52 protein-coding genes (1 of these 52 only partly in view) are annotated in these 56,418 nt (G+C 69.7%); 28 read left to right on the forward strand and 24 right to left on the reverse strand.

Translation table 11 applies throughout. From position 1 onward, the window contains the following. Nucleotides 1–134: 134 nt before the first annotated feature. Nucleotides 135–2,363, reverse strand: coding sequence for a xanthine dehydrogenase family protein molybdopterin-binding subunit (locus tag WS91_RS10960; RefSeq protein WP_059670271.1), 2,229 nt, complete (start codon nt 2,361–2,363; stop codon nt 135–137). Nucleotides 2,364–2,366: 3 nt separating this feature from the next. Then, nucleotides 2,367–2,828 (reverse strand): (2Fe-2S)-binding protein, encoded by a 462-nt coding sequence (locus WS91_RS10965; protein ID WP_038752415.1) that lies wholly within the window; start codon nt 2,826–2,828, stop codon nt 2,367–2,369. Between the two features lie 195 nt (nt 2,829–3,023). Here WS91_RS10965 and WS91_RS10970 point away from each other — a divergent pair, with 195 nt between their 5' ends. The 3 genes from WS91_RS10970 to WS91_RS10980 all read left to right on the forward strand — a co-directional run bounded on the left by WS91_RS10970 (nt 3,024) and on the right by WS91_RS10980 (nt 4,861). Then, nucleotides 3,024–4,022 (forward strand): AraC family transcriptional regulator, encoded by a 999-nt coding sequence (locus tag WS91_RS10970; RefSeq protein WP_059670272.1) that lies wholly within the window; start codon nt 3,024–3,026, stop codon nt 4,020–4,022. A gap of 157 nt (nt 4,023–4,179) precedes the next feature. Beyond that, nucleotides 4,180–4,578, forward strand: coding sequence for a nuclear transport factor 2 family protein (locus tag WS91_RS10975; protein ID WP_059642022.1), 399 nt, complete (start codon nt 4,180–4,182; stop codon nt 4,576–4,578). 91 nt (nt 4,579–4,669) lie between these two features. Continuing rightward, nucleotides 4,670–4,861, forward strand: coding sequence for a hypothetical protein (locus WS91_RS10980; RefSeq protein WP_156432355.1), 192 nt, complete (start codon nt 4,670–4,672; stop codon nt 4,859–4,861). A 135-nt stretch (nt 4,862–4,996) separates the two neighbouring features. On the opposite strand, the gene WS91_RS10985 is transcribed toward WS91_RS10980, so the two are convergent. Then, nucleotides 4,997–5,353, reverse strand: coding sequence for a DUF3564 domain-containing protein (locus WS91_RS10985; protein WP_038752406.1), 357 nt, complete (start codon nt 5,351–5,353; stop codon nt 4,997–4,999). Between the two features lie 443 nt (nt 5,354–5,796). Between WS91_RS10985 and WS91_RS10990 the strand changes: the two genes are divergently transcribed. The 3 genes from WS91_RS10990 to WS91_RS11000 all read left to right on the forward strand — a co-directional run bounded on the left by WS91_RS10990 (nt 5,797) and on the right by WS91_RS11000 (nt 9,726). Beyond that, complete coding sequence (locus WS91_RS10990; RefSeq protein ID WP_059670274.1) at nt 5,797–7,035, forward strand: SfnB family sulfur acquisition oxidoreductase; 1,239 nt, start codon at nt 5,797–5,799, stop codon at nt 7,033–7,035. Between the two features lie 4 nt (nt 7,036–7,039). Then, complete coding sequence (locus WS91_RS10995; RefSeq protein ID WP_059670275.1) at nt 7,040–8,254, forward strand: SfnB family sulfur acquisition oxidoreductase; 1,215 nt, start codon at nt 7,040–7,042, stop codon at nt 8,252–8,254. A gap of 68 nt (nt 8,255–8,322) precedes the next feature. Further along, nucleotides 8,323–9,726 carry an LLM class flavin-dependent oxidoreductase gene (locus WS91_RS11000; protein WP_038752398.1) on the forward strand — a complete coding sequence of 468 codons (1,404 nt, stop codon included), beginning with the start codon at nt 8,323–8,325 and terminating at the stop codon, nt 9,724–9,726. 563 nt (nt 9,727–10,289) lie between these two features. Here WS91_RS11000 and WS91_RS11005 read toward each other — a convergent pair. Then, nucleotides 10,290–11,618, reverse strand: a complete 1,329-nt coding sequence (locus WS91_RS11005) for an ATP-binding protein (RefSeq protein WP_059670276.1) — start codon at nt 11,616–11,618, stop codon at nt 10,290–10,292. Further along, on the reverse strand, nt 11,619–12,344 hold the full coding sequence (gene bprR / locus WS91_RS11010) for a two-component system response regulator BprR (protein ID WP_038752686.1): 726 nt from the start codon (nt 12,342–12,344) through the stop codon (nt 11,619–11,621). A gap of 230 nt (nt 12,345–12,574) precedes the next feature. On the opposite strand from bprR, the gene WS91_RS11015 reads away from it, so the two are divergent. Beyond that, entirely contained in the window at nt 12,575–13,321 is a 747-nt protein-coding gene (locus WS91_RS11015; RefSeq protein ID WP_059578669.1) for a MipA/OmpV family protein, read from the forward strand. Between the two features lie 23 nt (nt 13,322–13,344). Further along, the gene (locus tag WS91_RS11020; protein ID WP_038752684.1) at nt 13,345–14,532 is read left to right on the forward strand and encodes an SDR family oxidoreductase; all 1,188 of its coding nucleotides are present in this window, start codon (nt 13,345–13,347) and stop codon (nt 14,530–14,532) included. Between the two features lie 22 nt (nt 14,533–14,554). On the opposite strand, the gene hpaR is transcribed toward WS91_RS11020, so the two are convergent. Further along, complete coding sequence (hpaR, locus tag WS91_RS11025; protein ID WP_038752389.1) at nt 14,555–14,992, reverse strand: homoprotocatechuate degradation operon regulator HpaR; 438 nt, start codon at nt 14,990–14,992, stop codon at nt 14,555–14,557. A gap of 165 nt (nt 14,993–15,157) precedes the next feature. Between hpaR and WS91_RS11030 the strand changes: the two genes are divergently transcribed. The 7 genes from WS91_RS11030 to hpaI all read left to right on the forward strand — a co-directional run bounded on the left by WS91_RS11030 (nt 15,158) and on the right by hpaI (nt 21,107). Then, nucleotides 15,158–15,847, forward strand: a complete 690-nt coding sequence (locus tag WS91_RS11030; RefSeq protein WP_059670277.1) for a fumarylacetoacetate hydrolase family protein — start codon at nt 15,158–15,160, stop codon at nt 15,845–15,847. Then, a complete protein-coding gene (locus WS91_RS11035) occupies nt 15,844–16,608 on the forward strand; it encodes a fumarylacetoacetate hydrolase family protein (protein ID WP_059578658.1) in 765 nt (254 codons plus the stop codon). Before WS91_RS11030 ends, WS91_RS11035 begins: the two co-directional genes overlap by 4 nt. A 23-nt stretch (nt 16,609–16,631) precedes the next feature. Continuing rightward, nucleotides 16,632–18,095, forward strand: coding sequence for a 5-carboxymethyl-2-hydroxymuconate semialdehyde dehydrogenase (gene hpaE / locus WS91_RS11040; RefSeq protein WP_059670278.1), 1,464 nt, complete (start codon nt 16,632–16,634; stop codon nt 18,093–18,095). A 69-nt stretch (nt 18,096–18,164) separates the two neighbouring features. After that, on the forward strand, nt 18,165–19,013 hold the full coding sequence (hpaD, locus tag WS91_RS11045) for a 3,4-dihydroxyphenylacetate 2,3-dioxygenase (protein WP_038752379.1): 849 nt from the start codon (nt 18,165–18,167) through the stop codon (nt 19,011–19,013). 58 nt (nt 19,014–19,071) lie between these two features. After that, nucleotides 19,072–19,464: a 5-carboxymethyl-2-hydroxymuconate Delta-isomerase gene (locus WS91_RS11050; protein WP_059578650.1), complete on the forward strand. Its 393-nt coding sequence runs from the start codon at nt 19,072–19,074 to the stop codon at nt 19,462–19,464. Nucleotides 19,465–19,487: 23 nt separating this feature from the next. Beyond that, the gene (gene hpaH / locus WS91_RS11055) at nt 19,488–20,291 is read left to right on the forward strand and encodes a 2-oxo-hept-4-ene-1,7-dioate hydratase (protein ID WP_059670279.1); all 804 of its coding nucleotides are present in this window, start codon (nt 19,488–19,490) and stop codon (nt 20,289–20,291) included. Nucleotides 20,292–20,300: 9 nt separating this feature from the next. Further along, the gene (gene hpaI, locus WS91_RS11060) at nt 20,301–21,107 is read left to right on the forward strand and encodes a 4-hydroxy-2-oxoheptanedioate aldolase (RefSeq protein WP_038752371.1); all 807 of its coding nucleotides are present in this window, start codon (nt 20,301–20,303) and stop codon (nt 21,105–21,107) included. On the opposite strand, the gene WS91_RS11065 is transcribed toward hpaI, so the two are convergent. Further along, on the reverse strand, nt 21,101–21,934 hold the full coding sequence (locus WS91_RS11065) for an AraC family transcriptional regulator (RefSeq protein ID WP_038752368.1): 834 nt from the start codon (nt 21,932–21,934) through the stop codon (nt 21,101–21,103). The two genes, hpaI and WS91_RS11065, sit on opposite strands and share 7 nt — an antisense overlap. Between WS91_RS11065 and WS91_RS11070 the strand changes: the two genes are divergently transcribed. Together WS91_RS11070 and WS91_RS11075 are read left to right on the forward strand one after the other, a co-directional pair. Beyond that, nucleotides 21,854–22,387, forward strand: coding sequence for a hypothetical protein (locus WS91_RS11070; RefSeq protein WP_197422235.1), 534 nt, complete (start codon nt 21,854–21,856; stop codon nt 22,385–22,387). The two genes, WS91_RS11065 and WS91_RS11070, sit on opposite strands and share 81 nt — an antisense overlap. 13 nt (nt 22,388–22,400) lie before the next feature. Then, a complete protein-coding gene (locus tag WS91_RS11075) occupies nt 22,401–23,366 on the forward strand; it encodes a quinone oxidoreductase family protein (RefSeq protein WP_059578640.1) in 966 nt (321 codons plus the stop codon). A gap of 168 nt (nt 23,367–23,534) precedes the next feature. Here the strand turns inward: WS91_RS11075 and WS91_RS11080 are convergent, their stop codons facing one another. The 5 genes from WS91_RS11080 to WS91_RS11100 all read right to left on the reverse strand — a co-directional run bounded on the left by WS91_RS11080 (nt 23,535) and on the right by WS91_RS11100 (nt 29,140). Continuing rightward, entirely contained in the window at nt 23,535–24,626 is a 1,092-nt protein-coding gene (locus tag WS91_RS11080) for a porin (RefSeq protein WP_038752360.1), read from the reverse strand. A 56-nt stretch (nt 24,627–24,682) separates the two neighbouring features. Beyond that, entirely contained in the window at nt 24,683–25,018 is a 336-nt protein-coding gene (locus WS91_RS35775; RefSeq protein WP_156432356.1) for a hypothetical protein, read from the reverse strand. A gap of 109 nt (nt 25,019–25,127) precedes the next feature. Next, a complete protein-coding gene (locus WS91_RS11090; protein WP_038752357.1) occupies nt 25,128–26,195 on the reverse strand; it encodes an ABC transporter ATP-binding protein in 1,068 nt (355 codons plus the stop codon). Beyond that, nucleotides 26,188–27,957: an ABC transporter permease gene (locus WS91_RS11095; RefSeq protein ID WP_059578631.1), complete on the reverse strand. Its 1,770-nt coding sequence runs from the start codon at nt 27,955–27,957 to the stop codon at nt 26,188–26,190. Before WS91_RS11095 ends, WS91_RS11090 begins: the two co-directional genes overlap by 8 nt. 94 nt (nt 27,958–28,051) lie before the next feature. Beyond that, nucleotides 28,052–29,140, reverse strand: coding sequence for an ABC transporter substrate-binding protein (locus tag WS91_RS11100; protein WP_038752352.1), 1,089 nt, complete (start codon nt 29,138–29,140; stop codon nt 28,052–28,054). Between the two features lie 128 nt (nt 29,141–29,268). Between WS91_RS11100 and WS91_RS11105 the strand changes: the two genes are divergently transcribed. Beyond that, entirely contained in the window at nt 29,269–29,940 is a 672-nt protein-coding gene (locus WS91_RS11105) for a response regulator (protein ID WP_038752349.1), read from the forward strand. Then, on the forward strand, nt 29,937–31,499 hold the full coding sequence (locus tag WS91_RS11110) for a sensor histidine kinase (RefSeq protein WP_059670282.1): 1,563 nt from the start codon (nt 29,937–29,939) through the stop codon (nt 31,497–31,499). The genes WS91_RS11105 and WS91_RS11110 overlap by 4 nt, the downstream gene beginning before the upstream one ends. Before the next feature lie 616 nt (nt 31,500–32,115). On the opposite strand, the gene WS91_RS11115 is transcribed toward WS91_RS11110, so the two are convergent. The 9 genes from WS91_RS11115 to WS91_RS11155 all read right to left on the reverse strand — a co-directional run bounded on the left by WS91_RS11115 (nt 32,116) and on the right by WS91_RS11155 (nt 41,497). After that, complete coding sequence (locus WS91_RS11115) at nt 32,116–32,985, reverse strand: MOSC domain-containing protein (protein WP_038752344.1); 870 nt, start codon at nt 32,983–32,985, stop codon at nt 32,116–32,118. Nucleotides 32,986–33,310: 325 nt separating this feature from the next. After that, nucleotides 33,311–34,276 carry an ABC transporter substrate-binding protein gene (locus tag WS91_RS11120; RefSeq protein WP_038752341.1) on the reverse strand — a complete coding sequence of 322 codons (966 nt, stop codon included), beginning with the start codon at nt 34,274–34,276 and terminating at the stop codon, nt 33,311–33,313. Nucleotides 34,277–34,516: 240 nt separating this feature from the next. Next, complete coding sequence (locus WS91_RS11125) at nt 34,517–34,738, reverse strand: hypothetical protein (protein ID WP_059670283.1); 222 nt, start codon at nt 34,736–34,738, stop codon at nt 34,517–34,519. Between the two features lie 31 nt (nt 34,739–34,769). Beyond that, a complete protein-coding gene (locus WS91_RS11130; RefSeq protein ID WP_059670284.1) occupies nt 34,770–35,972 on the reverse strand; it encodes a c-type cytochrome in 1,203 nt (400 codons plus the stop codon). Nucleotides 35,973–36,160: 188 nt separating this feature from the next. Beyond that, entirely contained in the window at nt 36,161–37,021 is an 861-nt protein-coding gene (locus WS91_RS11135) for an ABC transporter ATP-binding protein (protein WP_059670285.1), read from the reverse strand. Further along, on the reverse strand, nt 37,015–38,250 hold the full coding sequence (locus WS91_RS11140; protein WP_082758158.1) for an ABC transporter permease: 1,236 nt from the start codon (nt 38,248–38,250) through the stop codon (nt 37,015–37,017). The genes WS91_RS11135 and WS91_RS11140 overlap by 7 nt, the downstream gene beginning before the upstream one ends. A gap of 4 nt (nt 38,251–38,254) precedes the next feature. Further along, nucleotides 38,255–39,328, reverse strand: coding sequence for an ABC transporter substrate-binding protein (locus WS91_RS11145; protein ID WP_038744296.1), 1,074 nt, complete (start codon nt 39,326–39,328; stop codon nt 38,255–38,257). Between the two features lie 58 nt (nt 39,329–39,386). Then, nucleotides 39,387–40,229 (reverse strand): class II aldolase/adducin family protein, encoded by an 843-nt coding sequence (locus tag WS91_RS11150; protein WP_059578615.1) that lies wholly within the window; start codon nt 40,227–40,229, stop codon nt 39,387–39,389. A gap of 182 nt (nt 40,230–40,411) precedes the next feature. Continuing rightward, the gene (locus WS91_RS11155) at nt 40,412–41,497 is read right to left on the reverse strand and encodes an LLM class flavin-dependent oxidoreductase (protein WP_038744301.1); all 1,086 of its coding nucleotides are present in this window, start codon (nt 41,495–41,497) and stop codon (nt 40,412–40,414) included. 603 nt (nt 41,498–42,100) lie between these two features. Between WS91_RS11155 and WS91_RS11160 the strand changes: the two genes are divergently transcribed. Then, entirely contained in the window at nt 42,101–43,333 is a 1,233-nt protein-coding gene (locus WS91_RS11160) for an acyl-CoA dehydrogenase family protein (RefSeq protein WP_059641909.1), read from the forward strand. Between the two features lie 141 nt (nt 43,334–43,474). Here WS91_RS11160 and WS91_RS11165 read toward each other — a convergent pair whose 3' ends face one another. Next, complete coding sequence (locus WS91_RS11165) at nt 43,475–44,458, reverse strand: LysR family transcriptional regulator (protein ID WP_038747606.1); 984 nt, start codon at nt 44,456–44,458, stop codon at nt 43,475–43,477. 62 nt (nt 44,459–44,520) lie between these two features. On the opposite strand from WS91_RS11165, the gene WS91_RS11170 reads away from it, so the two are divergent. The 4 genes from WS91_RS11170 to WS91_RS11190 all read left to right on the forward strand — a co-directional run bounded on the left by WS91_RS11170 (nt 44,521) and on the right by WS91_RS11190 (nt 50,255). Continuing rightward, nucleotides 44,521–45,120, forward strand: a complete 600-nt coding sequence (locus WS91_RS11170) for a cysteine dioxygenase (protein WP_059578979.1) — start codon at nt 44,521–44,523, stop codon at nt 45,118–45,120. Between the two features lie 689 nt (nt 45,121–45,809). Continuing rightward, nucleotides 45,810–47,795 carry a rhodanese-related sulfurtransferase gene (locus tag WS91_RS11180; protein ID WP_082758160.1) on the forward strand — a complete coding sequence of 662 codons (1,986 nt, stop codon included), beginning with the start codon at nt 45,810–45,812 and terminating at the stop codon, nt 47,793–47,795. A 900-nt stretch (nt 47,796–48,695) separates the two neighbouring features. After that, complete coding sequence (locus WS91_RS11185) at nt 48,696–49,898, forward strand: porin (RefSeq protein WP_038747611.1); 1,203 nt, start codon at nt 48,696–48,698, stop codon at nt 49,896–49,898. 93 nt (nt 49,899–49,991) lie between these two features. After that, nucleotides 49,992–50,255 (forward strand): hypothetical protein, encoded by a 264-nt coding sequence (locus WS91_RS11190; protein ID WP_038747613.1) that lies wholly within the window; start codon nt 49,992–49,994, stop codon nt 50,253–50,255. Between the two features lie 622 nt (nt 50,256–50,877). Here WS91_RS11190 and WS91_RS11195 read toward each other — a convergent pair. After that, nucleotides 50,878–51,231 carry a hypothetical protein gene (locus WS91_RS11195; protein ID WP_038747752.1) on the reverse strand — a complete coding sequence of 118 codons (354 nt, stop codon included), beginning with the start codon at nt 51,229–51,231 and terminating at the stop codon, nt 50,878–50,880. A gap of 369 nt (nt 51,232–51,600) precedes the next feature. Between WS91_RS11195 and WS91_RS11200 the strand changes: the two genes are divergently transcribed. Then, nucleotides 51,601–52,395: an enoyl-CoA hydratase gene (locus WS91_RS11200; RefSeq protein WP_038747616.1), complete on the forward strand. Its 795-nt coding sequence runs from the start codon at nt 51,601–51,603 to the stop codon at nt 52,393–52,395. Nucleotides 52,396–52,669: 274 nt separating this feature from the next. Here WS91_RS11200 and alr read toward each other — a convergent pair whose 3' ends face one another. Then, nucleotides 52,670–53,794, reverse strand: coding sequence for an alanine racemase (gene alr / locus WS91_RS11210; protein WP_038747621.1), 1,125 nt, complete (start codon nt 53,792–53,794; stop codon nt 52,670–52,672). Nucleotides 53,795–54,332: 538 nt separating this feature from the next. Between alr and WS91_RS11215 the strand changes: the two genes are divergently transcribed. From WS91_RS11215 to egtD, 3 genes are all read left to right on the forward strand, one after another. Continuing rightward, on the forward strand, nt 54,333–54,713 hold the full coding sequence (locus WS91_RS11215) for a DUF427 domain-containing protein (protein ID WP_038747624.1): 381 nt from the start codon (nt 54,333–54,335) through the stop codon (nt 54,711–54,713). 173 nt (nt 54,714–54,886) lie between these two features. Beyond that, nucleotides 54,887–56,122, forward strand: coding sequence for an ergothioneine biosynthesis protein EgtB (egtB, locus tag WS91_RS11220; protein ID WP_038747755.1), 1,236 nt, complete (start codon nt 54,887–54,889; stop codon nt 56,120–56,122). A 4-nt stretch (nt 56,123–56,126) separates the two neighbouring features. Then, nucleotides 56,127–56,418 carry the beginning of an L-histidine N(alpha)-methyltransferase gene (egtD, locus tag WS91_RS11225; protein ID WP_038747627.1) on the forward strand. The gene runs 683 nt beyond the window's last position, so 292 of the gene's 975 nt are visible here — the first part of the coding sequence; it begins with the start codon at nt 56,127–56,129; its stop codon lies beyond the right edge, outside the window.

Consider the following 56,418-nt stretch of genomic DNA (forward strand, 5'->3'; position numbering starts at 1 on the left):
CACGCCCGTCACGCCCGTCACGCCCGTCACGCCCGTCACGCCCGTCACGCCCGTCACGCCCGTCACGCCCGTCACGCCCGTCACGCCCGTCACGCCCGTCACGCCCGTCACGCCCGTCACGCCCGTCACGCCCGTCACGCGCTCGCGTCGCCGTCGGCGGCCGGAAACGGCAGCGTGTAGTGCCGCTTGCCCGTCGCGGCGAAGATCGCGTTCGCGACGGCCGGGCCGATCGGCGCGACGCCCGGCTCGCCGACGCCCGTCGGCGCCTCGCCCGACGGCACGATGTGCACCTCGACCTTCGGCATCTCCGAGATCCGCAGCACGCGGTAGCCGTCGAAGTTGTTCTGCTCGACCTTGCCGTCCTTCAGCGTGATCGCGCTGTGCAGCACCGCGCCGAGCCCGAAGCCGATGCCGCCTTCCATCTGCGCGGCGACGATGTCCGGATTGATCGCGGTTCCGCAGTCGACCGCGCAGACAACGCGCTCGACCTTCACGCCGCCGTGCTCGTCGACCGACACCTCCGCAACCTGCGCGACATAGCTCTTGAACGCCTCGGCGACCGCGATGCCGCGCCCGCGGCCTTTCGGCAGCGACTTCGCCGGGTCCCAGCCGGCCTTCTCGGCGGCGAGCTCGAGCACGGCCTTCAGGCGCGGCTCGTGCGCGAGCAGGTCGCGGCGGAACAGGTACGGGTCCTTGCCCGCCGCGTGCGCGGCCTCGTCGATGAACGCCTCCACCGCGTACGCGGTGTGCGAGCTGCCGACGACGCGCCACCACAGCACCGGCACGGCGGACTTCGTCGTCGTCAGCTCGACCGACACGTTCGGCACCGCGTACGGCAGGTTCGCCGCGCCCTCGACCGACGTCTGGTCGATCCCGTTCTTCACCATCACCGGCTCGAACGGCGTGCCGGCGAGGATCGACTGGCCGACGATCCGGTGCCGCCACGCGACGAGCTTGCCGTCCTTCGTGAGCCCCGCGTCGAGCTTGTGGAAGTACATCGGCCGGTAGAGGCCGCCGTGGATGTCGTCCTCGCGCGTCCATTGCAGCTTGACGGGGGTGCCGTTCGCGCCGAGCGCCTTCGCGATCGACACGGCCTCGACGACGTAGTCCGACCACGCGTTCGCGCGCCGGCCGAAGCTGCCGCCCGCGTACAGCGTGTGGATCTGCACCTTCGACGGATCGAGGCCGGCGGCGCGCGCGGCGTTGCCCTGGTCGATGGTCTGGAACTGGTCGCCCGCCCAGATCTCGCAACTGTCGGCCGTCAGCTTGACGACCGCGTCGAGCGGCTCCATCGGCGCGTGCGCGAGGTACGGGAATTCGTACGACGCGGACAGCCGCTTCGCCGCGCCGGCGAGCGCGTGCTCGGCGTCGCCGTCGCGGCGCGCGGGCGCGCCCGCGCGTTCGGCGAGCCGGCGGTACTCGCGCATCATCGCATCGGAGCTGCGCTTTTCCGCATTCGAATCGTCCCATTCGATCTTCAGCGCGTCGCGGCCCTGCTTCGCGGCCCAGAAGCCCTTCGCGACGACCGCGACGCCGCGCTCCACCTGAACGACCGACACGACGCCCGGCACCGCCTTCGCGGCCGTCGCGTCGAACGACTTCGCCTTCGCGCCGAACAGGGGCGGGCGCTGCAACAGCGCGACGAGCATGCCGGGCATCGCCACGTCGATCGTGAACTGCGCGGTGCCGTCGGATTTCGCAAGCGCGTCGACGCGCGGCACCGGTCGGCCGATCAGGCGGAACTCGCGCGGCGATTTCAGCGCGGCCTTCTCGGGCACGGGCAGCGCGGCCGCGGCCGTCGCGAGCGAGCCGTAGGTGGCCTCGCGGCCGCTGCCCGCGTGGCGCACGTAGCCGTCGCGGGTCGTCAGCTCGGCGGCGGGCACGTTCCATTGCGCGGCGGCCGCCGACACGAGCATCGCGCGCGCCTTCGCGCCCGCTTCGCGCAGCTGCATCCACGAATTCGCCATCGCCGAGCTGCCGCCCGTGCCCTGCAGCTTGCCGAACTGCAGGTTCGCGTAGCGCGTCGCGTCGGCGGGCGCGCTTTCGACGCGCACGTCGCGCCAGTTCGCGTCGAGCTCTTCGGCGACGATCGTCGCGATGCCGGTGTATGCGCCCTGGCCCATCTCGACGTGCTTCGCGATCACGGTCACGCTGTTGTCGGGCGCGACGCGCAGGAACGCGTTCGGCGCGAACGCGCCCGCGGCGGCTGCGCCCGAGGCAGGCGCGGCGGCGAGCGCCGGGCGGCTCGCGTCGAGCCATTCGAAGCCGATCGTGAGGCCGACGGCCGCGGCGGCGCCCGCGGCCTTCAGGAACGTGCGGCGGGACGCGCGGGCCGCGTCCGGGAGATCGAGGTCGGTGGTCATCGCTCAGGCCTTCAGGGTGGCGGCCGCTTCGTGGATCGCGGCGCGGATGCGGGTGTAGGTCGCGCAACGGCAGATGTTGCCGTTCATCGCGGCGTCGATGTCGGCGTCGGTGGGCGCCGCGTTCTGTTCGAGGAGCGCCGTCGCCGACATGATCTGGCCGGACTGGCAGTAGCCGCATTGCGGCACCTGCAGCTTGACCCACGCGGCCTGGACGGCCTTCGCGGGCTTGCTCGCGAGCCCCTCGATCGTCGTCACGCGCTTGCCGGCGACGGCCGCGAGCGGCAGCACGCACGAGCGCACCGCCTGGCCTTCGAGATGCACGGTGCACGCGCCGCATTGCGCGGCGCCGCAGCCGAACTTCGTGCCGTGCAGGCCCGCGTTCTCGCGGATCGCCCAGAGGAGCGGCATCGCGGGATCGGCGTCCAGCGTCAGATTCTTGCCGTTCAGCACAAACGAGGTAGACATGGACAATCTCCGTGGGGAAAACCCCGGACTTGGCGCCGGGTGATAGCGGGCAGTGTGAGGGACGGACCGCCGCTGCGTTCACACAATCCTGCAAAAATATTGAACAATCCTGCAAATCCCCTGGCGGGCGCGCGGCGGTGGCGTCGGCCGCACGCGCCTGCTACGATCACGACGACCGACGCTCGTTCATTGACGATGGAACAGCGCTACACCCCATTCGAACCCGCCGCGCACGCGGCGCCCCCCCGATCCGATGCGCGGCCGCCGCCGCTCGCGCCGCTCGCGCCGCGCGAGGCCGCGCGCCGCGAGCTCGCCGCGCTGATCGACCGCTTCGCGCCCGCCGACGGCGCGTATCCGAGCGCGATTCCCGCGCTGTCGTTCTTCCGCTGCTCGTCGCCCGTCGATCTCGGCTGCAGCGTCACGCGCGCCGCGTTCGTGTTCGCCGCGCAGGGCGCGAAGCGGGTGACGGTCGCGGATCAGGCGTACGAATACGATCATCAGCACTGCCTCGTCACGTCGGTCGATTTGCCGATGCTCTCGCAGGTCACGCGCGCGTCGGCCGACGCGCCGTATCTGTGCGTGAAGATCGCGCTCGATTTGCAGCGGATCGCCGAGCTCGCGGCCGAGATGCGCACGCCGCCGCCGGACGCGGTGCCGACGGGCGAGGGGATCGTCGTCGGCGAGCTGTCCGAGCCGCTCTTCGACGCCGCGCTGCGGCTCGTGCGATTGCTCGATACTCCAGACGACATTCCGATTCTCGCGCCGCTGATCGAAAAGGAACTGCTGTACCGGCTGCTGACGAGCGGGCAGGGCGCGCGGCTGCGGCACATCGCGGTCGCGGGCAGCCAGACATACCGGATCGCGCGCGCGATCGAATGGATTCGGCACCACTACGCGGAGCCGCTCAGCATCGATGCGCTCGCGCAGCAGGTGAACATGAGCGTGTCGTCGCTGCATCATCACTTCAAGTACGTGACGACGCTGAGCCCGCTTCAGTATCAGAAGCAACTTCGGCTGCACGAGGCGCGCCGCTTGTTGATCGGCCAGCACGGTGACGTCGGCTCGATCGCGCTCAGGGTCGGGTACGACAGCCCGTCGCAATTCAGCCGCGAATACAGCCGCCTGTTCGGCGCGCCGCCGTTGCGCGACGTCGTGCAGTTGAGACGCCGCAACGGGATCGGCGTGCAGGAATGAACGGCGCGCGGCGAGCCGCGCATCCGTTGCAAAGCGAGACGCCGGTCTCGATTCGCAGGGTTCGGCGCGCGGCGAGGGATGCGCGTCTCATGCGCTTGGCGGTGCCGTTCGCGCGCGCGAGCGCGAACGATACGGCAATGCGAACATGAATATGAAAATGAAAACGAATCCGGACACCGAAACGGCCGTCGACGTCGTGCACGCGTTCTGGCGCTTGATGGGCACGAACGACTTTCATGCGGTCGCGGCCGTGCTCGCCGACGACTTCGTGCTCGAATGGCCGCAATCGAACGAGCGCATACGCGGCGCCCGAAACTTCGCGCTGCTGAACAGCGAGTATCCGGCGCATGGCCGGTGGACGTTTACGATCGGTCGCGTGATAGGCGGCGCGCACGAGGCCGCGTCGGACGTATCGGTCACCGACGGCGTTCAGCGCGCGCGGGCGATTTCGTTCTTCACGGTGGTGCATCGAAAGATCGCGCGCATCGTCGAGTTCTGGCCCGAGCCGTACGACGCGCCATACGACCGCTCGCATCTGGTCGAGCGGATCGAGTAAGCGCGGCGGTATGAAGGCGGCGCTCGACGCGGCGGATTGCATTCGCCGCGCCGTGGCCGTGCGTTCGCGCGTTGCGTGCGCGAACATCATCATGCGCGACGCGCACGCAAGCTCGAGCATCGCGCATCGTCGAAAATCAATCGGGCGCTTTGCGGCGACCAGTTCGACGCGCGCGTCGCGCGGCGACATGCCGCACTCGCACGGCGCGCGCGAACGGCGGTCACGCGAACCGTCGAATCGCGAACCGTCGAACCGTCAGCACAAAGCGGCGTTCGCCCGTTGAGCGAACGCCGCTGTCGATGCAATGCGTGGTGGTGGTGTGGAAGGTCTGCTGCCGACCGACGTATCCGATCCGAAAATCGATTGCATCGGCCTATCATGTGCGCGGCGCCCGGTGCAGGGCCGGACGCGCGCGCGCTCAGCGCACGATCGTGAATCCCTGATGCTCGGGTTGGATCGATGCCGAGTCGACCGCTTGCAGGCGCCACGCGCCTTGCGGATTCTTGCCGCCGAGGACCGCGTCGCCGTGCTCTTCGTCTTCGGACGAAGGCTGTACGTTCGAGAACGACAGCCCTTGCAGCCGGCACAGCGCTTCGCCGCTGTCGGCCGAGCACAGCGCAACCGCGCCTTCGACGTCCTTCACCTTGCCCCACGCCGGCAGATCGATGCCTTGATGCGCTTCACGCGACCACAGTTGCTCGTCGGTGTCGAGCCACAGGACCGCGAATTGCTGCGCAGAGGAATCGCTGCCATTGATTCGAATGGTGAGGCGCATGCTTCGTCTCCTTTCGAAGGTTAGCCGGTGAGCTTTCTCAGTCTAGGTGGATTGACGCGGAACGCAAGCGGCGTTGCGAAAAGATTGATGCGGGTCGCATCGCCCGGCACTGGGCAACGCGCGCGAATCATCAATGCATAGCGTGCCGTGTGCGGACTCTTCTGCGCAATCGGGTGTTTTCATGAGCGATGCTTGCATACGCGCGTCACATTGATCCGATTGCTACGCGCTGTTGCGTCGCGCAAGCGCTTCGCGCGGATGTGTCGCGCAGGTGTGTCGCGAAGGTGTGTCGATTTGCCGCCCGCATTCGATTGCACGCACCGCCAATGCAGCGCGCGCGATGCACATTTTCCGGCGCGCGGAATAACGATTCCCGAATCGATCGGTTGGTCGCGACAGGCCCCATTGATAGATTGGTCCCTTGTTCTTCAACGGAGACAAGCATGTCCGCGATCTATGAGACGGCCGTCCAACCCGCGCGCGGCGAGCCCGCGCGAGACGCGCATCTAATCGCGAGCGACGCCGAGGCGATCGACGTCGCGCGCACGCTCGCCGAGCGGCTCGCGCAAGGCGCCGCCGAGCGCGATCGCGAGCGCCGGCTGCCCTATGAAGAAATCGACTGGTTCTCGCAATCGGGCCTGTGGGCGATCACGGTGCCGAAGGCGCACGGCGGCGCGGGCGTGTCGCACGTGACGTTGACCGAGGCCGTGAAGATCGTCGCGGCCGCGGACCCGTCGCTCGGCCAATTGCCGCAGAATCACTTCGGCCTCGTCGACGTGATCGCGCTCACGGGCACCGACGAGCAGAAGCGCTTTTTCTTCGGCGAGATCCTGAAGGGCAAGCGATTCGGCAACGGCTTCTCGGAGAAGGGCACGAAGAACGTGCTCGATCTGAAGACGAGAGTGATTCGCGACGGCGACGGCTATCGCGTCGACGGCACGAAGTTCTATTCGACGGGCGCGCTGTTCGCGCATTACGTGCCGGTGCTCGGGATCGACGAAGAGCGCAAGGGCTGGCTCGCGTACATTCCGAAGGGCACGCCGGGGCTCTCGGTGGTCGACGACTGGTCGGGCTTCGGCCAGCGCACGACCGCGAGCGGCACGGTGCGGCTCGAGAACGTGCGCGTCGCCGCATCGCACGTGTTCCCCGCGCATCGCGTGTCGGATGCGCCGACGCTGAACGGCCCGCTGTCGCAGATCATCCAGGCGGCGATCGATGCGGGCATCGCGCACGCGGCGCTCGACGATACGCTGCGCTTCGTGCGCGAACGCTCGCGCCCGTGGATCGACAGCGGCGTCGAGCGCGCGGCCGACGATCCGTTGACGATTCGCGAGACGGGGCGCCTCGTGATCCAGTTGCACGCAGCCGATGCGCTGCTCGAACGCGCGGCGCGCACGCTCGACGAGATCGCCGCGCAGCGCGACATTTCGGAGGACGACGTGGCGCGCGCATCGGTCGCGGTCGGCGAGGCGAAGGTGCTGACGACCGAGATCGCGTTGCTCGCGAGCGAGAAGCTGTTCGAGCTCGCCGGCACGCAGGCGACGCTCGCCGAGCACGGCCTCGATCGCCACTGGCGCAACGCGCGCACGCACACGCTGCACGATCCGGTGCGCTGGAAGTATCACCTCGTCGGCAATTACTATCTGAACGGCGTCGCGCCCGCGCGCCACGCGTGGAATTGAGCCGATGAACGCGTTCACGCAGCCGGCCGCCGCGCGCGCGGCGCGGCGGATTTCGAACGACGCCGAGGCGCTCGAAGTGGCCCGCGCGTTCGCGGCGACGATCGCGCCGGACGCCGCCGCGCGCGATCGCGAGCGCCGCCTGCCGTACGCGGAGCTCGACGCGTATTCGGCGACGGGCCTCTGGGGCATCGCGGTGCCGCGCGAATTCGGCGGCGCGGCGGTATCGGCCGCGACGCTCGCGGAAGTGACCGCGATCGTGTCGGAGGGCGACCCCGCGATCGGCCAGATTCCGCAGAATCATTTCTTCATGCTCGAAGTCTTGCGCGTGAACGGCACGCGCGATCAGCAGCGCTTCTACTTCGATCGCGCGCTCGCGGGCGAGCGCTTCGGCAACGCGCTGTCCGAGCGCGGCACGAAGCACGTGCGCGATTACCGGACGACGATCACGCCCGACGGCGCGGGCTTCCGGCTCAACGGCCGCAAGTTCTATTCGACGGGCGCGCTGTTCGCGCACTGGGTCCCGGTCGTCGCGAAGGACGCGAACGAGCGGCTGCACGTCGCGTTCACGCCGGCGCACGCGCCGGGCCTCGCCGTCGAAGACGACTGGAACGGCTTCGGCCAGCGCACGACGGGCAGCGGCACGACGCGGCTCGACAACGTGTATGTCGACGCATCGGCCGTCGTGCCGTACAGCGACGCGTTCGACGCGAAGCCGACGCCCGTCGGCCCGCTCGGCCAGTTGCTGCACGCGGCCGTCGATCTCGGCATCGCGCGCGCCGCGTTCGCCGACGCGCGCCGCTTCGTGCGCGAGCGCGCGCGGCCGTGGATCGACAGCGGCGTCGCGCGCGCGAGCGACGATCCGCTCACGCTCGAGATCTTCGGCAAGCTCGCGCTCGATCTCGACGCGGCGGGCGCGCTGACCGAGCGCGCGGGCTTGCGCGTCGACGCGGCGATCGACGACGCGAACGAGCGCACGGTTGCGTCCGCATCGATCGCGGTCGCGAAGGCGCGCGCGGCGACGACCGAGATCGCGCTCGCCGCATCGTCGCGCCTGCTCGAACTCGCGGGCACGCAAGGCGCGCTCGCCGAGCACGCGCTCGATCGTCACTGGCGCAACGCGCGCACGCACACGCTGCACGATCCGGTGCGCTGGAAATACATCGCGATCGCCGACTACTACCTGAACGACACGCTGCCGCCGCGCCACGGCGCACTGTGACGCGCGCCGCGCATCGCGCGCAACGCAGGCGGCAACACGCATCGACTGAATCGAGAGACCGCTTCACCATGACCCGACAGATCCGCTTCAACGCCTTCGACATGAACTGCGTCGGCCATCAGTCGCCCGGGCTCTGGGCGCATCCGCGCGACGAGTCGTGGCGCTATCGCGAGCTGAGCTACTGGACCGAGCTTGCGCAACTGCTCGAACGCGGCAAGTTCGACGGCCTCTTCATTGCCGACGTGCTCGGCATCTACGACGTCTATCGGAGCAGCGGCGAAGCGGCGATCCGGCAAGGCGCGCAGGTGCCCGTCAACGATCCGATCCTGCTCGTGTCCGCGATGGCGGCCGCGACGCGGCATCTCGGCTTCGGCGTCACGTGCTCGCTGTCGTACGAGCATCCGTATCCGTTCGCGCGACGCATGTCGACGCTCGATCATCTGACGGGCGGGCGCGTCGGCTGGAACGTCGTCACGTCGTATCTCGACAGCGCCGCGCGCAACCTCGGGCTGCCGCAGCAGACGAACCACGACGAGCGCTACGCGATCGCCGACGAGTATCTCGAGGTCTGCTACAAGCTGTGGGAAGGCTCGTGGGAGGACGACGCCGTCGTGCGCGACGCCGCGCGCCACGTGTTCGCCGAGCCGTCGAAGGTGCATCCGATCGGCCATCACGGCCGTTACTACGACGTGCCCGGCATCCATCTGTGCGAGCCGTCGCCGCAGCGCACGCCGGTGCTCTATCAAGCGGGCGCGTCGAAGCGCGGCAAGGACTTCGCCGCGCAGCACGCGGAATGCATCTTCGTCGCCGCGCCGTCGCGCACGATCCTGAAGGCGTTCGTCGCGGACATCCGCGAGCGCGTGAAAAAGTTCGGCCGCGATCCGCACGACGTGCTGATCTTCAACCTGCATACGGTGATCACGGGCCGCACGTCGGCCGACGCGCACGCGAAGCACGCCGACTATCGCCGCTACGCGAGCGACGAAGGCGCGCTCGCGCTGATGTCCGGCTGGACCGGAATCGATCTGTCGAACTACGGGCTCGACGAGCCGCTCGAGCACGTCGAGAGCAACGCGATTCAGTCGGCCGTCGAGGCGCTGTCGAGCGCCGATCCGACGCGCAAGTGGACCGTGCGCGAGATCGCCCGCTGGGGCGGCATCGGCGGGCTCGGGCCGGTGTCGGTCGGCGACGCGCGCGAGATCGCCGACGATCTGCAATCGTGGGTCGACGAGACCGACGTAGACGGCTTCAACCTCGCGTACGCGGTAACGCCGGAGACGTTCGTCGATGTCGTCGAGCTTGTGGTGCCGGAGCTGCAGCGGCGCGGCGTCTATCAGACCGACTACGCGCCGGGCACGCTGCGCGAGAAGCTGCATCGCGCGGGGCCGAGGCTGGCCGCGCCGCATCCGGCCGCGCGATATCGCGTTGGCCACGAGCATGCGGCGGCGGAGCGCATCGCGGCGGAAGAGTGAAGGAGGGCGGCGTGTCGGCGCGACTCGGCGGCGAACGCGGGCCTCGGCCACGACGCTGGCGATGGATGATTCGACGGGCTGCCGCAACGGCGCGAATCGCACTGCGCGATCGCGGCATCGCGTGATGCGGTGCGCGACGATTCGGACGATGACGCGAGCGGGAATGCGCGCGGCCGGATCGCCGCGGCGAATCAAATGCGTGACGAATCGCCGATGAATCGCCGATCGGATTGCTGACCACGTTGCCGATTGAGTTGCTGATCGAGCTGCAAACCGCGCGCGCGATCGAATGACGAATCGTGCGGCAAACCGCATGGCGATTCAAACGATGAATCGAACAACGAACTTAACGACGATTCGAACAACGAAGCAGGGCCGCCACGCGGAAGCGATGCGTCTCGACGGAGCGGCGCGCATCGTGCCGATGAATCGTTTGTCGCCTCGTTTTTCGCTTCGTCAGTTGCTTCGCCAGCGGCTTCTTCATTCGCCGTTGCACCGACGCGTCCGGCGCTTACCCCACCCGCGATTCGACGCTTCCACCGCCTCCCCCCGCCAACCAGGCGTCAGGCCGCCGTTGCCCGCGCCTTCTGGTCGCGAGGCGGCGATTCGAGTGCCGGCAGCGTGATCGCGAAGCGCGCGCCGCCGATCGGCGCGCCGTCGAGCCGCACGTTGCCGCCGTGCGCGAACGCGACGCGCCGCACGATCGTGAGCCCCAGGCCGAAGCCGCCCGTTTGCCGGTCGCGGCTCGAATCGAGCCGATGGAACGGCTCGAACACGCGGTCGCGATCGGCGGCCGGAATGCCGGGACCGTCGTCGTCGACCGTCAGCACGAGCGCGCCCGCGTCGCCGAGCGACGCATGCAGCGAGATCGTCGTCGCTGCGTAGCGCATGCCGTTGCGGATCAGGTTCAAGAGCGCGCGCGCGACGAGCTTCGGATCGCACACGTGGCAAGCGGGCGCGCCGCGCATCGATACGTCGAGCGTGAGCCGGCGGTCGGCGATGTCGTTCGCGACGCTCGCGGCGACGCTGTCGATCAGCTCCGAAACCGTCACCTGCATCAACGCGAGATGCCGCTCGCCCTGTTCGAGCCGGCCGATCGTCAGCAGCTCGGTGACGAGCTCGTCGAGTTCGCGCACGTCGCGACGTAGCGCTTCCTGCCGCTCGTGCATGCGCTCGGCCACGTCCGGCGACGCGAGCAGCGCGAGGCCGAATTCGAGCCGCGCGAGCGGTGTCTTCAGTTCGTGCGAGATCCCGTGCATCATCTCGCGCTGTTGCTGGATCGATGCTTCGATCCGCTTCGCCATGTCGTTGAACTGCTGCGACAGTTCGTAGATGTTCGACTTGCGCGACACCTGCGCGCGCGTCGACAGCCGGCCGCTGCCGAACGCGCGCGCGGCCGCCTCGAGCTTGCGCAGGTCGCGCCAGTGATAGTGAATCCACAGCGCGACGGCGAGCAGCGTCGCGAGCGCGACCGTCAGATAGGCGTAGATCTGGATGTCGAGGCTCGTCGGCTCGTCCGGGCGCGCGTGCAGAACGGTGCCGTCGACGAGCGGCATGAAATAGTCCCTGCCGTCGTAGCTGATCGCGATCTCGCCGCGATCGAGGTCGCGCTGCTGCCCGGCGCTCAGCATCTTGCGGGCCGCGTCCATCGAGATGAACTCGAAGCCTTCGTTGCCGCGCTTCGCGAGCTCGCGCAGCGCCTGACGCCGCTCGGGGCCCGGATGGCGCTCGAGATAGTCGTTCAGCACGAACGCGTAGGTGGCGAGCGTCTCGCGCGCCGCGCTCGAAATTCGCTCGTAGAAGAAGCGGTTGAACGATGTGTTGATGAAGACGATCGCCGCTGCGCCGCAGACGACCACGACGAGATACAGCCTGACGAGCGAGCGCAGCATTCAGTCATCCCAGGCAGACGGGCTGAACAGATAGCCGCGGCCCCAGATCGTCTTGATCTTGTGCGGCTCGGACGACGCGTCCTCGAACCGGCGTCGCAGCTTCGAGATGCCCGAATCGACGGAGCGGTCGAGGCCGTCGAACTCGATGCCGCGCAACTGCTTCAGGATGTCGTCGCGGCTCAGCACGGTGCCCGCCGCGCGCGCGAGAATCAGCAGCAGGTTGAATTCGGCCGTCTTCAGATCGACGGGCTCGCCGCGCCACGTGACCGTGCGGTTCGGCGGCGAGATCGTCAGCTCGCCGAACACGAGCGCCTCGCTCGCCGGCGAGTCGACGGGCGCGCCGGCAGGCTGCGCGCGGCGCAGCAACGCGCGAGCGCGCGCGACGAGCACGCGCGGCTCGATCGGCTTCGTCACGTAGTCGTCCGCGCCCGTCTCGAGGCCCGCCACCTGATCGTAGACGTCCGAGCGCGCGGTCAGGATCAGCACCGGCACGTTCGAGAACGCGCGGATTCGGCGGCACACTTCCATGCCGTCGAGATGCGGCAGCATCAGGTCGAGAATCACGAGCGCGGGCTGATGCTCGCGCACGGCCCCGACGGCGAGGTCGCCGCGCCGGACCACCGTCACCGAGAATTCGTAGCTGTCGAGATACTCGCGGATCAGCTGCGCGAGGCGGTCGTCGTCTTCGATCAGCAGCACGCGGTATTTGAGCGGCACTTCGTTCATGGTCTCCTCGGCGTGGTTCTGCGCGCGTGAGCGCCGGCAGCGCACGCGCATTCTAGCCGCGCGCGCCGCACGCCGGGGGCGGCTGCAACAATCGCCGACAATCGGACACAAATCCGCACATATTCCTGAAACATTCGGGACAGAATCGTCGTGCGCACGAACCTAGACTGCGGACTCCTTGACTCTCGCCCGTCACCGTGCGCCCGCCCATTCACTCACTTCGGTATTGCGTGCCGTTCGCCGGCTTCATGTCGATTGCGGCCGCGCATGCGGAAAACGTCTACACGCTGTCGATCGGCGGCGGCTTCGTGCCGCGCTACGCGGGCAGCAATCAGTATCACGGCGTGGTCGCGCCGTCGTTTTCCGCTGAGTTCGACAACGGCATCTTCATCGGTCCGCTCGACGGCATCGGTTACAAGCTGAAGCTGCCGGGCGACGCGTTCGTCGCGGCCGCGCTCACGTACGACCCGGGCCGCTCGGACGAAAACCGCTTCGACCTGCCGGGCTCGAACTACCTGAAGGGGATGGGCCGCGTACCGGGCTCGGTGCTCGTCGCGGTGCAGGCGGGCGTGAAGCTCTACGGCGGCAGCGTGCTGAGCGTGACCGTGGACACGCCCGTCACGCACACGTCGCGCGGCGTGTCCGGGCACGTCGATCTCGCGGTGCCGGTATTGAGCGCCGGGCGTCACGAAGTCGTCGTGACGGGCTCCGTGCATGCGGGCTCGGGCCGCTACACGCAGACGTTCTACGGCGTCACCGGCGCGCAGGCGGCGGCGACCCGCTTCGCGCCGTATTCGACGAAGGGCGGCATCGACAGCGCGTCGATGTCGGTCGCATGGACGTACGCGTTCTCGAGGCACTGGTCGGCGGACACGACGCTCGGCGTCACGCGTCTCATCGGCCGCTACGGGGGCAGCCCGATCGTGCAGCAGAAGACCAATTATTTCGGAGTGTCTTCGCTGACCTATCGTTTCTGATTTTGAAGAAGGAGGTGGCCATCGTGCTGATCTGGAAAACCGCGCTTTCGCTGACCTGGCGAGCGGGCCTCGTGTCGCCCGCGAGCGTGCCCGCCGCCGCCGCGCACGTCGGCCGGATCGTGCTCACCGGAGCGACCGGCTTCATCGGCGGCGCGGTGCTCGTGTCGCTCGTCAACGCCGGGCTGCTCGATCGCGTCGTGTGCGTCGTGCGCGCGTGCGACCGCGCGCATGCGCTCGCTCGGCTGCGCGAGGCGGCGCTCAAGAGCGGGCTCGCGCCGTACTGGGCCGAGCGGCTCACCGAGGCGAACGTGATCGCGGGCGAACTCGACGGCGCGTTCGCCGACGTCGACGCCGCGCGTCTTTCGTCGGCGTCGCACGTGATTCACTGCGCGGGCGTTGCGTCGCTCGCCGACGCGAGCGTCGTCAACGAGACGAACGTCGATGCGACGCTGCGTTTCGCGCGCCGCTTCGCGGGCAGCCGGCGGCTGCAGCGCTTCGTGCACGTCGGCGCGGCGTTCGCGTGCGGGATCAAGGCGCGCGGCACGATCCGCGAGGACGACGCGCCCAAGCGCGGCCGCGAGGTCGATTTCGCGCCGTACACGCGCGGCAAGCGCGACGCGGAAGCGCAGTTGCGCGCGCTCGGCCTGCCGCTCGTGATCGTGCGGCCGTCGTGCGTCGTCGGCCATACGCTGCTCGGCACGCAGCCTTCGGCGAGCACGTTCTGGATGTTCCGGATCGTTCACGCGGCGCGCCGCTTCACCGCGCGGCCGATGGCGCGCATCGACGTGATTGCCGTCGACGATTGCGCGCGCGCGCTGATGCTGCTCGCGCTGAAGCCGTCGCTCAAGTACGACACGTACCACGTGTCGGCGGGCGACGAAGCGCCGAGCGTCACGCAGATCGTGCGCGCGATGGACGAGGCCGTGGGGCTCGACGGCGAGCCGCGCTATGCGCTCTGCTCGTGTGCCGAGTTTACGGCGATCGCGCGCGACGTGCTCGGCCGCCGCGACGCGCCGCGCGAGCGCGTGATCCGGCGCGCGTTGCAGTCTTACGCCGCGTTCGCCGAGCTCGACCACGTGTTCGACAACTCGCGCGTGCGCGACGAGATCGATTTCGAACCGCTGCCGTTCGTCGATTACGTGAACGAATGCATGCGCACGTCGCGCGGCGTCGACGTGCTCGCGCAGATGCCGAGGACGGCGGCGCGCTGAGCGTGCGCGCGGCGGCCGCGCGTCACGAGCCGCCGACTTCGATCAGCTTGTCGAGCGCCGCGTACACTTCGCCGAGCGCATCCGCGCCGAAGCGTTGCTCGATGAGCCTGTACTGCTCGTCGATGCGCGGGCTGATCTGCGCGACAAGCTGACGACTTTGCGGCGTCAGGCTGACGATCAGCCTGCGCTGATCCTCCTGGGCGCGCGTGCGGCGAATCAGGCCGTCGCGCTCCATCCTCTCCAGCACGCCCGTGAGGCTCGGGCTCAGGATGCAGCAGCGCTTCGCGATCTGCCCGGCTTCGAGCTCACGAGACGGTTCGCCGTCCAGCACGCGAATGATCCGCCATTGCTGCTCCGTCAGCGCAAATTCCTTCAGGATCGGCCGGAACCGGCCCATCAACGTTTCGCGGGCCTCGAGCAGCAGCATGGCCAGATTGCGGTGATCGAACGTACGATTCATGAGGTTCCTGGAAGAGCAGTTGATCCACTCATCTTAGCAGGGCGAAAATCGTCGGTGACCGCCTTATCACGGCTATCAGGGTTATCGCGGTTGTTCTTTTCGCGTGCTGTAGTTAATATGTTAAGTAATTGACCCGGCCGCGCGACGCGGCGGAGGATGAAACGCATGGAGCTGTCCCTTGTCGTCGACGGCGCGCCGGCCGAAACGGTGCGCATCGGCACGGTATACGGCGCGCTGCTCAACGATCGCGGCGCGCTCGCGGCGCTTGGCGACGCGGTGCATGCGCCGCCGTACAACAAGCCGCCGCAGGCGCCCGTGCTTTACGTGAAGCCCGCGAACACGCATGCGGGCGACGGCGCGGCCGTCGTCGTGCCGGCGGGCGTCGACGCGCTCGAAATCGGTGCGACGCTCGGCGTCGTGTTCGCGCGCCGCACGACTCGCGTATCGGTCGAACAGGCGTTTGATTTCGTTAAAGGTTTTACGCTCGCGAGCGACGTGTCGATTCCGCACCCCGATTATTATCGGCCGGCGGTGCGCTTCAAGTGCCGCGACGGCTTTTGCCCGCTCGGGCCGGCGATCGTTGCGCGCGCAAGTATCGCCGACGTGGACGCGCTCGCGGTGACGGTGCGCGTCGACGGCGAGCGGCGCTACGAGGCGAGCACCGCGAACCTGATCCGCTCCGTCGCGCGGTTGATCGCCGACGTGTCCGCGTTCATGTCGTTCGACGCGGGCGACGTGCTGCTCGTCGGCGTCGGCCCGAACGCGCCGCGCGCGGCGGCCGGCAGCGCGATCGAGATCGACGCGCCGGGCATCGGCACGCTGCGTCACACGTTGATTGCGGAGGGCGCGCGATGAAGACCGCACGCGTAGTGTTCAACGGCGCGCTTCACGCGGCCGAGCCGCTGGACGAAGGGCTTTTGCGGCTCGATACCGGGCGCGTGCTCGCCGAGACGGATGTCTCGTGGCTGCCGCCCGTCGCGCCGCGCACGACGTTCGCGCTCGGCCTGAACTACGCCGATCACGCGAAGGAGCTCGCGTTCAAGGCGCCGACCGAGCCGCTCATCTTCCTGAAGGGGCCGAACACGTTCGTCGGCCACCGCGCGCGGACGGTGCGGCCCGCGGACGCGACGCACATGCATTACGAGTGCGAGCTCGCGGTCGTGATCGGCCGCGAGGCGCGCCGCGTGACGCGCGCGCGCGCGCTGGACTACGTGCTCGGCTACACGATCGGCAACGATTACGCGATCCGCGACTATCTGGAGAATTATTACCGACCGAACCTGCGCGTGAAGAACCGCGACACGTGCACGCCGCTCGGGCCGTGGCTCGTGAGCCGCGACGAGATCGGCGATCCGGGGAGTCTCGCGCTTCGCACGACGGTCAACGGCATCGAAACGCAGCGCGGCAACACGCGCGACATGATCTTCGACGTCGCGTCGCTGATCGAATACATCAGCGGATTCATGACGCTCTCGCCCGGCGACCTGATCCTGACCGGCACGCCCGAGGGGCTCGCCGACACGAAGCCGGGCGACGAAGTGATCACCGAGATCGAGGGCCTCGGACGGCTCGTCAACACGATCGTCGGCGAAGCGGATTACTATCGCGCCGGCTGACGCCGCCGCACAAGGAGAGACGCATGAGCATCAAGCACTGGATCGGCGGCCGGGAAGTCGGCAGCCGGGAGACGTTCACGACGTTCAACCCGGCGACGGGCGAGCCGATCGCCGAGGTCGCGTCGGGCGGCGCGGAGGAAATCGACGCGGCGGTGCGCGCCGCGAAGGACGCGTTTCCGAAATGGGCGAACACGCCGGCGAAGGAGCGCGCGAAGCTGATGCGCAAGCTCGGCGAGCTGATCGAGCGCAACGTGCCCGCGCTCGCCGAGCTGGAGACGCAGGACACCGGCCTGCCGATCTCGCAGACGAAGAAGCAGCTGATCCCGCGCGCGTCGGAGAATTTCCACTTCTTCGCCGAAGTGTGCACGCAGATGAACGGGCGCAGCTATCCGGTCGACGACCAGATGCTGAACTACACGCTGTATCAGCCGGTGGGCGTGTGCGCGCTCGTGTCGCCGTGGAACGTGCCGTTCATGACCGCGACGTGGAAGACCGCGCCGTGCCTCGCGCTCGGCAACACCGCGGTGCTGAAGATGTCGGAGCTTTCGCCGCTCACGGCCGACCAGCTCGGCCGCCTCGCGCTCGAGGCGGGCATTCCGGCCGGCGTGCTGAACGTCGTGCAGGGCTACGGCGCGACGGCGGGCGACGCGCTCGTCCGGCATCCGGACGTGCGCGCCGTGTCGTTTACGGGCGGCACGTTGACGGGCAAGCGGATCATGGAGCGCGCGGGCCTGAAGAAGTATTCGATGGAGCTCGGCGGCAAGTCGCCCGTGCTGATTTTCGACGACGCCGATTTCGACCGCGCGCTCGACGCGTCGCTCTTCACGATCTTCTCGATCAACGGCGAGCGTTGCACGGCGGGCTCGCGGATCTTCGTGCAGAGGACGATCTACGACAGGTTCGTCGCCGAGTTCGCGCGCCGCGCGAACAACCTGATCGTCGGCGATCCGGCCGACGAGCGCACGCAGGTGGGCTCGATGATCACGCGCGCGCACTGGGAAAAGGTGACGGGCTACATCCGGCTCGGCGCCGACGAGGGCGCGCGGCTCGTCGCGGGCGGCCCGGACAAGCCGGCGAACCTGCCCGCGCATCTTGCGAACGGCAACTTCGTGCGGCCGACCGTGTTCGCCGACGTCGACAACCGGATGCGCATCGCGCAGGAAGAGATCTTCGGGCCGGTCGCGTGCCTGATTCCGTTCGACGGCGAGGAGGACGGGCTGCGTCTCGCGAACGACACGTCGTACGGCCTCGCGTCGTACCTGTGGACGCAGGACGTCGGCCGCGTGCACCGGCTCGCGCGCGGCATCGAGGCGGGCATGGTGTTCGTCAACAGCCAGAACGTGCGCGACCTGCGCCAGCCGTTCGGCGGCGTGAAGGAATCGGGCACCGGCCGCGAGGGCGGCGAATACAGCTTCGAGGTGTTCGCCGAGATCAAGAACGTGTGCATCTCGATGGGCAGCCATCACATTCCCCGCTGGGGCGTGTGACGCCCGCCGACAACGAATGATACGCCGCGCGCGGGCTCTGTTTGCCGGCGACGCGGCAGGAGACTCACGATGGGAAAGCTGTCACTCGCCGCGAAGATCACGCACGTGCCGTCGATGTATCTGTCCGAGCTGCCGGGCAGGCATCACGGCTGCCGTGCGGAGGCGATCCGCGGCCATCAGGCGATCGGCGAGCGCTGCCGCGCGCTCGGCGTCGACACGATCGTCGTCGCCGACACGCACTGGCTCGTCAACGCCGGCTATCACGTGAACTGCAACGGGCATTTCGCGGGCGTCTACACGAGCAACGAGCTGCCGCATTTCATCCGCGACATGCGCTACGAGTATCCGGGCAATCCGGCGCTCGGCCATCTGATCGCGGCGGCCGCGAACGAGCGCGGGATCGGCACGCGCGCGCACGAGATCGACAGTCTCGAGCTCGAGTACGGCACGCTCGTGCCGATGCGCTACATGAACGCCGATCAGCATTTCAAGGTCGTGTCGATCGCCGGCTGGTGCATGTGGCACGCGCTCGACGAGAGCCGGCGCTTCGGCGAGGCGCTCAGGCACGCGATCGAAGCGAGCGATTCGAACGTGGCGTTCTTCGCGAGCGGCTCGCTGTCGCACCGTTTCAACGACAACGGCAGCCCCGAGGAGGCGATCCACATGATCAGCCGCGAGTTCTTCCGGCAGGTGGACCTGCGCGTTGTCGAGCTGTGGAAGCAGGGCGATTTCGCGACCTTCTGCAAGATGCTGCCCGAGTACAACGAGCACTGCTTCGGCGAAGGCGGCATGCACGATACCGCGATGCTGCTCGGCCTGCTCGGCTGGGACCGCTACGACAAGCCGGTCGAGATCGTGACCGACTACTTCGCGAGCTCGGGCACCGGGCAGATCAACGCGATCTTCCCGCTGCCTTGAGCGGCGCGACGATTCGCTTCGGATGCCGACGCAATTCTGAAGAACACGGAGAGCCGACATGCCTCACATCATCGTCGAATACACCGCGAACATTCGCGACGACGCGCGGATTCCCGTGCTGCTCAAGACGATCAACGAGACGCTGATCGCGCAGGGCGGTGTGTTTCCGACGGGCGGCATCCGCTCGCGCGCGATCGAGCTGCAGGACTACTGCGTCGCCGACGGCACCGCCGACGACGCGTTCGTGCACGTGACGCTGAAGATCGGCTCGGGCCGCGACGACGCGACGAAGAAGGCCGCATGCGACGCGCTGTTCGACGCGATCAAGGCGCATTTCGCCGCGCTCTACGAACGGCGCTATCTCGCGCTGTCGATGGAGCTGACCGAGTTCAGCGAGACGGGCTCGTACAAGCACAACAATATCCACGCACGCTACAAGCGCGGCGCGTGACCCCAACCCCGACAACGAAGACCATGCTAGATTCCGCCACCATCCAGCTGCTCGCGCGCCGGCTGCACGCCGCCGAGCGCGAGCGCAAGCAGATCCGCCAGATCTCGCTCGACTACCCGGAGATCACGATCGACGACGCGTATGCGATCCAGCGCACGTGGGTCGCCATGAAGCTTGCCGAAGGGCGCGTGCTGAAGGGGCACAAGATCGGCCTCACGTCGAAGGCGATGCAGTATTCGTCGCAGATCGACGAGCCCGATTTCGGCGCGCTTCTCGACGACATGTTCTTCGAGGACGGCGCGACGATTCCGGCGCACCGCTTCATCGTGCCGCGCGTCGAGGTCGAGCTCGCGTTCGTGCTCGGCAAGCCGCTGCAAGGGCCGCACTGCTCGGTGTTCGACGTCTACGACGCGGTCGACTACGTCGTGCCCGCGCTCGAGATCATCGACGCGCGCAGCCAGTCGATCGATCCGGACACGAAGCGCCCGCGCAAGGTGTTCGACACGATCGCCGACAACGCGGCGAACGCGGGCGTCGTGCTCGGCGGGCGGCCCGTGCGGCCGATGGACGTCGATCTGCGCTGGGTCGCGGCGATCATGTCGCGCAACGGCGTCGTCGAGGAAACGGGCGTCGCGGCGGGCGTGCTGAATCACCCCGCGAACGGCGTCGCGTGGCTCGCGAACCGGCTCGCGCGCTTCGACGTGTCGCTCGACGCGGGCGAGATCATCCTCGGCGGATCGTTCACGCGGCCGTGCGCGGCGAAGAGCGGCGACACGTTCAACGTCGATTACGGCCCGCTCGGCGCGATCCATTGCCATTTCGAATGACGGACGACGATGCTCATTCCTGACAACACGTTCAAGGCCGCGCTCGCGCGCGGCGAGGCGCAAATCGGGCTGTGGCTCGGGCTCGCGAATGCCTACGCCGCGGAGGTCGTCGCGGGCGCGGGCTTCGACTGGCTGCTGATCGACGGCGAGCACGCGCCGAACACGGTGCCGACGATCCTCGCGCAATTGCAGGCGATCGCCGCGTATCCTTCGCATCCCGTCGTGCGCGTGCCGTGGAACGACGCGGTGGTCGTCAAGCAGGTGCTCGATCTCGGCGCGCAGACGCTGCTCGTGCCGATGGTGCAGAGCGCGGGCGAGGCGCGCGCGGCCGTCGCGGCGACCCGCTATCCGCCGCACGGCGTTCGCGGCGTCGGCAGCGCGCTCGCGCGCGCGTCGCGCTGGAACCGCGTCGACGATTACGTGCGGCAGGCGAACGAGCGGATCGCGGTGCTCGTGCAGGTCGAGACGCGCGCGGGGCTCGACGCGATCGACGCGATCGCGCGCGTGGACGGCGTCGACGGCGTGTTCATCGGGCCCGCCGATCTCGCGGCCGATCTCGGGCATCTCGGCGATCCCGCGCATCCGGACGTGCAGGCGGCGATCGATCGCGCGATCGCCGCGATCGCCGCGGCGGGCAAGGCGGCGGGCATCCTGAGCGCGGACGAGCGCGCGGCGCGGCGCTATCTCGAGGCCGGCGCGACGTTTGTCGCGGTCGGCGTCGACACCACGCTGCTCGCGCGCGGCGCGCAGCAGCTCGCCGCGCGGTTCAAGTCGCCGGCAGGCGGCGCGGTTCGCGCGGGCGACGGCACTTACTGATTTCGGCTTGCGCCGGCATTGATCGGCGGCGCGTCGCCGCGCCGCCCGCCGGGCTTCGCGTTCACATACTGCCCGGGCGTCGTGCCGAGCGTGCGGCGGAACATGTCGATGAACGCGCTCACGTTGTCGTAGCCGAGGTCGAGCGCGACCGTCGTCACCGTCACGCCGTCCGCGAGCCGTTCGAGCGCGCGCAGCAGGCGCGCCTGCTGACGCCATTGCGCGAACGTCAATCCTGTCTCGGACACGAAGCGGCGGCTCAGCGTGCGCGGCGCCATGCCGGCCCACGCGGCCCATTCGTCGACGCGGCGGTTGTCCGCGAGATCGCCGGCGAGCGCGTCGGTGATCCGCACGAGCCGCGGATCGCGCGGGCGCGGCAGTCCGAGCGATCCCGTTTTCGCCGCCGCGATCTCGTCGAGCATCACGTCCGCAATCCGCGCGCGCGCGCCGTCGAGCTCGCCGCCGCGCCAGCTCGCCGCGCGGCGTACGGCTTCGCGCAGCAGCGGCGACGTGACGATCGCGCGCGGCGCGTCCGGCAGCGTCGCGCACCGGTGCTCCGCGATGAAGACGCTCCAGCCGGAGAACGGCCCGAACGAGCGCAGCGAGTGCACGCGATGCGGCGGAATCCAGATCGCGTGGATCGCGGGCACGACCCAGTCCTCGTCGTCGAGCCCGATCGACACGAGCCCGCTCGACGTGCCGACGAGTTGTCCGCGCGCGTGGCTGTGGCGCGCGGTGGTGCGCGCGCCGTGCTGCGTCAATTCGACAGCGGCGACGAACGGGCCGTCGGACGACGTGACGAGTTCGATGGGAAGAATGGGATCGAGCATGGCCTGAATACCGTATCGAATGGCCTTTATACCGGAGACCGGTCGCGCGCGCACGTCTACACTGCGTTCACTTCCATTCGATTCGGCGCGCCGCGCCTGGCGGTGCGAGCCGAATCGGTTCCCCACGTACACGTCGAGCGATGCGAGGCGTCCAGCGTCGCGAGCCGCGCCCCCGCCACGGCCGCGGTTCTCGCGAACGCGCGCGCGCCGGCTGATTGCGGCGCGATTCGGGGTGACTCGGGGCGATTCGCCTCGACGCGCAACGACGCGGCGGGGCGCAAGCGCAGCGGGCGCGCTGCCGATGCTGCCGTTGCCGATGCTGCCGATGTCGACGCCGACGCCGATGCCGATGCCGATGCCGATGCGTCGGCCGCGGCACGCGCGATCGACTCGTTCGACGGTCCCGACATTCACGACGCGCGGCGATCGAGCGATCCCGCTGCGACCCAATGATCAAGGAGCCTTCATGAAAGCTGCTGTCGTCCTGGGCGCGGGCCAGCGCCCGGCCTACGCCGAATTCGATTCGCCGGGCGCGTCGCCCGGCCATCGCGCGATCGACGTGACCGCTTCCGCGTTGAGCCGGCTCGCGCAGGCGCGCGCGTCGGGCGCGCATTACTCGTCGACGGGCCGTTTCCCGTTCGTGGCGGGCGTCGACGGCGCCGGGCGTCTCGACGACGGCCGGCGCGTCTACTTCTTCGGCCCGCAGGCGCCGTTCGGCGCGATGGCCGAGCGTACGCTCGTGCCCGAAGCGAACTGCATCCCGCTGCCCGATTCGCTCGACGACGTCACGGCGGCCGCGATCGCGCTGCCGGGCATGTCGTCGTGGGCGGCGCTCACCGAGCGCGCGCGGCTCGCGGCAGGCGAGACGGTGCTCGTCAACGGCGCGACCGGCACGTCGGGGCGGCTCGCCGTCCGGATCGCGAAGCACCTCGGCGCCGCGAAAGTGATCGCGACCGGGCGCAATGCGAACGTGCTCGATGCGCTGAAGTCCGCGGGCGCCGATGTCACGATCTCGCTCGCGCAGGACGACGGGCAGGTGGCGCGCGCGTTCGAGACGCATTTCCGCGCGGGCGTGGACGTCGTGCTCGATTATCTGTGGGGCGCGAGCGCGCGGGCCGCGCTGATGGCCGCGGCGAACGCGTCGCCCGAGGCTCGCCCGGTGCGCTTCGTGCAAATCGGCACGATCGGCGGCGCCGACGTGCTGCTGCCGGGCGCGGTGCTGCGCGCCACGGCGATCACGCTGATGGGCAGCGGCCTCGGCAGCCTTTCGCTGCCGCGCCTGCTGGATGCCGCGCGGGCGGTGTTCGAGGCGGCGCGTGCGGCCGGGCTGCGGATCGACACCGAAACCGTGCCGCTCGCCGACGTCGGCGCGTATTGGGACGACACGAGCAGCCTGGTTCGTCCGGTGTTCACGATGGGCGCGTCCCGGTGACGGGCGCGCGGCCGCGACGATATGCGGCGCGCGCCTCCCGACGCCTCCCGACACCGCCCGACACCGCCCGACACCGCCCGACACCGCCCGGTCGCCGGGTACCGTCCGGTGCCGTCCCGCGCCTCCCGTGCCGTCCCGCGCAATCGCGTGCAATCGCGCGCCGTTCGCTCAGAACCGCTGCTGCATGCCAAGCGTCACGCCGGCCTGCGTATCGGCGTAGCCGACCGAATCGCGCGACACACCGACGTTGCGCCCATGCTGGGCGATCGCGAAGCCGCCCGCCGCATACAGCACGGTGCGCTTGGACAGCGAATATTGCGCGCGCAGCGACACGAGCGTCGGATCGGCGTCGGTGCCGCCCTTGATGTTCTGGTGATAGACCGCGCCGATCAGCGAGAACGCCGGCGTGAAGTCGTACGAGCCGCCGATCCAGTACATGTCGCTCAACTGCGTCGCCGCCGCCGTGTGGAACGTGCGGCGGTAGTTGCGATAGCCGGCCATCGTCTTCAGGTTGCCGAAATCGTAGCTGACGCCCGCATGAATGCCCTGCACGTAGTCGACCGGATCGGCGGGGCTCACGCTGTCGCGCGCGCCGTTCTGGCGGTCGAACGTGACGACCGCCGCGAACGCGCCGCGCTCGTAGCCGAGCGCGAAGTCGTACTTCGCGCTCGTCTTCATGCTGCCCGGCACGTTGCCGAAGCCGTACATCGCGCCGAAGCGCAAGCCGCCGTACGCGCCGTCGTAGCGCACTGAGTTCGACGAGCGCGTGAACATGCCGTCCTTGCGGCCGCCTGTGGCCGTCGACGACGTCGCCCACGAATAATTCTGCGCGTAGCCCATCGGGTCGAACGGCAGCATGTAGTCATACGTGACGGTGAAGTTGCGTCCGAGCGTGAGCTCGCCCCACTTGCCCTTGAGGCCCACCGTCGCGCGCCGCGCGAAGATCGAGTCGGGGCCGTCGTCGAAGCCGCCGTTCGCGAGGTCGATCCCGCTTTCGAGCCGGAACACCGCCTTCAAGCCGCCGCCGAGATCCTCGACGCCGCGCAGGCCCCAGCGCGACGTGTTCTTGTTGCCCGACTTCAGGCGCAATGCGCTGCCGCCCTCCGGCGCGGCGTGGTTCGCGTATTCGACGCCCGCGTCCATGATGCCGTAGAGCGTGACGCTCGACTGCGCGAGCGCGTGGCCGGCCGCGAGGCTCGCGCACGCGGCGAGGCCGGCTGAGATCGCAGCCCTGCCGGCGTTTCGGCGATGCTTTTTCATTTTCGGTGTCTCCGATTGAATGGTGGTTGTTTTAGGTGGCGCGCGCACGTTCGCCGTCAGGCGGCGTGCGCGCGCCGGGTGCGCCGGCGGATGCCGGCGCGGGTTTGCTGCTGGGTGCTACAGGGGATTGCGCCGGGGCGTTCGGGGCGGGTTCGTCGCGCGCGTTCATGCTTCGCGAGCCGGAGCGACGAGCGCCGCCGCATGGCGCGGGGCGATGCGTCGCGGGTTCGCGCGAAGGCGGCGCGGCGTGCGTGGCGTTCGGCGTCGTTTGCGGTTGCATACGGCATCGCATACGGCCGCGTATCCGGCAGCATCTGGAATCGCACCCGGCATCCCGCGCGCCGAAAGCGCCGCATCACCTCGAACTTGCGTTGCCGCTTGCCAATCGCCAATCGCCGAACGCCGAACGCCGAACGCCGAACGCCGAACGCCAAACGCCAAACGCCAAACGCCGAACACCAAACACCAAACACCAAACACCGAACACCAAACGCCCCCCGGTCAGCCCGCCTTCGCGAACGCCCAGCAATCGTTCGCCGGAAACTCCAGCCAGTGCCGGCCCGCCGCGCGCGGCGCCGAGCCGAACGCGCGCAGCCGCAGCTCGCCGCAATGGAACAGGTATTCCCAGCGGTCGCCGAGATACATCGACGTGACGAGCTCGGCGGGCAGCCGGTTCTCGCCCGGCTCGTCCGCAACCTGCACGCGCTCGACGCGGATCACCGCGTGCGCGTCCTCGCCTTGCCGAAGCGCGCCGCGCGCGAGCGCCGCGAGCCGCCAGCCGTCGCCCGCGAGCGTCACGCGCTCGCCGTCGATCGCGTCGACGCGCGCGTCGATCCGGTTGTTGCTGCCCATGAACTCGGCCGTATAGAGCGTGCGCGGCGCGCCGTACAGCTCGGCGGGCGTGCCTTCCTGCTCGATGCGGCCGTCGCGCAGCAGCAGGATGCGATCCGACATCGCCATCGCCTCGGCCTGGTCGTGCGTGACGCAAAGCGCCGACAGCCCAAGCGACACGATCAGCTCGCGCAGCCACGCGCGCGCTTCCTCGCGCAGCTTCGCGTCGAGGTTCGACAGCGGCTCGTCGAGCAGGATCACGGGCGGGTTGTAGACGAGCGCGCGCGCGATCGCGACGCGCTGCTGCTGGCCGCCCGACAACTGGTGCGGATAGCGTTCGGCGAGATGGCCGAGGCCGAGCTGGTCGAGCGCGGTCTGCACGCGGCGCTTGATCTCGCCCGCCGCGACGCGGCGCAGCTTGAGACCGTAGCCGACGTTCTCCGCGACGCTGCGATGCGGCCACAGCGCGTACGACTGGAACACGAGGCCGAGCGAGCGCGCCTCGACGGGCAGGTCGACGCGGCCCGCGCCGTCGAAGAACGTGCGCTCGTCGAGCCGGATGCGGCCGGACGACGGCGTCTCGAGCCCCGCCACCGCGCGCAGCAGCGTCGTCTTGCCGCTGCCCGACGCGCCGAGCAGGCACACGACTTCGCCCGCTTTCAATTCGAACGACACGCCCTTCAAGATCGGGTTCGCGCCGTAGCTCAGATGCAGATCGTCGACGATGAGCTTATCCATGCAGTTTCACTCCGAAGCGCAACGCGACGGCGAGTCCCGCGCCGACCATTGCGATGTTGATGACGGACAGCGCGGCGACCTGATCGACCGCGCCCGTCGCCCAAAGCGACACGAGCAGCGCGCCGATCACCTCGGTGCCGGGCGACAGCAGATAGACGGCCGTCGAATATTCGCGCTCGAAGATCATGAAGATCAGCAGCCACGCGGCGAGCAGGCCGAAGCGCACGAGCGGCAGCGTCACGTCGAGCGACACGCGCGCGCGCGTCGCGCCGACGCTGCGGCCCGCTTCCTCGAGCTCCGGGCCCACCTGCAGCAGCGCGCTCTGGATCACGCGCATCCCGTACGCGAGCCACACGACCGTGTACGCGATCCAGATGCTCCACATCGAGCTCTTCAGCTCGCGCAGGCCCGGCACGAACAGGAAGATCCACAGGAACGCGAGGCCGGCGAGAAGGCCCGGCACCGCGCGCGGCAGCAGCACGATGTAGTCGAGCATGCGCGCGGCCCAGTCGTGACGGCGGTGGCCGGCGAACGCGACGAGCGAGTAGAAGCCGATCGCGAGCGCGCCGCCGATCACGCCGATGCCGAGCGTGTTGAAGATCGCGCGCACGAGGTTGTCCTGCTCGAACAGCTCGACGAAGTTCGCGACGGTCAGCACGTCGGCGAGCGGCACGCCTTCGCCCCAGTTCGTGACGAACGCGCGCAGCACGATGCCGGAGATCGGCACGATCACGGTGAGCGCGAGCCACGCGGCGACGATCGCGAGCGCGACCCAGCGCCACGCGCGCAGCGGCAGCACGGTCGGGCGGCCCGCCTTGCCCTTGACGGTCACGTAACGGCTTGCCGATTTCAGCAGATGGCGCTGCAGCAGCACGAGCGGAAACGTGATCGCGATGATGCACACGGCGACGGCCGCCATCAGGTGATACGACGGCACGCCGAGCTTGTTGGTCAGCTTGTACAGGTACGTCGCGAGCACGAGATGGCCTTCGGGGTCGCCGAGCACGAGCGGCAGCCCGAACACTTCGAAGCCGAGGAAGAACACGAGCACGCCCGAGAAGAGCAGGGCGGGCAGCGTCATCGGCAGGCTCACGTCGAGCGCGACGCGAAACGGCCGCGCGCCCGTCACGCGCGCGGCCTCCTCGACGTCCGAGCCGAGGTTGCGCAGCGCGGCGGACGCGTACAGGTACACGTGCGGCACGTGCGTCAAGCCGACGATCACCGTGATCGCGAAGATCGAATAGATGTTCCACGGCACGGACGAGATGCCGAACAGCGCCTTGAACCACACTGAATAGAAGCCGACCGGGCCCGCCGCGACGACGTAGCCGAACGCGAGCACCATCGGCGACACGAACACGGGCGTGAGCACGAGCGGCTCGAGCCAGCGGCGGCCGGGCAGATCCGTGCGCACCATCAGGAACGCGAGGATGCCGCCGAGCGGAATCGAGATGAACAGCATCCCGCCCGCGATGACGAACGAGTTCTTCGCGGCGGACCAGAAGTCGGGATCGGTGAAGATGAAGCGGAAGCCTTCGATGCCGAGCGTCCTGTTCGCGTCGAAGAACGGCGCGGTCAAGAGGCTCTGGAACACGATGAACGCGATCGGCAGCGCGACCGCGATCGTCAGCACCGCGACGACGATCCAGCGCAGCATGCCCGCGAGCGGCCAGAGTCCGCCCGCCGCCGGCGCGGGCGGCGCGCCGTCGCCGCGCGCGCGCGCGACGGGCGCGGACGGTCGGCCGCTGGTGGTTGTAAGCATGAGTTTGCCCTTGCGGCCCGCGGGCCGCGTCGATGGAAAAGGAAAGCGGGGAGGGCGCGCGCGGCGGCGGCCGCGCGCGCTCACGCGTGCGGGCTCAGCGCTTGAGCGCCTGCTGCCACTGCTTGAGGAACGCGAGGCGCTTCGACTGATCGAGGTAGACGAGCAGGCCCGAGCCGATCTGGATCGGCTTGAGCGAATCGCCGAGATCCTGCGCGAGGCGCGTCATCGACGTCTCGCCCGACACGTCCGTGCGGATCGAGTAGAGATTGGCCTGGTTCGCGATCAGCGTCTGGCCGCGCTTCGACAGCAGGTAGTCGACCCACAGCTTGGCCGCGTTCGGATGCTGCGCCTGCTTCGAGATCGTCACGAGGCGGCTCACGACGAGCGTGTAGTCCTTCGGAAACACGTAGCCGATCGACTTGTCCTTCTTCGCCTTTGCGTAGGCATACGAGCCGATGATGTTGTAGCCGACGAGGTTCTCGCCCGACGAGATCCGCTCCATCATCGCGCCCGTGCTCGACTGCAGCTTCGGCCCCGCCGCGCCGATCGCGCGCACGAGCTCCCACGTCACCTGTTCGTTCACGTGCGCGTCCTGCGTCAGGTAGTTGAAGCCGACGCCGGACTTCTCGATGTCGTAGGTCGTCACCTTGCCCTTGAATTTCTCGGGCTGCGATTGCAGCAGCCTGATCAGATCGGCGCGCGTCTTCGGCACGTCGTTCTCGGGAATCAGGCGCTTGTTGTAGACGATCGCGAGCGGCTCGTAGGTCGTGCCGTACGCCTGTTTCTGATACTGCGCCCATTGCGGCACGTTCGGCGTCTCGGGCGAATCGTACGCGGCCATCAGCCCGTCGTTGACGAGCTTCACCTGCAGATCCATCGCCGAGTTCCACAGCACGTCGGCGCTCGCGCTTTTCGCGGCGCTTTCGCTGACGTAGCGGTTGTAAAGCTCGGTGCTGTTCATGTCGTTGTATTCGATCTTCACGCCGTACAGGCTTTCGAAATCCTTGATGAGCGGGCGCACGAGCGCGGTGTCGGTCGTCGAGTAGACGACGAGCTTGCCTTCCTGCTTCGCGGCGTCGATCACGCGTTGGTAGTTACCCGGATAGCCGGCCGGGACCTGTGCGCAGACAGTGCTTGCGGCGACGAAAAGAGCGGCGGCGATGGCGGCCGGTGCGTACTGCATGTCTTCCTCCAGTGGCGTCTTGGTTGGTTCGAGTGACGCGGATGGTACGCGGCGCGCACTTTCAGCGCGCTTTCATTTTTCGTCACAATCGCTTTCTTTTGATTATGGATTTCCCGAGGTTTTGCTTGATGCGTGTGCTGCTCGTCGAAGACAACCCGATCCTCGCGCAGTCGCTCGCCGACGCGCTCGCCGCCGCGCGTTTCGCGGTCGATCACATGGCGGACGGCGAGGCCGCCGACCACGTGCTGCACACGCAGGACTACGCGCTCGTGATTCTCGATCTGGGGCTGCCGAAGCTCGACGGCCTCGAAGTGCTGCGGCGGCTGCGCGCGCGGCGCAATCCGGTGCCCGTGCTGATCCTGACCGCGCACGGCTCGGTCGAGGACCGCGTGCGCGGGCTCGATCTCGGCGCGGACGACTATCTCGCGAAGCCGTTCGAGCTGACCGAGCTCGAGGCGCGCGCCCGCGCGCTGATCCGGCGCAGCCTCGGCCACGAGCACACGCGCGTCGAATGCGGGCCGCTCGCGTTCGACAGCGTCGATCGCAGTTTTCGTCTGAATAATGACGTGCTCGCGCTGACGCCGCGCGAGCGCTCGGTGCTCGAGGTGCTGATCCTGCGCAACGGCCGCGCGATCAACAAGGAGACGCTGTCGGAGAAGATCTTCGGGCTCGACGAATCGGTGAACGCCGACGCGATCGAGATCTACGTGCACCGGCTGCGCAAGAAGCTCGAGGGCAGCGGCGTCGCGATCGTCACGCTGCGCGGGCTCGGCTATCTGCTCGAGGCGCAGCCGCGATGACGCGGCTCAATCTGCGCGCGCAGGTCGCGCTGTGGCTGTTGCTGCCGTTCCTCGGGCTGCTCGCGCTCGATTCGTGGCTCACGTACCAGCGTGCGATGAACGCCGCACACGTGGCGTTCGACCGCACGCTCGCGTCGTCGCTGAAGTCGATTCGCGAGGGCGTGCGGCTCGTCGGCGGTGAGGTCGAGGTCGATCTGCCGTATCTCGCGCTCGAGATGTTCGAATCGAACGACGGCGGCAAGATCTACTACCTGATCCGCGACGACGACGGCCGCGCGATCACCGGCTACCGGGATTTGCCGATGCCGCCCGCGAAGGCGAACGCGCCGCTCTACACGACGGCGTTCTACGACGCCGTCTACCGCGGCGAGCGGCTCAGGATGGCTGCGCTGCGGCTGCCCGTGCACGACGTGCCGAGCGCGCTGACGCGCGTCGTCTGGGTGATGGTCGGCGAGACGATCGAGGCGCGGCAGGCGCTCGCGCGCGAGATCCTCGTCGGCTCGCTGCTGCAGGAGGGCCTGCTCGTCGTGCTCGCGCTCGGCATCGTGTGGCTCGGCGTCGGGCGCGGGCTGCGGCCGCTGAACCGGCTGTCGGCGAAGGTCGCCGCGCGCGCGGAGGACGACCCGACGCCGCTCGAGACGCTCGGGCTGCCGAGCGAGGTCGCGCCGCTCGTCGAATCGATCAACCAGTACGTCGGGCGCACGCAGCGCATGCAGGTCGCGCGGCGGCGCTTCTTCGCCGACGCCGCGCATCAGCTGAAGACGCCGCTCGCGGCCGCGCAGGCGGGCGTCGAGCTCGCGCTGCGGCCCGCCGAGCGCGAGCGCGTGAATGTGCATCTGCGGCGCGTGAACGGCGCGGTGCGGCAGGCGGCGAAGATCGTCCAGCAGTTGCTGTCGCTGTCGCGGCTCGAATCGGATGTCGCGCCGGCGATCGAGCGCAAGCCCGTCGCGCTCGCGAAGCTCGCGCGCAGCGTGACGCTCGACTGGTCGGGCGTCGCCCGCGCGCGCGGCATCGATCTCGGCTTCGAGCAGCACGCGAGCGTCGACGTGATGGGGCGCGCGGATCTGCTCGGCGAGCTCGTCGGCAACCTGATCGACAATGCGATCCGCTACGCGGGCGACGGCGCGGTGATCACGGTGCGGATCGCGCGCGACGGCGAGCTCGCGCGGCTCGAAGTGATCGACGACGGGCCGGGCATCGCGCCCGACGAGCGCGACGCGGTGTTCGAGCGTTTCTATCGGAGCCAGGCGACGCTCGCGATCGACGGCACGGGGCTCGGGCTGTCGATCGTGCGCGAGATCGCGCGCGTGCATCGGGGGAAGGTCGAGCTGGACGATGCGGCGGGGACGGGGGGCGTGAGCGATGCTGCCGGCATGAGCGGCATGAGCGGCATGAGCGGCATGAGCGGCATGAGCGGCACGAGCGGCGTGGGTGGCATGGGTGGCATGAGCGGCGCAGAGCGCGACGGCGGCGGGCCGGCGGGCGCGCGTACGGCAGGCGCTCGTGCACGGGGCCGCGGGCTCGTCGTGCGGGTGACGCTGCCGGTTCATGCGGCCTGAGCGCTCGATGTGAGGCGGCGGGAGGTCGATTTTTCGTTTGGGGGCGGCGGGCGGACGGGCGCGCTGCGATGCGGCGGATAACGGATTGCCGGCGGCGGCCTGCTCGACGATCGGCGCTGTTGATGCATGCGATGCGGCGTGATTCGAGGCTTTCGTTGTGAAGCCGTTGGAGTCGACGGGATCGCGCCAGGCGGGAACGGCAATGGGATCGCTTCACATGCCTGAAATGCGTTCAGTACTTTCAGTACTTTCAGTACTTGAAGCGCTTGAAATGCCTTCAGTGCCTGATGTGCCTGAAGCGCTTGAAATGCCTGAAATGCCTGAAGTGCCTTCAGTGCCTTCAGTGCCTGAAGTGCCTGAAGTGCCCGAACTGCCCGAACTACCCGAAGCATTCGAAATGCTGGAAGCAGAACAAGCGCCCGCCGAAGATCGCCATCGCCGCATTTCGCATTTCGCCTCGTGTTCGCGGCGCGGAGCGCTCGCTCCCGATCTCGCGGCTGGTTGGGGGCCGGCGACGCATACGACGCGCATGCCGATGCGGTTCGACGCGGCCTTCCATTGCGTCGGCCCGCCGCGCCGCCGGCCATGGCCTCGCACGCGGGCGCAAGCGCGGACGTCACTCGCGGAACGCGATCTCCGCGTCGACCGACTGCCCGACCTCCAGAAACGCGCCTTCGCCGTTCACGACGATCGCGTTCTTGCCGAACGTCAGCGCGCCGTCGAATTGCGCGCTGCCGCGATAGACGCTCATCGTGTCGGTCGGCTCGTTCGGCCAGGCCGGGTCCGGCGCGCCCGTGCGCTGGTCGATCGTCGGGACAGGGCAGCGCGTGCAGAGCTTCACGAGGCTCAGGCGCACGCCGCCGTCGCCGGTTTCCACGTCGAGATAGTCGACATAATCTTCCTCGTACGCGTCGAGGCCCGTCAGCACGACGTTCGGGCGGAAGCGGTTCATCGGCACCGCGCTCGCGCCCTTGCGGCGCAGCCGCGCGTTCAGGTCGTCGAGCGACGATTGGCCGACGACCAGGATCGGAAAGCCGTCCGCGAACTGCGCGTACGACGTGAACGCGCCCGTCCATTTCGCGCCGACGACGCGCCGCGCGTCGGGCGCGAAGCGCGCGAGCCGCGCGGGCGTGCCGAGGAACTCGCTGAACCAGGCTGCCGCGTGCGCGCCGGCGTCGAGCGCGTTCACGGTGTCGCGCCAGACGGTCGCCGCGAGCGGCTGGGCGCCCGCGAGCGCCGACGCCGCGAGCGGCGTGCGCAGCTCGGGCATCCCGGGTGCGTCGACGACGAGCTCGCGCTCGCCGATCGCCGTGCGCACGAGCGCGAGCCGCGGATGCGTGCGCTGCGTGATCATCATGCCCGCCGGGTCGGTGACCATCCAGTTGCGGTCGTATTCGAGGCCTGTCACGTGCAATTGCGCGCGCACCGTCGCAATGCCCGCACAGGACTTGATCGGATAGACGAAAAGTTCGCTGATGACTGGCATGGCGCTCGAGCCCGGGGACCGGTACGGATTAGCAAAAAACGGCGGCGGAACCGTGATTCTGCCAGATTGCCCGCGTATGCAACTGTCCGCGTCCGAGCGCGCGCACTAGACGCGCCTGGGCCGCGCGGGGCCGCACCTGCCTCCGCAAGGTGGATTGGGCGTCCGCGCGGCGGCCGCGCACGGGCCGATCGCCGCGTCGCGCGGCGCTTTGCGCCGCTTGACATGCGTGCCGCCGCCGTCGCCGAACGCGGGTTTTCCGCCATCGAACGCGGTCCCGCCGGGCGGATTGCCGCGGCCGCGCGCCGGATATCGGCGTGAGCCGCCGCTAGCCGGACGCGAGCGGGAAGGCGCGATCGAACGTGGGCCGCACGTCGAGTGGACGCTTCAGCAGGCCCGCCTTCAGATAGAAGTCCGCGGTGCGCTGCTGTTCGGCGACGATCGCGTCGTCGATCGGCTGCCATTGCGTGCGGCGGCGCTCGAACTGCAGGCGCGCGGCGGCGGGCGGAATGCCGATGATCCGCGCGAGCGCGGCCGAATACGCGTCGACGTGCCGATACGACCACGCCTGCGCGCGCGCGACCCGCTGCAGGAAGTCGCGCAGCGCGTCGCGCTTCGCGGCGATCGCGGCGTCGGTCGCCGCGACGTAACTCAGGCCCGACCACAGCCCGCGGCCGTCGACGAGCACGCGTGCACGGCCGCTCGTCTGCGCGAGCGCGGTGTAAGGCTCCCAGGTCGCCCATGCGTCGATCGAGCCGCTCGCGAGCGCGAGCATCGTGTCGGCGGGCGGCAGGAAGCGGAAATCGACGTCGGCGGGCGCGAGGCCCGCCGCGTCGAGCGCCTTCAGCGTGACGAAGTGGCCGATCGAGCCGCGCGTCGTGCCGACGCGCTTGCCCTTCAGATCGGCCGCGCGGCGCAGCGGCGCGTCGGGCGCGACGACGACGGCGGTGCCGTACGGGTCCGAGCGGTTCGCGCCGATCACCTTCACGCGCGCGCCGGACGCGAGCGCGAAGATCACGGGCGCGTCGCCGATCGGGCCGCAGTCGACCGCGCCCGCGTTCAGCGCTTCGGCGAGCGGCGCGGCGGCGGGGAACTCCGTCCACTGGATGTCGTACGGCACGCCCGCGAGCGCGCCCGCCGCTTCGAGGAGCGCGCGCAGGCCGCCTTTCTGGTCGCCGGCTTTCAGCAGCGGGCGCGCGAGCGCTTGCGCGCGGGAAGCGAGCGGCGCGGCCACGGCGGTTGCGGCGGCGTAGGCGAGGAATCGCCGTCGGGTGGGGTTCGGTGTCGATGTCATCGGGGTGTCGGGCGTGTGGATGCCGGGTGGCGGTTGGTCGGGATGCGGGCGGGCGACGCCGATCGCGGCGGGCGGCCGGCGGCGTTCGGCGCGGTTGCGGCGATCGGGGCCCCGGTTGGCTTCGCGGGGCGAGGTGCTTCGTCGTGCCGGCGCGCGGCGTCGGATGGGGCCGAGACGTTTCGGCGGCGTACGGCGGTTCGTGTTTTCCGGGCATTCATCGGGCCGCAGTGTGTGAAGCGCTCAAAACGCTTGGTGGTTGAAATTGTGGGCTTGCGGTTCGGGGTTCGAAATTCGGAATTCGGAATTCGAAGCCCGAAGCCCGAAGCCCGAAGCCCGAAGCCCGAAGCCCGAAGCCCGAAGCCCGAAGCCCGAAGCCCGCGATTCGAACGCGCGCGTCGAGCCGAAAAGTTCAATCGACGTCGCTTTCCGTTGCCGCATCGCCGGCGCGGTCGTCGTCGGCATCGGCCGTCGTCCATCGTGCATGGCCCGCGCCTCAATGAACGAAGCCGCCCTGCACGTCGCGCACCGGCTCCGCATCGATGCGCAACAGCAGCGCGGTCAGCGCGTCGCCGCCGCGCGCCGGTGTCGGTGTCGGCGGAGGCTGCGGGCGGCGCGACGGACGAGGCGACGCGCACAGCAGATCGGCGTCCCGCCAGCCGGGCGCGCCGGGCTTGGCCGCCGCGCGAAGCCAGCCGTCGCGGTCGGCGAGCAGCTGCGCGCCGGCGAACGCTCGCGGCGCGACGCCCGTGAGCGCGGCGAACGTATCCCATGCGCCGGGCGTCGCCGCGACGCAGGCCGCGCGACCGGCCGCGCCCGGCGCCGCGGGCGAACCGCCGTCGCGCGTGACGAGCAGCGTCTGCCAGCGCGCGTCTTCGACAGGCGGCGTGTCTCGCTCGCCGAGCACGACGACGCGCACGCGCTGTCCGCCGCGCCAGTGCGCGAGCGGTTGCGGCGGGCCGCCGGCGCAGCGCACGTCGAGCGCGGGCAGTCGCACCGGCAGTGGCCAGCCGTCGCCGCCATGCGCGCCGCCGCGCGCGGCGAGCACGCGCAGGTAGTCGAGCGCGGCCCAGACGTCGTCGTCCGACAGGCGGCCCGCGAAGCCCGGCATCGTCCGCGCGCCGTGCGCGTCGCGCATGCCGGCGAGCACGCGCCAGAATAGTTCACCGTCGAGGCGGCGGCCGAGCAGCGGTCCGACGACGGTCGGCGGCCAGCGCTCGAGCGTGTGCGCGAGTGGGCCGTCGCCGCGGCCGTCACCGCCGTGGCAGCTCGCGCAGTGCGCGGCGTAGACGCGCGCGCCGCGCACGGCCGATGCGACGGAGAACGGCTCGGGGCTCGCGTGGAAGCTGGTCGGCACGGCGTCGGCGAGCCATAGCGACGGCGCGGGCCACGGCGCGCACGCGGCGAGTAGCGCGGCGATCGCCAACAGTGCGATGCGCCGTCGGCGCCGCATGAGCGCGGCGGCCGCGATCGGCAACGCGATCGCGGTCATCGCGAGCGCCGCGGCAAGCGCGCGGGCGGCGCCGAGATCGAGCCGCAGCGTCTCGGCGGCGATCCGCCGCGCCCACGGCCATGCGGGCTGGCCGTGACTGTCGCCCGCGATGCCGAGCGCATGCGCCGCATGCAGCAGCGCGAGCTGGGCCGCGTGCAGCGCGCTCAGCAGCGCGTTCAGCCAGAGCTCGGCGGGCGGCGGGCTCATCGCTTCGCCGACGAGCGCGGTGCGCCGCGCCGCGTGCGAATCACATCACACGCGACATCCCGTTCGACATCCCACCGCGCATCGCCTGCAAGCCGCATGCGCGCGACGTCGGGCGCGCGTTCCGCGCAAACGGATCGCGCGCCGTCAACGCCGCGCCTTCCGGCCGTCATTCGCCGCGCCGCCACCGCTCACCAGCTCGCGTCGAGCCCGAGATGCGACAGCGCGTCGCGCCGCAGCTCGGCGAGATGCGGATCGCCGCGATGGCGCGGGTAGGGCAGATCGACGCGCAGCTCCGCGACGATGCGCGCGGGTCGCGGCCCGAACACGATCACGCGCTGCGCGAGAAAGAGCGCCTCCTCGACATCGTGCGTGACGAGCAGCGCGGAGAAGCGCGTGCGCCGCCACAGCGCGGCGAGCTCGGCCTGCATCGCGAGCCGCGTCAGCGAATCGAGCTTGCCGAGCGGCTCGTCGAGCACGAGCAACTGCGGATCGTTGACGAGCGCCCGCGCGAGCGCGACGCGCTGCGCCATCCCGCCCGAGAGCTGATGCGGGAACGCATCGGCGAACTCGGTCAGGCCGACGCGCGCGAGCGCTTCGTCGACGCGGCCGCGCTCGCGCTTCAGCACGCCGCGCGCCTGCAGCCCGAGCGCGACGTTCGCGCGCACGCGCCGCCACGGATACAGCGTCGGGTCCTGGAACACGACGATGCGCGACGGGTCGGGCCGCCTGATCGGCGCGCCGTTCTGCAACAGCGCGCCGTGCGTCGCCGCATCGAGCCCCGCCACGAGCCGCAGCAGCGTCGATTTCCCGCAGCCGCTCGGCCCGAGCAGCGCGACGAACTCGCCGGGCGCGACCGACAGCGTCACGTCGTCGAGCACCTGGAGCGGCCCGCCCGCCGTGTCGAACCAGTGGCTGACGCTTCGCACGTCGATGCGCGCGCCGGCCGGCGCGGCGCTCGGCCCGGCGGACGTCGCGGCCGCGTTCGACTGGGCCGCGCGTGCGCCGGCGCGGGCATCGGCCGCCCGCGTCGCCATCGTTTCGCTCACCATTTGACGGTTCCTTTCTGCCACGCGAGCGCCCGGTCGCGCACCGCGAACAGCAGCGTGATGAGTCCGGAGAACAGCAGCGCCATCACGATGAGCGCCGCGTACATGTTGACGTACGACGCCCAGCCCTGCGCCCAGCTCAGATACCAGCCGAGACCCGATTTGACGCCCATCATCTCGGCCGTGACGAGCACCGTGAACGACGCGCTCAAACCCATGAACAGGCCGACGAACACCTGCGGCAGCGCGGCCGGAATCGCGACGCGCAGCACGAGGAAGCGCGCGTTCGCGCCGAGCGTGCGCGCGACGTCGTAATACGCGTTGTTCACGCCCGCGACGCCGGACCACGTGAGCACCGCGACCGGAAAGCCCGTCGCGAGCGCGATCAGGAACGCGGCCGCCGAATAGCTCGACGGGAAGAAGTAGAACGTGAGCGGCAGCAGCGCGGTGGCGGGCACGGGGCCGAGCACGCGCAGCACCGGATGCACCCAGTAGCCGATGCGCCGCGACCAGCCGATCGACACGCCGACGAGAAAGCCGACGATCGCGCCGTACAGGAAGCCGATGCCGAGCAGCTTCAGCGTGTTGCCGGCGCTGCCGGCGAGGCGCGGCCAGTCGTCGACGGCCACTTCGATCAGCGCCTGCGGCGGCGCGAAGAACGGCGTCGGCAGCAGCGCGGTCTTCGCGGTCAGGATCTCCCAGGCGGCGAGGCCGAGCGGCAGCGCGACGAGCCACGGGCCCGCGCGCCGCAGCGCCGCGAGGGCCTCGAGCGCCTTGACGGCTTTGACGGCTTTGACGGCCGCGCCGGCACGCGGGCCTGGCGCGACGCGCGCGAACGCGCTCGGCGCCGCGAGCGCGGCCAGCGCGGCGGCGACGGCCCAGGCGGCGGCGCCGATCTCGTCGGTGTACGCCCAGTTGGCGAAGCCGACGATCCGGTTCGGCCACAGCCGCGCGATCGCGCCGAACGCGAGCCAGGCGACGGCCGCGACGAACCCGGTTAGCCACGGCGCGGCGGCGTTCGCGCGGCGTGCGGCGGCGTCGCGCGTCGCCGCGCACGCGCCGCACCCTAAGGCGGGCGGGCGTGCGGCGCGCTGCGCGGTAACGTCGGGCGACGACGTGGAGGCGGAGGCGGAAGCGGAAACGGAGGCGGCCGCGATGCCGGCCGAGCGCGTTCGCGCGCCGTCGACGGCGGCCGACGGCGTCGCGGACGTTGCGTGAGGTAGCGTCGCCATCGGTTCACCCCAGCACGTTCGCATAGACCTGCCGCGCGAAACGCTGCGGGTCGGTCGATTTCTTGATCACGCCGATCCGGCGAAAGTCGTCCGCGTAGAACGCGATCTCGCTTTGCAGATCGACGTTGGTCGGATGGTGCGTGTAGGTGAGCGTCGCGTACAGCTTGCGCAGGTCCTCCGGATCGATCTTCGGCGAATACTTCGCGAACACCTTCGCCGATTCGCCCGGATTCTCGTGCGTGTAGTCGGTTGCCTGCACGATCGAGCGCGCGAGCGCGGCGGCGGCCGGCCGGTCGTCGCGCACGAGCGCGCCGCGCGCGCCGATCACGCAGCACACCTTGCGCGCGTATTCGCCGGACAGGTTCGTCGCGAGCTCCGCGTATTTGCCCGCGCTGCGCTTTTCGAGCAGGTAGAGATTCGGGTCGCCGTCGGCGATCGCCTGGATCTCGCCCTTGTCGGCCGCGACGCCGAGCAGATCGGCCGGATACTGCCGCCACGCGACGTCGCGCTCCGGATCGACGCCGTGCTTCGCGAGCAGGATCGAGAAGAAGTGCTTGCCGGGCGCGGCGAGATCGCTCACGCCGACCGTCTTGCCCTTGAGCGCCGCGAGCGACGTGACGCCCGCCGCCTTCGCGCCGACGAGGCGCACGCAGCCGCCGTGCGAGCTGCCGATGATCTTCACGTCGAAGCCCGCCTCGAGCGGCTTGAGCCACCGGTGGATCATGCCGACCGCGGCGTCGGCCTTGCCGGTGGCGATCGATTCGAGCAACTGGTCGGTCGAGCCGCTGTAGTTGATCAGGTCCACCGACAGGCCGTTCTTCTCGAAGAAGCCGAGCTCCTTCGCGACGACGATCGGCGTGAGGCAGAACGCGTTCTGGTTCCACGCGAACGTGAGCTTCTTGAGCGGCGGCGCGGACCAGACCTTGCGGCCGAGCGTGAGCGCCGGGGCCGCGAGCGCGGCCGCGCCCGCCGCGCGCAGCAGCTTGCGGCGGCCCGATGCGGGCGGCGTGGATGCCGGCGCGCGCGCGTCGCTGGCGGGCGCGGCGTCGGGCGAAAGGGCGTCGGGGGCACGTGTCATGACGAAGATCTCCGGGCGTGGCGAGGGTTGAAGCGGCGCGACCGCGCGTCGGTCGCGCTCAGTCGAGCAGGTCGGGCTCGGCGGCGACGAGCGCCGCGTACAGGCTTTCGAACGCGTGCAGCGCGCCGTCGGGGCCGCCGATCTGGCCGTGCGTATGGCGTGCGGTTACCGCGTCGATCGGGCGCGGCGCGCCCGCGGCCTCGGCGAGCAATTGCGTGTGCGCGGTGTCGTCGAGCGCGATGTACCACCACGCGGCCGCCTCGACGCTCGGCCCGGCGGTCAGGATTCCGTGGTTGCGCAGGATCGCGCCCTTGTGCGTGCCGCCGCCGCCGGGCTTCGCGAGCGCGCGGGCGATCCGCTCGCCTTCGCCCGTGTCGACGACCATGCCGGTGAAGTCGTCGAAGAGCGCGTGGTCCTCGAAGAACACGCACGCGTCCTGCGTCAGCGGGTCGAGCGGGCGGCCGAGCGTCGACCACGCCTTGCCGTACGTCGAATGCGTGTGCGCGGCCGCGACGACGTGCGGATGCGCGTCGTGGATCGCGGCGTGGATCGCGAACGCGGCCTTGTTGAGCGGCTGGTCGCCGATCACCGTCTCGCCTCGGCCGTTGACGAGCAGCAGATCGGACACCTTGATCCGCGAGAAATGCACGCCGAGCGGGTTGACCCAGAAGTGATCGGTCAGCTCCGGATCGCGCGCGGTGATGTGGCCGGCGAGGCCGCGATCGAAGCCGTGCCGCGCGAACAGCCGGAACGCGCCGGCGAGCCGCTCGCGCCGGTGCCGGCGCTCCGCTTCGACGCCGATGCGCGGCGCGGGCGGATCGAACCAGAATTTCTGCTGCGGCTGCGGATTGAGCGCGAGGCCGGATGCGGAGCGAGTTTCGGCGGACAGGACGGCGGACATGGCGTGGACGGTTTGATTAGCGTGAGTGGCGGTGGCTGATGGCGGCTGGCGGCGGTTTGCGATGGTCCGCAATGGCCGGCGGATCGGCTGAGCGGCGATTGATGCGAATGGGCCGAGGAGCGGGCGCGCGAATGGCCGATGCGGCCGTCGAGTCGGCGCGACGTCGATCGAGCCCGGCTCGCTCACGCGACCTTGCGGGCCGCGTCGCGCGCGGCGACGCGCTCGCGCACGCGCGGGATCAGCTCGCGGCCGTAATCGATCGCGTCGTCGAGCGGGTCGAAGCCGCGGATCAGGAACGTCGTGACGCCGAGGTCGTAGTAATCGGCAAGTGCGTCGGCGACCTGCTCGGGCGTGCCGACGAGCGCGGTCGAATTCGAGCGCGCGCCCGTGAGCCTCGCGATTTCCGTCCACAGCCGCGTGTCGACGCGCGCGCCGCGCTCGGCCGCGGCGAGCAGCCGCCGCGCGCCTTCGCTCTGCTGCGGGCTGCCCACGCCGAGCCCGGCCGCTTCGCGCAGCCGCCGCGTCTCGTCGAGGATGCGATGCGCGCGCGCCCACGCCGCGCCCTCGGTTGCGGCGAGGATCGGGCGGAACGACACCGAGAAGCGCACGTGCCGGCCGTGCGCGGCCGCCGCGGCGCGCACGCGCGCGGTCAGCTCGCGCACCTGGTCGAGCGATTCGCCCCACAGCGCATAGACGTCCGCGTGCTTGCCGGCGACCGTGAGCGCCGCATCCGACGCGCCGCCGAAATACACGGGCACGTGCGGCTTCTGCGCGGGCTTCACTTCCGAATAGCCCTGCCTGAAGCGGTAGTGGACGCCCTCGTGATCGAACGGCTCGTCCGCCGTCCAGATGCGGCGCAGGATGCCGAGATACTCGTCGGTGCGGGCGTAGCGCGCGTCGTGGCCGAGAAAGTCGCCGTCGCGCTGCTGCTCGTCGTCGGAGCCGCCCGAGATGAAGTGGACCGCGAGGCGGCCGCCGCTGAACTGGTCGAGCGTCGCGATCTGCCGCGCGGCGAGCGTCGGCGCGGTGAAGCCGGGGCGGTGCGCGAGCATGAAATGAACCCGCTCGGTGACGGCCGCCGCGTACGAGATCGTCAGCGTTGCCGACGGCCCGGTCGAATGGTGCGGCACGAGGATGCGGTCGAAGCCGGCGCGCTCGTGTGCCTGCGCGAATGCGCGGACGTAGTTGCGGTCGACCGCGTTGCCGGTCGGCGGATGGATCTCCGACTGCTTCTGGCTCTGGATCATGCCGATGATCTCGACGCTCATCTGTGTCTCCGATGCGGGGCGCCCGGGCACACGGCCGGGCGGTTCGATGCCGGCCCGGCGCGCGGCGTGAAAGCGCACGCGGGCCGGGAATCCGGAGCGCAGATTACCGCCAGGATCATGCAACAGATAAATAATAAATATCGGAATCCATATCGCATTTGCATGGTTTGCCGGGCCGGGCGGCGCGCTTACGCTGTGGGCGATCCGTTTCGTTCGCGTGCGCTCGCGCGCCGGGCGGACGGTTTTTTTGACGATCGATCGGCATCGCGATCGACTACGACGATGGAACGTTCGCAGATGGCTTCTCTCTTTGCCGAATCGCCTTTCGCGCCCGCACGCGGCGACGCGCGCGAAGCGGGCTCGCACGACGACGGCGCGGCGGCCGGCGGCGCATGCGCATTGGCCGATCGCGCGCCGGGCGAGGACCTGTCGCGTCCGAGCGATGCGCGCGGCGGCCGCGCGCCGGTTGAGCGTGCAGCCGCGGCGGCTGCGCAGGGCGCATCAGCGGCGCCGATCGCATCGACGGCATCGACGGCATCGACAGCATCAACAGCATCAACAGCATCAACAGCATCGACCCCGCCGACTACTTCGCCCGCCCTCGTGCCGCCCGAGTTCGCGAGCACCGCGAGCGACGACGCCCGGCTCGACGCGAGCCTCGCCGAGCTCGCGCCGCGCATCGCGGAGGGCGCGGCGCGGCACGACGCTGACGGCAGCTTCCCGCACGCGCATTTCGAATGGCTGCACGCGCACGGCCTGATCGCGCAGGCCGTGCCGCGCGAGTACGGCGGAGGCGGCGCGACGCTCGCCCGCGCGTGCCGGATCGTCGGCGCGATCGCCCGCGCGGACGCCGCGACCGCGCTCGTGCTGACGATGACTTATTTGCAGCACCGCGCGCTCGGCCGCGCGGACAGCCGCTGGCCGGCGGCCGCGCGGCGCGCGGTGTTCGCGAGCGCGGTCGCCGACGGCGCGTTGATCAACGCATTGCGCGTCGAGCCCGAGCTCGGCTCGCCCGCGCGCGGCGGGCTCCCGGCGAGCGTCGCGCGCCGCGACGGCGACGGCTGGCGCATCAGCGGCCACAAGCTGTACAGCACCGGCATCCCGGCGCTGCGCTGGCTCGCGGTGTGGGCGCGCACGGACGAAGCGCGGCCGCGCGTCGGCGTGTTTCTCGTGCCGCGCGACGCGGCGCGGGGGCAGGCGGGCGGCGACGGCATCCGCGTGATCGAAAGCTGGAATCACCTCGGGCTGCGCGCGTCGGGCAGTCACGAGGTGGTGTTCGACGACGTGCGGATTCCGCTCGATCACGCCGTCGATCTGCGCGCGCCCGACGCGTGGGCGCCGACGGGCGCGAGCCAGGCCGACGTCGATGCGCACGCCGACCAGCAAGCGTGGATGATCGTGCTGCTCGGCAGCCTGTACGACGCGCTCGCGCGGGCGGCGCGCGACTGGGTCGTCGGGTTCGCGAAGGCGCGCGCGCCCGCGAGCCTCGGCGCGCCGCTCGCGACGCTGCCGCGCGTGCAGGAAATCGTCGGCGAGATCGACGCGCTGCTGCAGGTGAACCGCGTGCTGCTCGACGATGCGGCCGCGCGCGCGGATGCCGGCGCGCCGCTCGACGTCGACGCGAGCGGGCTTGTCAAATTCACGGTGACGAGCCACGCGATCCGCGTGACGGAGCTGGCGTTGCAGCTATCGGGCAATCACGGGCTGAGCCGCCACAACCCGCTCGAGCGCCATCATCGCGACGCGCTGTGCAGCCGGATTCACACGCCGCAGGACGATTCGATTCTCGTCGCGGCGGGACGCGCGGCGTTCGCTGCGCATGGCGATGGGCGGTGACGCGTTCCGAGGGGCGTGCGACGACGTGCGAAGCGAACGGCGTGAACGGCGCGATGAACCGCGCCGCGCGCCGCGATGCGGCCTGCAACGCCTGGCGCGTGGCGCGCCGCGCCGCATCGGCCGGCGCGGCCGCGCTCGCGCTCAAATCGAATCGCGCGCCCGTTTCGCGGCGCCGTCGATTCGCCCGCGCGGCGATCGCGTATCGCGAGCCGCATGCGGCTCGCGCGCATCGCCGAGCGCGCGCAATCGCGTCCGCGCGAGCTGGCCGATCGCGCCGGCAGGCGCGGCGAGGCGCGAAGCGTGCTCCCGCCGCAGCGCCCACAGATCGATCTGCGGCTTGAAATCGGCGATCGGCACGATGTCGAGCGCGTCGCGCAGCGGGCTCATCTCGACGAGCGGCAGCGGCATGAGGCCGAGGCCGAGCCCGTTCGCGACGCTCTGCAATTGCAGCTCGCGCCCGTATGTGTCGAGCGTGACGCGCAGCGGCAGCCGCTGCGCGTCGAGCGCGCGCTTCAGGCCCGCGCGGAATCCGCAACCGTCCGGGTTCAGCACCCAGCCGGCCTCATGGCAGTCGGCGAGCCGGTAGCCGCGGCGCGGAAAGTCGCCCTTGCGCGCGACCACGACGAGCCGCGTGCCGATGAGCCGCTCGCCCGCGACATGCGCCGGCAGCGCGATCTCGCGCGCGAGGAACACGAGCGCCGCGTCGAGCGCGTCATGGCCGAGCTGGTCGAGCAACGCGCCGCCCCAGCCGGTCGCGACTTGCGGCGCGAGCGCGGGCCAGCGGTCGCGCAGCATCGCGAGCAGATCGAGCAGCAGCAGCTCGCCGATGCCGTGCGTGAGCCCGAGCCGGAACTCGCCCGCCGGCGGCAGCGGCTCGGCGACGAGCTCGCGCAGCGCGCGCATCTCGCGCAGCACCGTGCGGCACTGGTCGTGCACGCGCCAGCCCATCTCGGTCGGGCGCGGCGGCTTCGTGTTGCGGTCGAGCAGCTCGACGCCGAGCGCTTCCTCGAGATTCTGCACGCGGCGCGTGATCGCCGGCTGCGTGATGCCGAGCTCGGCCGCCGCCAGGCTCAGCGACTGGCAGCGGACCACGGCGGCGTATGCGTCGATGTCACTGATTTTCATGTTTGTCTTGCATGGAGTTTAAGGTGCATCATGTCGAACAATCATATTCGAAGAGGCTGCCGATGAGCGCGCATTCTTTGCATAACGAATCCTCTGCGGCTGCGTTGCGCGCGAGCGTGCCGTTGCGCGCGTTCGTCGCCGCGTTCGAGCGGCTCGTCGACACGCGCCCGGACGAGCCGCGCATCCTGCGCGACGGCGCGGCGCTGCTCGCGGATCTCGTCGCACGCGACGACTGGCTGCCCGCCGCGTATGCCCGTTGCGATCCCGAGCGCTACCAGCAGTTCCTGCTGCATCTCGATCCGGCCGCGCGCTTTTCGGTCGTGAGCTTCGTGTGGGGGCCGGGGCAGACAACGCCGATCCACGATCACACCGTCTGGGGGCTGATCGGCATGCTGCGCGGCGCCGAGTATTCGCAGCCGTACGCGCTCGCGCCCGACGGCCGGCCGCTGCCCGCGGGCGACGCGGTGCGGCTCGAGCCGGGGCGCGTCGAGGCGGTGTCGCCGTCGGTCGGCGATATTCATCGCGTGAGCAATGCGTTCGCCGATCGCGTGTCGATCAGCATCCATGTCTACGGCGCGGACATCGGCGCGGTCGAGCGCTCGGTCTACCGCGAGGACGGCACGCGCAAGCCGTTCGTTTCCGGGTATTCGCGTGTCGGTTGAGCGTGCGCTTCGGGCGGCTGCGTTGCTGCGGGCATGTCGGTCGATTCGGCGTCGCTGCCGGCTTCGCGCGGCGGACGGACGGTGCGCCGTGTCGCGTCGATCGCGCGGCGCGCGATATGCAATGGGCGTCGGCGTGCGCCGGTGCCGCGTTGCGTGCCGAGTGTCGAGCGCCAAGCACCGAGCGCCGAGCGCCGAGCGCCGAGCGCCGAGTACCGACTGTCGATTCGATTCGATTCGGCGCAGCGCATCGGGCGTTGCGTGTCGTGCGTCGCGCGTTGCGCGTCGATGCGCGGCGGTCGCCGCCTGCGCGCCCGACCGCTCGCTCAATCGGTCGCTCGCGCGTATGCAGCGGACTCGCATGCGATCCGTCCGTATCGTGAGCTTTCCGTGTTCCGCGTGTCGCTTGCCGGCATCGTTCGCTTTGCCTGCTTCGGGCATTCCGCGCGCTTCGTGTGTCTCGCATGCTTTGCAAGTTCCGCGGCCACTCGTGTTCGCGGCGGATCGCGAAGTTCAGCGGCGCGACGGTTTCCGTTCGGAAGCAACGTCGCAGCGCCTGCCGCATGTGGATTCGATTCGGCGGCAACGCGCGCATTTGCTCGACCACGTCTTCTCTCGTGCCGCGCGTCGATATGCATCGACGCGGCGCAACGTAGTTCTCCACCATCCAAACTTCCGGCTGCCCTGATCCGATGAGCCTCGATTCCGTGACCGATCCTTCTTCCTCGTCGCTCCGCGACACCGCTCCCGCTCCCGGGGGCGATTCGGCACCCGCGAGCTTCCCGACCTTATCCGCCGCCGACGTGCGCGCCGCGCTGCTCGCCGGCGCGGAGATCGCGCTGATCGACGTGCGCGAGGAAGACCCGTACGCGCACGGCCATCCGCTGTGGGCCGCGAACTTTCCGCTGTCGAAGCTCGAACTCGAAGCGTGGACGCGCATTCCGCGCCGCGACACGACGATCGCGGTCTACGGCGAAGCGCTCGGCGAAGATCTCGCGCCGCGCGCGGCCGCCGTGCTCGCGGCGCTCGGCTACACGCGCGTGCATCGGCTCGAAGGCGGGCTCGACGGCTGGCGGGCGGCGGGCGGCGAGCTCTTCATCGACGTGAACGTGCCGAGCAAGGCGTTCGGCGAGCTCGTCGAGGCGCAGCGGCACACGCCGTCGCTGTCCGCGCAAGAGGTGCGGCAGTTGATCGACGCGCGGGCCGACGTCGTGATCGTCGACGCGCGCCGCTTCGACGAATACCAGACGATGAGCATTCCGACCGCGACGAGCGTGCCGGGCGCGGAGCTCGTGCTGCGCGTGCGCGAGCTCGCGCCCGATCCGGCGACGCGCGTGATCGTGAACTGCGCGGGACGCACGCGCAGCATCATCGGCACGCAGTCGCTGATCAACGCGGGGCTGCCGAACCCGGTTGCGGCGCTGCGCAACGGGACGATCGGCTGGACGCTCGCGGGGCAAACGCTCGAACACGGCGCGTCGAGGCGCTTTCCCGAGCGCGTCGACGCGGATCGGCGCGAGGCCGCGCGGCAGGCGGCGCGCGGCCTCGCACGTCGCGCGGGCGCAACGCGCATCGCGCTGCGCGATCTGCACATGCTCGAGTCCGACGATCTCACGCTCTATCGCTTCGACGTGCGCACGCCGGACGAATACGCGGCCGGCCACCTGCCGGGCTTCGCGAGCGCGCCGGGCGGCCAGCTGGTACAGGAGACCGATCATCATGCGCCCGTGCGCGGCGCGCGGATCGCGCTCGCGGACGACGACGGCGTGCGCGCCGACATGACCGCGTCGTGGCTCGCGCAGATGGGCTGGGACGTGCGCGTCGTCGAGCCGCTCGACGCGCATGAGCGCAGCGAGCGCGGGCAGCCGGCGGCGCGCGCGCCGCAGCCTGCGGAAAGCGCGACGGTGTCGGTCGGCACGCTCGCCGAGTGGCTCGGCTTGAAAGCGGTGGAGCGCGAGGCGGTGAACGGGCGGGCGGAAGCGCTTGCTTCACCGCGGACCGGCGCGATCGCGCAGCGCACGCAAGACGGGCGGAATGCGCTGGACGCGACGGATGCGCGTGACGTGCATGACGTACGAGACATACGAGACATACGAGACGAGCGAGACGAGCGAGACGTGCGCGCAGACGAATTCGCGCGCGGAGGGAGCGGCGGGGCGGCGGATCGCCGAGCCGACGCGCGACTGGACGACGCGCAACGAGGATCGCTTGCCGAACGCGTCGTGCCGCCGCACGACGCGCCGCTCGACGTGGCGGTCATCGACGTCACGGCGAGCGCGAACTACGTGAAGCGGCACATTCCCGGCGCGTGGTACGCGGTGCGCGCCCAACTGGGCGACGCGCTCACGCGCATTCCGCGTGCGCGTCGCTATGTCGTGACTTGCGGGTCGGGGCAGTTGGCGGCGTTCGCGGCGGCGGACCTGCGCGCGCTGCTGCCGGAAGAAGCGTCCGTCCACCTGCTCGACGGCGGCACGCTCGCGTGGCTCGCCGCGGGCCTGCCGGTCGAGAGCGGCGAGACGCGGCTGGCGTCGCCGCGCATCGATCGCTACCGGCGTCCATACGAGGGCACCGGCAACGCAGCGGAAGCGATGCAAGCGTACCTCGATTGGGAGTTCGGCCTCGTCGAGCAGCTTGGACGCGACGGCACGCATCGATTCGAGGTGCTCGGGGCACTTTGAGCGCGCGTCGCGCGTATCGTGAGCCGAACGGGCTCCGATGCGGGGGGCGGTTGCGTCGAGCGCAGAGAGCGGCGAAGGCGGGGAGACGATAAGCGGCTCGATAGCGCGTGATGCTCTTCGGCGCGAGATCGCGCGATCGCATTCGGCATGGCGGCGAGCGAGGGCGACGCTTGTGGCGGTCGATCGGCTTTGCTCAGCGCGCGTGGCCGTGGGCTGGGATATCGTGCGCGGGTGTGATCTGTGCGTTCCTCGCGTCGAGCGTCGAGCGTCGAGCGTCGAGCGTCGAGCGTCGAGCGTCGAGCGTCGAGCGTCGAGCTTCGAGCTTCGAGCTTCGAGCTTCGAGCTTCGAGCTTCGAGCTTCGAGCTTCGAGCTTCGAGCTTCGAGCTTCGACCTTCGACCTTCGACCTTCGACCTTCGACCTTCGACCTTCGAGCGCCTGGTTCCAAGTTCCGAATGCGAAGCCCAAGGCTTGAAAAAAACGCACAGACGTACCCGCCGTCGACTACCCGCATGAACTGGTAGCACACCCCGCACCGGCCACCCGGATTTCGCCGCAAGCCATTGACCCATCGAGTTTTTCCGCCGCGCCTGCACCGGCCGACGAATTTCCGAATCATCACACGAAAGCAAGTTGGAAGCCGTCTGGAAGGACTGTGTGAATGTAAATTCGGGTAAATCCGGGGACGAGGGAACCGGTTCCAGCAATCGCCGCGCACACCCGCGAAACCCTTGTCCGTGCAGCGTTGAAACTAACTAGTTAGTGAATACCCGCGTTGCGCGGAGCCGACGGATCTTTATTCTTCGTTTTGCTGCACGGACGAATCGGTGAGAATGGCGACCGCATGGACAGGCCATGTGCGTGACACACACCACAAAAATTTCTTGAGGACGGAGAATCAATGAAAAAGCGCGCAGCGGCCGCGATGACGGCCGCCGGATTGGCGGCAGTCGCCACGGCACACGCTCAGAGCAGCGTGACGCTTTACGGTATCGTCGATAACGGCATCGCGTATCAGAGCAGCAGCACGTCGCTCGGCTCGACGACGGGCGGCCGCTCGGCGGTGAAGATGTCGACGGGCGTGTGGGCGGGCAGCCGCTTCGGCCTGAAGGGCAGCGAGGACCTGGGCGGCGGCTCGAAGGCGATCTTCCAGCTCGAATCGGGCTTCAGCACCGCCAACGGCACGTCGCAATTCGCGGGCGGCATCTTCACGCGTCAGGCGTGGGTCGGCCTGACCAATCCGACGTACGGTACGCTGACGGCCGGCCGTCAATACACCGCGTACTACTCGCTGCTGTCGCCGTACAGCCCGACGACCTGGCTCACCGGCTACTTCGGCGCGCACCCGGGCGACATCGACTCGCTCGACACCAGCTACCGCACGAACAACTCGCTCGTCTACATGTCGCCGAAGTTCTACGGCTTCACGTTCGGCGGCTCGTATGCGTTCGGCGGCCAGCCGGGCAGCGTGAACGCCGGTTCGACGTGGAGCGCGGGCATCCAGTACATGAACGGTCCGCTCGGCATCGCCGCGGCGTTCCAGCGCGTGAACAACTCGACGTCGGGCGGTGGCGACTGGGGCGCGAACTCGGCGACGTCCAACGGCGGCGCGCAAACGGCCGTGTCGGCGATCAACAACGGCTACAAGACCGCGCAAGCGCAGCAGCGCGTCGCGGTGACGGCCGGCTATCAGTTCTCGTCCGCGTGGGACGTCTCGGTGTCGTACTCGAACGTGCAGTACATCCCGGGCGTCAACTCGGCGTTCCGTAACACCGCGATCTTCAACACGGCGGGCGCGGTGCTGCACTTCAAGCCTTCTGCTCAGTGGGATTTCGCGGGCGGCTACGCGTACACGCGCGCGACGCAATCGAATGGCATCACGAGCTCGGCGCAGTACCACCAGTTCACGCTGTCGCAGTACTACAGCCTGTCGAAGCGCACGGGCCTCTTCGCGGTCGAGGCGTATCAGCGCGCGAACGGCAAGACGCTCGCGGGCGGCAAGATCATCGACGCGACCGCGTCGATCGGCGACGGCTTCAACACGTCGCCGTCGTCGTCGCGCAGCCAGGTGGGCCTCGGCGTCGGCCTGATTCACCGCTTCTAAGCGCCAAGCGTCGGCGCGACGCTCGGCGTCGCGCGGGCAGCCGCACGAGCAGCCGGCCTTCGGGCCGGCTGTTTTTTTGTACTTGCGCAAAGCATGCGCGCGCGCGGTTCGGGCGCGCGCGTCGGCGCGGCGTATGGTGATGGCGTCGCGTACGAGGGCGAGGGTTCTTCGGCGTTCGCGCGCCGCGCGGCGTTGTTCCGGCGCCTTCCGATGGCGGCCGCGATCGTCAACGGCAACGACGCGCCGTCGTCTCGAAAGATGTCCCGCGCGTCACGCCAAGCCATCCGTCTCATATTCACCGGAGGCAAAAGTCTGGCCGATCCGAAGCGGATCGAAGCGTACGCCGCAGATGCGTGAGGGCGGTTGGTGCCGCTTGCCGCCGCTGCCCTCGTTCCGGAATTCCCTTCCGGCGACTTCTTGGCGATCCCGTGGGAAATGCCGCATCCCGATGATTCCCGCCCGGCCGGCGCGCAAGGTCCGGCGGGCGTGTAAGCACGGGGCGGACGCCGCGTGTCGACCGCTTGGTCAGAGGAAGAATCGATTCGGGCACCCGAGCGACGTCCGTCGAGCCGTTGCCGTTAGCCGGGCACCTCGTTCTTGCCATCTCTGCTCGTCCGCCGTCCGTCAGCGTGCATGACGTTGCGCTCCGCAGGAACGCGCCGCTCGAACGGACATCCCCCGAGAGGCGTCAATCGTGAATCGCATGCGCTCTTCGTCCCGGCATCACGCGCGCGACGGCGCGCCGCGCGCGGCGTTCGTTGAGTGACCGACGCGCGGTTCGTTCGGCGTTGGCCGTCAGGCGATGCGGAGTTTCGCGTGCCGTGGAATGTCGAGCGTATTGCGCGGAAGAAGCCGGCATTCGTCAATCGGGCCATCGGCGCTCCACATTGCTCGGCGGCGCGCAGCGGAACGATCGATCGGTTTCGACGCATCCGCGCGTTCGGCGTTGCGCCGATGTCGGGCCGCGCTTGACGCGCCGTCAGCGCTCGATGTCGACGCCGTAGCCGCGCGTGCCGACGCGCAGCACGTTGCCGTCCGGCGTGAACAGGCGGGGAATGTCGGGGGCGGCGGGCGACGGCAGCGCGGGCGTCGTGCGCGGCGCGTCGTCATCGATCGCGCGCGGCTTCGGCGCGATCTTCACGGCGGTGGGCGGATGATGCATCCGCGCCTCGACGACGTGCGGCGCGACGCGCTTGCGCTTCGCGGCAGGTGCGGCCGGTTTGCGGGCGGACGGATCGTGGCGCACGCCGTTGCTTTGGCCGGCGCGCGCTTCGGGCGGATTCCAGATCTCGACGTAGCGTTCGCTCGCGAACGCCGAGAAAGCGAAAGCCAACAACAGCAACCCGCATCCAACCAGTTTCACTATGTCTTCTCCGTGGCCCGTCTCGCGATACCCGATCGACCTCGGCCGCGCGCCGAAGCGCAGGCGGCTCGTCGGACCGTCCGGCGGCACGCGATTCTCGCATGGATCGCCGATGGCGAGCACTGTATGAATATACAGCTTTTTGCGGCGATGTCCACCGCCGCGGCGCTCTTCGGCGGACGGTGTCGGTTTTTCGCCGCATCGACGGATTCGCCTGCGCGCATCGCTTGACGCAACGCGGCTTGATCCGGACGGGATACGGTGTACCTTGGTTCGACACGCGCCGGGCGATGTCGCCGTCCGCACCGGCGCGAGCACGTGCCCATCGAGGAGGACGACATGGAACCATCCAGCCAGGCGGCGGTGCCGCCGCTCCTGCGCGACGATCGCGACGGCGTCGCGACGCTGCGCCTGAACCGGCCGTCGCAGTTCAACGCGCTGTCGGAGGCGCTGCTCGGCGCGTTGCAGCGCGAGCTCGCCGCGCTCGCGGGCGACCCGCGCGTGCGCTGCGTCGTGCTCGCCGCCGAGGGCCGCGCGTTCTGCGCGGGCCACGATCTGCGCGAGATGCGCGGCACGCCCGATCTCGCGTACTACCGTGACCTGTTCGGCCGATGCAGCCGCGTGATGCAGGCGATTCACGCGCTGCCCGTGCCCGTCGTCGCGCGCGTGCAGGGAATCGCGACGGCGGCGGGCTGCCAGCTCGTCGCGTCGTGCGATCTCGCGATCGCCGCCGACACGGCCCGCTTCGCGGTGTCCGGCATCGACGTCGGGCTGTTCTGCTCGACGCCCGCGGTCGCGCTGTCGCGCAACGTGTCGACGAAGCGCGCGTTCGACATGCTCGTCACCGGCCGCTTCGTCGACGCGGCGACGGCCGTCGACTGGGGCCTCGTCAACGAGGCGGTGCCGGAGGATGCGCTCGACGCGGCCGTTGCGCGCACGGTCGCGGAAATCGTGTCGAAGAGCCCCGCCGCGGTGCGCTACGGCAAGGCGATGTTCTACCGGCAGCGGCAGATGCCGCTCGACGACGCGTACGCGTATGCGTCCGACGTGATGGCGCGCAACATGATGGAAGAGGATGCGTGCGAGGGCATCGACGCGTTTCTCGAAAAGCGGCCGCCGCGCTGGCGGACCTGAGCGCGGCGGCGTTTGCGCCGCCGCGCGCGCGGCCGATCGTGCGCTTCGCATGCCGCGCGAATCGTTTCGCGCGCGCGGACGTGATGCGTTCGATCGGCCGAGGGCGCGCGAGGTTGCGCGAAGTCACGAAGTCGCATGAAGTCACGAAGTCACGAGATCGCACGAAGCCGGCCGACGGCGGGACGGTATCCGGATGCGCGAATCGCCTGCGCGACTTCGAACGCAGAACCGCCGGCGCGGCGCGCCGCCCCCGCGCCGTTGGCCGCCGTTTCGCTCAGCGCCCGTAGCTGCCGGTGCGCGCGGGCTCGATCCGCGCGGCCGCCGCGGGATACGGATCGACCGCGACCGGCACTCGCCGCGCGAGCGCGCACATCAGCTCGTAGCCGATCGTGCCCGCGGCTTCGGCGACGTCGTCGACGCGCACCCGCTCGCCCCACAGCTCGACCGTCGAGCCGACGCCCGCGTTCGGGCACGGCGTGAGATCGACGGTCAGCATGTCCATCGACACGCGCCCGACGAGCTGCGTGCGCACGCCGTCGACCGCGATCGGCGTGCCGGTCGGCGCGTGGCGCGGATAGCCGTCCGCGTAGCCGCACGCGACCACGCCGATGCGCATTTCGCGCTCGGCCGTGAAGCGCCGCCCGTAGCCGACCGTCTCGCCAGGCGATAGCGTCTGCACGCCGATGATCCGGCTCGTGACGGTCATCGCCGGGCGCAGCGGCACGTCGGCGATGTGCCGCGCGGCGCCCGTCGGCGACGCACCGTACAGGATCGTGCCGGGCCGCACCCAGTCGCGATGCGCGCGCGGATGCCACAGCACGGCCGCCGAGTTCGACAGCGTGCGCTCGCCGGGCAGGCCGTCCGTCGCGGTGTCGAACTCGCTCATCTGCCAGTCGATCTCGCCTTCGTCGGCGTTCGCGAAGTGCATCATCAGCGCGATGCCGCCGATCGACGGCGCGGCGGCCGCACGCTCCCACGCGGCGCGAAACGCGCCCGGCCGATAGCCGAGCCGGTTCATCCCGGCGTTCATCTTCAACTGGATGTCGATCGGCCGCGTCGTCCTCGCAGACGTCAGCAACTGCAACTGCTCGTCGCCGTGCACGGCGACCGTGAGCCGATGGCGCTCGGCGATCTCGACGTCCGCCGCATCGAAGATGCCCTCGAGCAGCAGCACGGGCTTCGTCCAGCCGAGCTCGCGCACGCGCACCGCTTCGTCGAGGTCGAGGAGCGCGATGCCGTCCGCGCCGGCGAGCGCCGGATAGATGCGCTCGATGCCGTGGCCGTAAGCGTTCGCCTTGACGACCGACCAGACGCGCGAGGCGGGCGCTTGTTGCCGGACGATCGCAAGATTGTGCGCGACGGCTTCCGGATGAATGCGGGCGACGATGGGGCGGGGCATGAATTTCTCTGCGAAGTCAAGGCGGCGGGCGCTCGTGCGCGGCGCGCCGCGAGGGTCGATCGGAGGCGCTCGTTCGGTGCATATTCATCGTGCGAGACGCCATTGCCAGTGTTGGCCGCTATGGTATTTGCAGATTGATGGTTTTATTTAATGTATTTGTCGCAATTTCAGTAAAAACTGACGGGTGCTGCAAGCGTGCGGCGCGCACCGTCGCGCGCGAACGGTTCGTTGCGCGCGGCGGCTGACGGCCGGGCCTCGTCGAGCGCGGCGGACGGTCTGAAAAGGGCGATGTGCATCGATTGCCGGAGCCGGCCGCATGTTTGCGGTCATGCGGGAACGGAATCTGCGAAGACGCGAACCCGAGCGAGCCGTGCGCGTCGCGCTTCGATCGTCCCGCGACGCGCAATTAACGGCGCATGCAACGGTGATTGTTCGTTCGCCCCAACTTCAGAATTCGCGGCTCGCGCGTCGCTTCCCGCGCCGCGGCGGCGTACGATGTCGCCGAAGTCCGACGTGTTTCGCCACCGGAGGCGCTTTCATGACCCAGTCAAGTCACCCCGTCAGGATTCCTGGCCCGGACCATCCGATCACGATCGACGCGACGCGCGAGCGCGTCGTCGTCCGGGCGGCCGGCCATCCGCTCGCCGACACGCGCGATGCGCTCACGCTGCGCGAGGCGTCGTATCCGCCCGTGCAATACGTGCCGCGCAAGGACGTCGACCTGTCGCGGCTCGAGCGCACCGCGCACACGACCCATTGCCCGTACAAGGGCGATGCGTCGTACTACAGCATCAAGGGCGCCGGCGAGCGCGGCGTCAACGCGGTTTGGTCGTACGAAACGCCGCACGACGCGGTGAAGCAGATCGCCGGCCATCTCGCGTTCTATCCCGATCGCATCGATTCGATCACGATCGGCTGACATCGAAGCATCCATCCATACGAACGGGGCGAGCCGCGCAGACGGCGCTTGTTTGTCGCGCGCGGCGTCGCGATTCGGATCGCGACGCCGCGCGCGTGTCCTATCCTTTGTTGCATGGGTTCGCGGGCGGCGCGTGGCGCGCGCCGCCGAACCATCCAGTCGGGACGGTGCACATGACGAAAAACGAAGAAGCGACGCGCGGTCTCGCGTCGGATCTCGCGCGCGGCTTTGCGCACGTGCGCAGTGGCAGCGTCGCGCTCGCGAAGCCGCTGTCCGCGGAGGATCAGGCGTTGCAGTCGATGCCGGACGCGAGCCCGACGAAATGGCATCTCGCGCACACGACCTGGTTCTTCGAGACCGTGATCCTCGCGCGGCACGCGCGCGGCTACAAGCTGTTCGATTCGCGCTATCCGTACCTGTTCAATTCGTATTACGAAGCGCTCGGCCCGCGCCATGCGCGGCCGCAGCGCGGAATGCTGTCGCGCCCGTCGCTTGACGACGTGCATCGCTATCGACGCCACGTCGACGACGCGCTGCTCGAGCTGCTGCGCACGGCCGATCTGCCGTCGCTCGTCGCGATGGAGCCGGAGATCACGCTCGGCCTGCATCACGAGCAGCAGCATCAGGAATTGCTGCTGACCGACATCCTGCACGCGTTCTCGCTGAATCCGCTGTTGCCCGCGTATCGAAGCGATGCCGCGCCGCCGGGCGACGACGCGCCGCTCGCGCGCGGCGCCGCGCGCTGGCTGTCGCGGCCGGGCGGCGTCGTCGAGATCGGCCACGACGGGCGCGGCTTTTCGTTCGACAACGAGCGGCCGCGCCATCAGACGATTCTGCGGCCGTACGACATCGCCGAGCGGCTCGTGACGAACGGCGAATTCGCGGCGTTCATCGACGACGGCGGCTACGCGCGCCCGGAGTTCTGGCTGTCCGACGGCTGGGCGATCGTCCTGCGCGACGGCTGGAAGGCGCCGCTCTACTGGATCGCGTCCGACGGCGGCGAAGGGCTCGGCTGGCGCGAGTTCGGGCTCGACGGCCTGCAGCCGCTCGTGCGCGATGCGCCCGTGTCGCACGTGAGCTTCTACGAAGCGGCCGCGTATGCCGAGTGGGCGCGCGCGCGCTTGCCGACCGAAGCCGAATGGGAGGCCGCGTTCGACGCGCCGGGCATCGCGCAGATGATGGGCTGCGCGTGGCAGTGGACGCGCTCGTCGTATGACCCGTATCCGGGCTTCCGACCGATGGCGGGCGTCGCGGCCGAATACAACGGCAAGTTCATGGTCGGGCAGCAGGTGCTTCGCGGCGGCAGCGTCGCGACGCCGCCGGGGCACGCGCGCGCGACGTATCGCAACTTCTTTCCGCCGGCCGCGCGCTGGCAATTCACGGGAGTGCGTCTTGCGAGAGATATCTGAAGGCATGAAGGAAGCCGCCGCGGGCGTGGCGATCGAGGCGATGTGCGACAGCGCGTTCGGCCGCGACCTGCTCGCCGGCCTGCGCCGCTCGCCGCGCAGCATCGCGCCGAAGTACTTCTACGACGCGGCGGGCTCCGCGTTGTTCGACCGGATCTGCGAGCTGCCCGAGTACTATCCGACGCGCACCGAGCTCGCGATCCTGAAGCGCCGCGCGCACGAGATCGCCGCGCAGATCGGCCGCGACGCGAACCTGATCGAATTCGGCGCGGGGTCGCTGTCGAAGATTCGCGTGCTGC

Source organism: Burkholderia sp. MSMB1498 (genome assembly GCF_001526245.1).
GTDB lineage: Bacteria > Pseudomonadota > Gammaproteobacteria > Burkholderiales > Burkholderiaceae > Burkholderia > Burkholderia savannae.

Coding starts and splice junctions, on each gene's coding strand:
- WS91_RS11185 (WP_038747611.1), top strand. CDS start 48,696: ATGAAAAAGCGCGCAGCGGCCGCGATGACGGCCGCCGGATTGGCGGCA.
- WS91_RS11200 (WP_038747616.1), top strand. CDS start 51,601: ATGGAACCATCCAGCCAGGCGGCGGTGCCGCCGCTCCTGCGCGACGAT.
- WS91_RS10975 (WP_059642022.1), top strand. CDS start 4,180: ATGAAAACGAATCCGGACACCGAAACGGCCGTCGACGTCGTGCACGCG.
- hpaR (WP_038752389.1), bottom strand. CDS start 14,992: ATGAATCGTACGTTCGATCACCGCAATCTGGCCATGCTGCTGCTCGAG.
- hpaI (WP_038752371.1), top strand. CDS start 20,301: ATGCTCATTCCTGACAACACGTTCAAGGCCGCGCTCGCGCGCGGCGAG.
- WS91_RS11035 (WP_059578658.1), top strand. CDS start 15,844: ATGAAGACCGCACGCGTAGTGTTCAACGGCGCGCTTCACGCGGCCGAG.
- WS91_RS11115 (WP_038752344.1), bottom strand. CDS start 32,985: ATGCCAGTCATCAGCGAACTTTTCGTCTATCCGATCAAGTCCTGTGCG.
- WS91_RS11180 (WP_082758160.1), top strand. CDS start 45,810: ATGAGCCTCGATTCCGTGACCGATCCTTCTTCCTCGTCGCTCCGCGAC.
- hpaD (WP_038752379.1), top strand. CDS start 18,165: ATGGGAAAGCTGTCACTCGCCGCGAAGATCACGCACGTGCCGTCGATG.
- WS91_RS10960 (WP_059670271.1), bottom strand. CDS start 2,363: ATGACCACCGACCTCGATCTCCCGGACGCGGCCCGCGCGTCCCGCCGC.
- bprR (WP_038752686.1), bottom strand. CDS start 12,344: ATGAACGAAGTGCCGCTCAAATACCGCGTGCTGCTGATCGAAGACGAC.
- WS91_RS11050 (WP_059578650.1), top strand. CDS start 19,072: ATGCCTCACATCATCGTCGAATACACCGCGAACATTCGCGACGACGCG.
- WS91_RS11125 (WP_059670283.1), bottom strand. CDS start 34,738: ATGCCGACGACGACCGCGCCGGCGATGCGGCAACGGAAAGCGACGTCG.
- WS91_RS10985 (WP_038752406.1), bottom strand. CDS start 5,353: ATGCGCCTCACCATTCGAATCAATGGCAGCGATTCCTCTGCGCAGCAA.
- WS91_RS11100 (WP_038752352.1), bottom strand. CDS start 29,140: ATGCAGTACGCACCGGCCGCCATCGCCGCCGCTCTTTTCGTCGCCGCA.
- alr (WP_038747621.1), bottom strand. CDS start 53,794: ATGCCCCGCCCCATCGTCGCCCGCATTCATCCGGAAGCCGTCGCGCAC.
- WS91_RS11000 (WP_038752398.1), top strand. CDS start 8,323: ATGACCCGACAGATCCGCTTCAACGCCTTCGACATGAACTGCGTCGGC.
- hpaH (WP_059670279.1), top strand. CDS start 19,488: ATGCTAGATTCCGCCACCATCCAGCTGCTCGCGCGCCGGCTGCACGCC.
- WS91_RS11190 (WP_038747613.1), top strand. CDS start 49,992: ATGCGCGCGCGCGGTTCGGGCGCGCGCGTCGGCGCGGCGTATGGTGAT.
- WS91_RS11080 (WP_038752360.1), bottom strand. CDS start 24,626: ATGAAAAAGCATCGCCGAAACGCCGGCAGGGCTGCGATCTCAGCCGGC.
- WS91_RS11155 (WP_038744301.1), bottom strand. CDS start 41,497: ATGAGCGTCGAGATCATCGGCATGATCCAGAGCCAGAAGCAGTCGGAG.
- WS91_RS10970 (WP_059670272.1), top strand. CDS start 3,024: ATGGAACAGCGCTACACCCCATTCGAACCCGCCGCGCACGCGGCGCCC.
- WS91_RS11075 (WP_059578640.1), top strand. CDS start 22,401: ATGAAAGCTGCTGTCGTCCTGGGCGCGGGCCAGCGCCCGGCCTACGCC.
- WS91_RS11135 (WP_059670285.1), bottom strand. CDS start 37,021: ATGGTGAGCGAAACGATGGCGACGCGGGCGGCCGATGCCCGCGCCGGC.
- WS91_RS11165 (WP_038747606.1), bottom strand. CDS start 44,458: ATGAAAATCAGTGACATCGACGCATACGCCGCCGTGGTCCGCTGCCAG.
- WS91_RS11150 (WP_059578615.1), bottom strand. CDS start 40,229: ATGTCCGCCGTCCTGTCCGCCGAAACTCGCTCCGCATCCGGCCTCGCG.
- WS91_RS11030 (WP_059670277.1), top strand. CDS start 15,158: ATGGAGCTGTCCCTTGTCGTCGACGGCGCGCCGGCCGAAACGGTGCGC.
- WS91_RS10965 (WP_038752415.1), bottom strand. CDS start 2,828: ATGTCTACCTCGTTTGTGCTGAACGGCAAGAATCTGACGCTGGACGCC.
- WS91_RS11105 (WP_038752349.1), top strand. CDS start 29,269: ATGCGTGTGCTGCTCGTCGAAGACAACCCGATCCTCGCGCAGTCGCTC.
- WS91_RS11090 (WP_038752357.1), bottom strand. CDS start 26,195: ATGGATAAGCTCATCGTCGACGATCTGCATCTGAGCTACGGCGCGAAC.
- WS91_RS10995 (WP_059670275.1), top strand. CDS start 7,040: ATGAACGCGTTCACGCAGCCGGCCGCCGCGCGCGCGGCGCGGCGGATT.
- WS91_RS11005 (WP_059670276.1), bottom strand. CDS start 11,618: ATGCTGCGCTCGCTCGTCAGGCTGTATCTCGTCGTGGTCGTCTGCGGC.
- hpaE (WP_059670278.1), top strand. CDS start 16,632: ATGAGCATCAAGCACTGGATCGGCGGCCGGGAAGTCGGCAGCCGGGAG.
- WS91_RS11095 (WP_059578631.1), bottom strand. CDS start 27,957: ATGCTTACAACCACCAGCGGCCGACCGTCCGCGCCCGTCGCGCGCGCG.
- WS91_RS11215 (WP_038747624.1), top strand. CDS start 54,333: ATGACCCAGTCAAGTCACCCCGTCAGGATTCCTGGCCCGGACCATCCG.
- WS91_RS11065 (WP_038752368.1), bottom strand. CDS start 21,934: ATGCTCGATCCCATTCTTCCCATCGAACTCGTCACGTCGTCCGACGGC.
- egtB (WP_038747755.1), top strand. CDS start 54,887: ATGACGAAAAACGAAGAAGCGACGCGCGGTCTCGCGTCGGATCTCGCG.
- WS91_RS11120 (WP_038752341.1), bottom strand. CDS start 34,276: ATGACATCGACACCGAACCCCACCCGACGGCGATTCCTCGCCTACGCC.
- WS91_RS10980 (WP_156432355.1), top strand. CDS start 4,670: ATGCGCGACGCGCACGCAAGCTCGAGCATCGCGCATCGTCGAAAATCA.
- WS91_RS10990 (WP_059670274.1), top strand. CDS start 5,797: ATGTCCGCGATCTATGAGACGGCCGTCCAACCCGCGCGCGGCGAGCCC.
- WS91_RS11130 (WP_059670284.1), bottom strand. CDS start 35,972: ATGAGCCCGCCGCCCGCCGAGCTCTGGCTGAACGCGCTGCTGAGCGCG.
- WS91_RS11140 (WP_082758158.1), bottom strand. CDS start 38,250: ATGGCGACGCTACCTCACGCAACGTCCGCGACGCCGTCGGCCGCCGTC.
- WS91_RS11110 (WP_059670282.1), top strand. CDS start 29,937: ATGACGCGGCTCAATCTGCGCGCGCAGGTCGCGCTGTGGCTGTTGCTG.
- WS91_RS11170 (WP_059578979.1), top strand. CDS start 44,521: ATGAGCGCGCATTCTTTGCATAACGAATCCTCTGCGGCTGCGTTGCGC.
- WS91_RS11145 (WP_038744296.1), bottom strand. CDS start 39,328: ATGACACGTGCCCCCGACGCCCTTTCGCCCGACGCCGCGCCCGCCAGC.